This is a genomic window from Bacillota bacterium, assembly GCA_012839765.1.
In the GTDB taxonomy this organism is placed as follows: Bacteria; Bacillota; Limnochordia; order DUMW01; family DUMW01; genus DUMW01.
In genome coordinates, this window is the sequence record DUMW01000009.1 from 57672 (window position 1) to 101611 (window position 43940).

The window sequence follows — 43940 nt, forward strand, 5'->3', positions numbered from 1 at the left end:
TGCCTTGGCCCATGCTGCCCGTCATCCATTAATCAAGCAGTATTATCCAGAGGATGCTGAGCGTTACCTGGAGAAGGCGCAGTTTGCCTGGTCCTACCTTGCAGCCACCGATCATTACCCGGAGTTTCATCACTATGGAGCCATCTGGGGTGATGCTGATGATCGGGTATGGGCGGCGGTGGAGCTTTACCTGACTACGGGGAAGGAAGTCTACCACGAGTATTTCCTACTGAACCACCGACCTGAGGAACGACGCTGGGGTTGGGTACCTTTGTTTGCGAGCTACGGCAACGCCACCCGTTCCTATGTCCTGGATCAGGGTCAGCCCAAGGATGAACGGATGCTCCAACGTTGTCTCAACGAGCTGCGACGGACCGCGGAGACCTTCGTACGAAATACCGTCCAAAGGGGTTACGGATTTTCCATGGATAACGAGCCCCTTCGACACGGGAGCTACGGCTGGTATTTCCCTACCTCTGAACATGCTTATGATCTGCTTCTGGCCTACGAGGTTTTCGGAGACAGCCGGTATCTGGAGACGGCCCTAGCCAATATGAACTACGAGTTGGGAGTTAACGCCCAATCCTATGTACAGATCACCGGATTGGGCTGGAAACGGGTAATGGATCTGGTGGACCAGCAGCATCGTTATGGTGATTTCTTTGAGCCCCGGGTGGGCCTACCCCTGGGTGCGGGCAGCAGTGGGATTTACCACATTGCCCATCTGGGTGACCTGGAACCCCATACCTACCCGGCCAACTATCCCTTGCTGGCCCGGTTCTACGAAGGGTGGAATGTGCAGTCCGAGTTTACCCTCGACGCCTGGGCCCGGATCACTGCCAGTTATCTATACTTTTACAAGGACAAGGGTACGGTCAATCAGCCGCCGACCCTTGAGGTGGAGTACACTGTGGATCCCAAAGTGCCTGGTCTGATACATTTCCACGCCAAAGCTTCCGACCCCGATGGAGAGGTGGTGTCCCTGTTCTGGGACTTTGACGATGAAGCCTGGGCCCTTGGGTCAGAGGTAAGCCATCAGTTTAGCCGTCCGAGCCGGAACTATCGTGTTTTGTCCGCGCTGTGGATAACGATGGTGGATACACCTATCAATACTTGGAGGTAAATCCCTCGACGGAGGAAAACACCGGACCCTTTGTGGTCTACGAGGACCAGTTTGATACCAGCGCGGGGTTGATGCCCCAGGGGGAAGCGGGCGTGGAGATTGTGGATGGTAAGGCCGTCCTTACAGGCAGGTCCTTAGATCCTGACTATGTGGTGATCGGACCGGTGAAAGTGGACTTTGATCAGGGTTTAACCATTGAATTTGTGGTTTCCGAAGTGACCCCTGGTGCTCATTGGAATTTTAACATTGGGTTCAAAGAAAACTGGTGGAACGGACCCCACATGAGGCCCTACGGTACTGATATGATCTTCTTCCCCCGGCACGTGATCAGTAGCATGAACCAACTGGCCAGCAACCAGGTGGGCGGTCTGAGTGGTGAACAGACCCTGTGGTTCACCTTTGATGTACGGAACGGTTCCATCACTGTGGACTATCTGAGAATAACGGCCGAATAGGCTGTAGGTTGATTCTCTATGGCGGTATTGTGGGTCCGAGTATACCGGGAAGGGCTTTATCCGTTTAGTGACTATTATGGAAAGGAGATTTCCCATGCACCGAGTGGTCCCGTTGGTCATGCTGCTATTAGTGCTTCCTTGCTGGGTTGCGGCGGAAGAACTGATCTACTTCACTGACTTCTCTAGCGATGTCTCCGCAGATTGGTATTTGAACGGCCCAGAGATTTCCCGCGAGGGTATGAGCTTTGATGGCGGCTGGGGTGTTTACCGGTGGGCTCAACTGAGGGAAGGGCTTGTGAAACTCAGTGACGTGACGATTGAGGTGGAGGTTGTGGATATCCGCACAGGTAATGAAAACGCCTTCGTGGAGATTGCGGGGAGGACCCATGATCCCTTGCTGGCTGGGGAACGGACCAGTGGAGTGGCGGTACGGGTCTTCGGGAAAGGCCCTAGCAATGCAAAGATGGTGCTATATGACAACGGTGTGGAGATTGCCACCGTGCAGACGGAACTGTTTCATTGGCAGTATGAGAATACCTTTGTCCTGTCTCTGGTGTTGAGTGGTAATAAGGCAATGGCCACGGTGACCCGACTTCGGGATGGGGCCAGTTGGCAAGTGAGTGGGACTATCACTAAAAGCCTTGGTCCAGGAAATGTGCGTATTCAAGGGCGAGCCTACAACGAAGGGCCGCTCGTAACCAAAGTGACGGTGAGACAGTAGGCGACGTACTTGTTCCCGGTCAGGGGTAAGGCGGAACCCCTGACCATCCTCAGACTACTGCTCTGAGGATGGTTGGGGAAAGGGTTGGTGCAATGAAGGAAGACGGTGTTTCGGGTGGAGGCGCACACAGGTCGTGGCGGTGAGGAAAAATAGTGCTTCATCGAGTGTCAAAGGTCTTTTTCGTAGTTATCATACCAAAATACAAGGGGTAATCATCCCATGGGTAGGTTGGTTTGCAGGCTAGTTCTGGTGTTTAAAGGCGAAGAGTCAAAATGAAAAAGGAGGGCTAATCCATGTTCAAGCGGTTATTCTACATCGGGTTGTTGGGTATGGTGGTGCTGGCTGTCGTGCCGGTGATGGCCGAACAGATGGAGATCACCGTTTTGGAAAATGTGCTGGAGGGGTTGGAACCGGAGGAGATCGTTGCGGAGTTTGAGGCCCTGTATCCGCAAATTAAGGTCAATTTAGTCCAAAGCCCAGATATGAACCTCCAGGAAACCTTGACCACCTGGTTGCTGGGTGGAATTGCTCCGGACATCTTTGTGGGTTGGCGGGTCTTTCCCATTGAGTGGGCTCTGAATGGCTTTCTGTTGGAACTGGATCCGTATATTGAGAAATATATGACTGATGAGGACATTGCCGAATACGCGCCGGCCCAGTACCAGTTCATCAATGTGCAGGGTAAGCAGTATGGGATTCCTAAGTACATGGGAACCGTAGCCACTTATTACAACCGCCGGTTGTTTGCCGAGGCAGGTATCCCCGAGCCTACCCGGGACACCTGGACCTGGGAGACTCTGCGGAATACGGCCATGAAACTGACTGTCCGAGACGGAATGGAGATCAAACGATATGGCTTTTTCACCCTTTATAACTATGATCGGATAAACTACTGGATCCGGCAAGGCGGTGGGTACATTCAACGTCCTGATAGACCTAACGAGGTAGCCATCAACGAACCGGAGGCCTTGGCAGCATTGGAATTCCTCTACCGGTTGGCCCATGAGGACCAGGTGTACCTGATAGACTGGTGGCCTGCGGATGAAAAGTTTGCGGGAGAACATTTGGCAATCTGGGAAGAGGGTGTTTGGAGTCTGAAGCGGATTTGTGACACCGGCATGGATCCCAGTCATATCGGTATTTGTGAGCTGGCGGTGGGACCGGGGGGAAGAGCCTCTTTGGTAAACAATGATGTCTTTGTGGTCAATTCCGGTGCTAAACATCCTGAAGCGGCCTTCCTGTTCTTGCGCTTCATCACTAGTCCCGAGATCAATGCGCGGCGGGCCCAAAGTGGATTGGTGCCAGCCACCCGTTCCACTGCTGGATCTTGGATCCAGTACGCGGCGGATACCTTTAAGCTGCCCGCACAGCACCTGATGTCCTTCATTTACGCGGCAGATTACGCGTATACGGCACCAATCTTCAACAATCAGGGTCTAGTGGACCAATATTTCAAGGAGATCTGCGATCGGATCTTTGTCTTTGGTGAGTCACCAACGGGGGTGATCAATTCCGTAATCTCTGCCCTCAATGCTATTGTCAAGTGATGGCGATAAGAGAATCGATGGCTTGGACGAAAGGAGACTTCCTATGCGTAAACTTGTGGTTTTGGTCTTACTCGTAGTGGCACTCTCGGGGTGGTGCCGGGCTGCGGAACCGGTGGTAGTTTTTGAGGAAACCTTTTCCTCTACCAAGGGATGGGGAACTGATCACGGGGGCACTGTTGAGGTGGTGGACCACAAAGGTGTGTTTGGGGGAGGGGCGGATAAGGAAGGTACGATCTTCACCGTGGCACCGATCAGGGTCGACTTGGATGAGGGGTTGACCTTTGAGGTGGTGGTTTCCGAGGTGGAACCGGGTGCCCAATGGCGGATCATGATGGGAGCCGGGGAAGGCTGGTGGTCCGCCCCTAATTTCCACGTGGATACCTGGCGTCCCTCCACCGAACCGGAGGAAAGGTCTGTGGACATTACCGCTTTGGCTGCGGAGGTCGGCCTTTCCGGTCCCCAGGACCTTTGGATCGTGTTTTGGGTGAAAGACGGGCGGATTACTGTGGAACAGTTGCGACTGATCAGTCGCGAACCGAAGCCGGTGGCTTCCAAGGATCCGGAGCTGGTCTTTGAGCAAGACTTCGTCTCTTCCTTGGGTGTGTCCGCCTATGATGGGGCCGAGTACCGAGTGGAACAGCAGAAGGGGATTATGAAGAATTCGAGTATGGATCCGGCCTATGTGGTCTTTGGTCCTGTCCTTGTTGATCTGGATGAGGAACTGACCCTGGATTATAGTATTGTCCACATTACTCCGGGGGCCATGTGGAACCTTAATATTGGCTATAAAGAACAGTGGTGGCAGGGACCTCACCTGCGACCCTATGGCACAGATATGATCTTCAGCCTACGGAGTGGCTCGGTGAACCTCTCGACATTGGCTAGAAAAGAGGGTCTTGCCGGTGAGCAACGTCTCTATTTTGTCTTCGATGTACGTAACGGCGAAATTACTATAGATAGTTTTCGGATCCTTAAAAACCAATGAGAGAGAAGGGGAGGGTTTCTCCCCTTCTCTCTACAGCAGGGGAGGCCGCAGGGATGAAGACTGAGTTGCGCAATCTGAAGGGAAGGGTTGTCATCTATGTGGATGGGCATCCCTACCATGGGATATTTTGCTCCAGTTCCGCCCAACACGTGGACAACTTCTTGGACGCGGGCTTTCAAGTGATTGATACCCATCCCGGCACACCTTTGGGCTGGCTCGATCTGGATACCTTTGATTATTCCACTACCGACCGGAAAATTCGTTCCTACTTGGAGAAGAAGCATGATGCTCTACTCATTGTTCGGTTTTGGTTAGGCTACGACGACCTTTCCCAACCGGGTCACTGGTGGTTGAAGAGATTTCCCCAGGACTTGACAGTCACCTACCATGGTTCAACACGCCCTAGCTTTCCTACCTTTGCTTCACAGCAATGGCAAAGGGCTGCAGCTCGTGCGTTGCATAACGTGATTAGCTATCTTGAGGAGAAATACTCCGATAGAATATTTGCCTATGTACCGGGGGGAGGACCGTGCGGCGAGTGGTTCCACTGGTTTACCTATTGGCTGGAGTCTAACCAGGATCCAGATGACTACAGTGAACCTATGCGTAGAGGCTTTGCGGAGTACTTGGCGGATCTGTACCAGGGGAACATCGAGGCCTTGAACCATAGCTGGCATACCACTTTTGGGTCCTTCGACGAGATCACCCTTCCTACACCGAAACAACGCACCACTCCCCTGTGGGGTAGTCTACGAGATCCGTACCGGGAACGTTTTGTCCTGGATTTTTACCAATATTACAATGGTCTGGTAGCCGATGTTTTGATTCAATGGAGTAAGGCGGCCAAAGAAGCCACGAAGTTTCAAAAACTGGTTTTTGTCTTTTATGGTTATCAATGGGTGTCCAGCGCACGGCACAGTCTGGCTCGGTCCGGGCACCTGGATTTAGCCCGGATTCTCCAGTGTGACTTCATCGATGGCATTGTAGCCCCGTACATTTATGACTGCCGTAAGCTTGGCGGGGTGGTCTCCTCCCAGACCGTGCCGGGTTCAGTTAGGCAGGGAAAAAAGCTCTTGATTAACGAACTAGATTTGGTCACCCACCGGGGCCAGGGGTGGATGTATCCGGCCAAGCAGCCTTCCACTGCCCAGGAGACCGTGGAGATCATGAAACGGGATCTGGCCTATAGTCTAGCTCAGGGAGCTGCCTGTTGGTTCATGGATCTCCACGGAGGCATGTTCGACGATCCGGAGCTCATCGCTGGCTTGCGCCAGGTGCGGGAGGTGGGGGAAGAACTGTGGCTGAAGGTGGGAGAACCCCAGGGGGAAGTGGCGGTCATCCTTCACGAACAGGCCAGTTTGTACTTCGGGGAGGGAGAACCCTTCTTGGCGCCCCTATTTAACTTGTTCAAGGTTTGGGAACTGGAGCGGATGGGACTGCCCTTTGTGGATTTGGTCCTCTCCAGTCTGGCGGACCATCCTAAAGACTACAAAGTATACATCATCCCCAATGCCGTCTTCTTGTCGGATGAAGAACGGCGGTTGATTAAGGAAAGGTGTTGTACCAAAGGAAACACTGTCATTTGGTGCTATGCTGCAGGGGTCCTGGATCGGGAACATTTCTCCATTGCCCTGATGGAGGAATTGACAGGCATGAGGCTGGGTTATACGATGGAGCCGGGGGAGCTTACCGTCAGCCTTACTAACGAAGTCCACCCCTATTTAGAAGGTCTGTCACCCGGATTGACCTATGGGACCAAAGGTTCCTATCTTTGTCCAGAGGAGATCAGGGAGCAGACACTCCTGAATATCTATCCGGAGCAGTTTTCCATCGCCCCCCGGATCTGGGTGACCGACGATGCGGTCACGGTGTTGGGGACCATAGAGGATCTGCGAAAACCGGGTCTGGCCGTGAAAAGGATGCCCGGCTGGATTTCGGTGTTCTCCGCTGCTCCCATGATCCCCAAGGAGATTCTGCGGAATATTGCCAAAGCCGCAGGCTGTCATGTGTATACGGAGTTTCCAGGACAACTGATGGCCGCGGAGAACCTGGTGGGTTTCTATGCCCACAAGACCGGTCTCTGCCGGATTCATCTCCCTATTTTGGCCCGCGTTACCGATGCCTTTACCAGGAAGGTCATCCACGATGGCACCAAGGAAGTGGTCTTGCCGGTAAAGGAGAATACCACCACTTTGTTATATCTGGAAAAGCTGTTAGAATCCTAGGTTCCTGAGTTCTCGCGAGTCTGTTGTGAGAAGGGAGGGCGGAGGTATGGAGCGCCTATGTCGGCTTATCCTACATATCAGGGATGAGGAAGGAGCGCCCCGTCTTGCCCGCTGCTATGTTTGGTCTTCGGGGGAACGTCCGAAAGTGGGGGAAGGGGATCCCGACAACAACCGGTGTCCCGGCGTGTTTTTTGGTAGTACAATCCAGGTTTTCATTCCCTTGGATGTACCGGTGCAGGTGGAGGTGTACCACGGCTTTAATTGGAGTGTTTGGCGGAAGACGTTTCAAACCGCCGAAGAGGAACTGGAAATGACAGTCACCCTCCAGAGGTTCTGGGAACACCCCCGTTGGGTCTGTGGTGAAAGCCATTCCCACATTGCCCGGGGGGAAGGGAATCTTGGTCGCTCTGGGTCCTTTTCCTGGGTAAGGACCCTGTGTCTGGCTGACGGATTGGACTACTACCAGCCAGGATATCCCTGGCCCGGGTATAGTCCCCAGGATAACGAAGCCGTTGATCTGTCCCGCGTTAAGGAGAAACTAGAAAGGCTCAGTGATGAGGCTCTCCTTTTGGCACCGGGTTGTGAGTTTCCCAAAACACGTTTTGGTCACTTGTGCTGGGTAAACTTGGAAGGTATCCGTCTCACCGTTGCTGAATGTTTCGATGCCTCCTGGGAAGACTGGCTCTTCAACAGTCGACCCGGTCAAACCCCTAGGGATTTCCCCTATGGACTACTATCCCTAGCGGAGATAATTGCAAAGCACCGCCAGGGGAGAGAGTTCTGTTTCTTTGCCCATCCCACCAGTTGGTGGTGGTATGGAGATAAATTTGTTCCCAACATCGCAGCGGAGCTGCCCTACCTGACCATGGCGGGACCCCTCTACGACGGGCTCGTGGTCATGGGTTACCAGGCCGATCACCTCTATTACCAGAACTTGTGGTTCCACCTTTTGAACCTGGGTTATCGCATTACGGGAGTGGCAGAGGTGGATGCGGTCTGGGGGCGGAAGGATTTCGATCTGCCGGGCAAATACCGCAACTACACCTTTTCCTCCAAGCGAACCATGGAAGAGATTGCCCTGGGACTGAGGCAGGGGCGTAACCTGGTCACCTCTGGTCCCTTTGTGGGCTTATCAGCCAATGGCCGACACTTGCCCGGGGACCTTATACCCGAGGGCGATTATGAGTTTTCCATTACCTGTTGGTCCAGTGGAGATCCGCAGGAACGACTCAGTTATGTGGTTTTGTATCGAAACGGTAGGCCCTTCAGGGTATGGGATCTTAGGAGCAAGATTGTTCGTTACTTTGAAGAGAAGGTCACTGTCCGCGAGGACTCTCCTGCCTGGTACTTGGTGAAATGCTATGGTTCCGAGGCTCCGGAGGAGGCTACATTGGATCTGATGAGATTTCTGCCGGAGCATCCGGGTTACATCCCAAAACGGGTAAGCCAGGTAGCCCTGACCAATCCCATCTATATTCGGCCGGTAGGACACCCTAGTCCCCAAGCCTACAGTGCCAAGGTGCGGGGATTCGTCACCGACCGGCACGAAAGACCTCTTTCCGGATGGGTATGGATCCTAGATCCCGTGGATCAGGAGAGTCGGAGGGAGCAATTCACTAGCGGTGAATTCTGCATCCAGGTTCCTCTAACGGCTTACGTAGAAGTGCAGGTGGATGGTTACGTCTCCCAGCGACGTTCCGTTCGTTTTGATTGTCCAGCCTTGGTGGAGACCATCGAGTCTGTGTATATGGGGAAGTTTAACCAAGAGAGGCGCTGGGCGCCGGGGCAGCTTTTGTTTGAACACCTGGGATGGGATGTGATTGAAAAGGCCCTGGGGGAGATTACGTGGCTTTTCAGATTGGAGGAAGGTTGATGAAGATCCTGAGGGATTATCACATTCATACAGAAAAATCCGCGTGCGGCCATGCCAGCAACCAGACCCGGGCTATTCTAGACAAAGTGGCCAACCTCGGGTATGACAGTATCGGCCTAAGCGATCATTTGCACCCCGGAACCGATCGGAAAATCTTCCAACAGGTGAAAGGGGAAATCCAGCAGTGGCGGGAACAGAATGCCCAGGTCCCCATGGAAGTCCTCATCGGTTGCGAAGCCGACGTATTAGCTCCAGGGGTGGTGACTATCGACCTTAGCTTTGCTACTATCTTCGATTATGTCATTGTGTCCCCCAACCATTATCACTTGGCTTGGGTGGAAAAACCGCCCTGTAAGACAGCTACCCTGGAACAATGCATTGAACACCTGTTGGCTACCCATCTTACCGCGGCCAACCCTCCAGCGCAAATCATTGCCCATCCCTTCACCTACGGGTGTTCAAGGTTTGCTGAGTTGGTGGACCATCTTGATGCCGACAGATTGTGGCCTCTCATCCACAGGGCAAAGGTCAACCAGGTGGCTATGGAGATTAGTTCGGGTGCCGTGAACAGTCCCCATCAAGAGTTTGTTCAGAAGTTCTATACCCTGTGCCTGGAAAACGGAGTGAAACTTTGTCCGGGCAGTGACGCTCATCGACTTGAGGATGTCGGGGAGTTGGCCTTCATCGAGTCCTATCTGGAACGACTTGGCGCTGGACCGGAGAACTTGCTGCGCCTGCATCCGAAGAATAAAAGGTGAGCCCCGTCGCGCGTAAGGAGCGATGCACGAGAAAGGTGGCACTGCAAAAAGTCTCGTGCCACACGCGATCTCATGCTGCAGAAGGTTCCAGTAGAGAACTACTGTGGTTTGCTATACGGACTGCCACTCGGGCACAAAGGTGCTGAATCGAAGGACTTGGCAAATCTAGGATTAGGTGGTAATATACTGATTGTGCCGGAAAGCCTCCTGGATTTTGCAGGAGGTGTCTTCATGACGAAACTATTCATCTTTTTGCTCATCATTTCTCTCTTTGCACCTGTTGATGCTTCCAGTCTGACTTTGGACTGGGACTATGTCCTTCGAACATCGGTGAAGGAAACCGTTACCATGTCTCAGTTGAGACTGGCCGGGTCCGGTGCCCTAAACTGGGAAACTATGTTTTATTACCTTCCTGGTGAGCTGGGCGTGGATCGGGCCTCCCTTGATTTCTCCCTGCACGGTATTGAACATCGCATCGCATGGGGACATCCCTTGCCCCACTTCCAAGGTCGCATGTCCATTGTAGGGGGCAATGTGCAACCGGGAAAAGGTCTTAGTTATACGGTGAAAGGCAAAGAGGGTCCCTGGAGTGCCACGGGAGTGGTCCTGTGGGGATCGGTCTTCGATGTGTGGGCTGCTCAGTTGAAATACACCCAAAAACCCTGGCAGCTTTTGCTTACGGGTTGTCTGAATTCCGTAGATTATCCGGGGGAGAAACAGCATATGTATGTCGTAGAGGGCCAGACGTCCCTGGGTAATTTCACTTTGCAAGGGGCGCTGGGCATGAGCCCGGGTTCCTCACCGTCCTATGCCCGGTATGCCCAGGTGGACTACCGCGGGAGTCAGGCGCGGCTGCTCCTAAGCTACCGGAATATCGATGGCGACTTTGTTACTCCGGCCAAGTCTTCCTTTTCCTTGGGGCGGGGCCGGAAGGGTTGGGAATTGGGTAGCACTGTCTCCATCGGGCCGTGGGCCTTTGTGGAAGTGACCGGCAGTGACCTGACCAATCTTTCAGGTCAAAGGCAGTATCAGTGGGAGTTGGTCAGCGGTCTGTCCTTGGGGGAGCAAACCTTGCGGGTGGGCAAAGGTTGGAACCACAAGTATGAGGAATGGGTGGTCTATGGACTGGTCGGACCGCAATATGAAGTGCGTCTTACCCAAGGAGAAGAGAGATGGCAAGGCCGGTTGCAACTGGAACTTACTCCGCAACTGACGGTACGTAGCAGCTACGATACCGGGCTTTCGGCGGTGCGGGTCCAGGGTGATCTGGCCTTAGATGGGGAAACCCGGTTGCGGGGACTGGTAAGGTACCGGCATGATCAGCAAAAACTGCAATATTACGCTAGTCTGAGCAAGACTGTAGGTCCTTTGCAGGTGGAACTGGATTGGGGCACTTGGGATCAAGGACGCTTGGATGCCTACTGGCAGCACCCTAGTGCCTTGGGGGTTAAGGTGGTATATCATCGGGCTTGGTAGGGAGGCAGACCCTTGTTATACAGTGAGATCGCCGGGAAAGAACTGATCGATATCGCAGAAGGGCGCCGGCTGGGTGTAGTTTATGCCACGGATCTGGTGATCGATACGGAGACGCTGCAGGTGGTGGCGATCATCCTTCCCACCCGGCGCCGCCGGTTCCTCCTTTTTGGCAGCGATGAATACGTCCTGATTCCCTGGGAAGGGATCCTGAAAATTGGGGTGGACGTGATCGTGGTGGATATGCGCTGTAGTTCCCAGTATGTGGAACCGGAGACCCCCGGCCTGTAACAGACTGAATACAGTACTCCTTGTTATGACAAACTATTACCGAAGTATAGCTCATAACAAGGAGGAATAGCTTGTGGCGACGGTTATCGGTACCTTTGATACGGAACGACAAGCCGAAAAGGCCGTAAAGCACATGCGTGACAACGGTTTCGAGGATAACGAGATCTCCATCATTGCCCGAGACAAAAGTGACATCGCCGGACGTGGCGATACGGACACCGAAGCCGGCGATGAAGACATGGGTATGGGCAGTCTGGCCACCGGGACCGCCTGGGGTGGCGCCCTTGGCGGGATCGCCGGACTGTTGGCCGGTGCCGGTGCTTTGGCCATTCCGGGGATCGGTCCCATCATCGCCCTTGGTCCCTTGGCCGCTACCCTGTCGGGGGTTGTGGCCGGTGGGATCGTGGGTGGACTTGTGGATCTGGGGATTCCCCAGGACCGAAGTGACTTCTATGAGGAGGAAGTCAAACGCGGCAAGATCTTGGCCGTGATCGACACCGATGACAAAGTGGAGGAAGCGGAGTCCATCCTCAACGAATTCGGTGCAAATGATGTGGAAAGCTACTAAAACCCAAGGCCCTGCAGAGATTGCAGGGCCTTCCTCTTGTCTGCAGGGAGGATTTTGCCTTAAGGTGTCAAAATAATGGCAGTGATAGATAGTTTTGGGAAAGTGGGAGGGGAGACCATGGTCCACCAACGGATACCCCGGCCGGAACACCCGCGTCCGCAGTTGTTTCGGGAACGCTGGCAAAACTTGAACGGCTGGTGGGAGTTTGAGATTGATCATGGGCGAAGCGGCAAAGACAGGAAGTTCTATGAACGGAAGGAGCTTTCCGGGAAGATCTTGGTACCCTTCTGCCCCGAAAGCAAGTTGTCTGGGGTGGAGTATCGGGATTTTGTGGCGGCGGTGTGGTATCGCAGGGAGTTCGAGCTTCCCCCAGGATGGGGTGAAGGTAACCGGGTACTATTACACTTTGAAGCCGTTGATTACTACACCGAGGTGTGGATCAACGGCGTATCTGTCGGTAGCCATCGGGGTGGCTTTACTCCTTTTACCTTCGATATTACCGATCATTTGGTCGCGGGCACGAATGTGCTTACGGTCTGTGCTGAGGATGACGTCCGCAGTGGTTTACAACCGGTGGGCAAGCAGAGTACCCTTTATCATTCCCATGCAACGAAGTATACCAGAACTACAGGTGTTTGGCAGACCGTGTGGTTAGAGTGTGTAGCCGAGGGTTATGTGGATTCCCTCCGGTACTTCCCCGATCCGGCCAACGGTCAGCTGCACATTGCGGCAAAACTGGCCGGGAATGTGGTGGGCTGCGACCTGCAATTGACGGCTTCCTACGAAGGAAAGCCCATGGGAAGTGTTACCGCCCGGGTGGTGGGGCCCGATGTACGGGTCACCTTGCCCCTGGATGAAGTGCACCTGTGGGAACCAGGAAAACCTCGCCTCTATGACCTGGCCATTGTGTTGAGTAAGGATTCCTATCCCTTGGATGAGGTCCAAAGCTATTTCGGTCTGCGGACCATTACACTAGATGATCGGGCGATCCTGATCAATGGACAGCCGGTCTTTCAACGGTTGGTCCTGGACCAAGGTTATTATCCCGACGGAGTCTATACTGCACCTACCGACGAGGCTTTGAGAAAGGATATCGAGCTTTCCATGGAGCTTGGCTTCAATGGAGCGCGGCTACACCAGAAGGTCTTCGAACGGCGGTTCCTCTATTGGGCCGATAAACTGGGATACTTGGTATGGGGTGAGTACCCTAATTGGGGATTGGATATTACCACCGCTAAAGGTTTGGAAGTCTTCTTGCCCCAATGGTTGGAGGCGGTGGAACGGGACTTCAATTGCCCGGCGTTGGTCGTGTGGTGTCCCTTCAACGAGACCTGGGACTGGTATGGGAACCGACAAAACAATGAGGTGCTGCGGAACATCTACCTGGTGACAAAGCAGCTAGATCCCACCCGGCCTGTAATTGATACCTCTGGTAATTACCATGTGGTCACCGATATTTTCGACATCCATGACTACGAACAGGATGTGGAGGTGTTTGCGAAGCGTTACCAGAAGGTGGCGGAGACTGGCGAGGTCTATGTGACCTTCCCCGATCGCCAGAAATATGGCGGTCAACCGTATTTCGTCAGTGAATATGGCGGGATTTGGTGGAGTGATACAGGTGATGAGGGTTGGGGCTATGGTCGGCGGCCGAAGGACAAGGAGGAATTCCTGGCCCGATATAAGGGATTGACCGAGGCCTTGCTCAATAACCCTCTAGTGGCTGGTTTTTGTTATACACAATTGTATGATGTGGAGCAGGAGATGAATGGGCTGTATACCTATGGGCGGGAGCCGAAGTTTGACAAGGAGGTCATTCGGCAGATCAATCAGCAACGGGCGGCCATTGAGGAATAGGAAAAGGGCTTAATAGAGGATTTCTCGGCATTGGCCGTAAGTTTGAACGAGGGGATCCCTCGGAGTTCCTTTGGCGATCACTAGACAATAAAAGGGCGCGAGGGATCCCCGCTGCAGATGAGAGAGGACTTTCTACGGTTTCTTACGCTAAGGCCATGAAGGTGTCTTCTCGATCGTTCAACAACGGTGGTAACTAATAAGGCATACCCTAGCACCCTGTTATGTTCATGAACCGGTAGCAGTGTTTTGCAAAGGTTTCCCATATCTGCAAGAGCTACTTCTAGACGCCCTTGGAGAAACGGTAATGCACAGACGATCACAACCATGCCCAAGCGGGGAGGGGATCAGGCCTAGGTCAAAGGGGTGACTAGAGGAGACGGGAAGGAAGACAAAAAGGAAGACGGAAACTGATTTTTTTGGGAGGTGGGCAGCTTTTCGGAGAAAAATGTCTCTCCGGTAAGAGGGCATTGGCTTAGTTTTTCGGTTTGTTCTGATACAGACATCCAGGAAAGAAGGGACCTTAGTGGAGACGCGTTTGTCCATGTGGACCGATATGTACGCAGACTTGGACCCCGAAGAGGCGCTGGAACGGCTATTGGACAGCAGTTTTCCTGTGTTTGAGTTTGGTTGTACGCACTTGGGAAAATGGGTTAATAGTGGAAGGAATCCGGCCCGATTAGAAAGGATCGCACACAAGGTAACTAGTGCCGGAAGAAGATTTCAAACTTCATGCGCCAATCATGAATGGGTTACCACCCGAGGAGCTTTTGCCGCACATGTTGACGGCCGTCGACGCAGCTGCGATTCTGGGTGCCAGATGGGTGGTCGTGCATCCAGTGACCCTACCCCAATGGGCAGGGCGGGATGCTCTGGATGAGGAGTGTGTTCGGACCAACCAGCAGTACTTCACAGAATTGGTGGACGCAGCCACTGCCCGTGGGGTGGGGATTGCTGTGGAGAATATGTTTAAAGGCCGATTTGGAATGAGGTGAAGCGAGCTTTTGGTCTTGCTGCAGCAGTTTCCTGAAGAGGCCTTTGGGGTCTGCTGGGATACCAGCCACGGTGAGCTCAGTAGTCCGAACCAGGCGGAAGAAATGGCGCTCGTGAAATCCCGCATTGTGGCCACCCATATCTCCGACAATCTTGGGCAGGCTGACGACCATCTTTATCCATATCGCGGGCAAGTAGACTGGGCGGCTGTTGTCGGTGTTCTCCGGGAGCAGCCTTGGGTGTTGAATTTTGAAGTGCCCGGAAAAATGTCCCGTTGTCCTTTGGAATTGCGGGGGGCCTTGGTGGAATATGGTTTTGCCGTTGGAAAGCATCTGCTGAATTTGTGATATGTCATAGGGAAGCATTCCACAACCATCCGGGAAGATGGTTAGAGAAACGCCTTCCTGCTGCTGGTGGGATGGTATGGAGACCGTCCATTGCGGATGGTCCTCCTAGGATCCCATGACCATGCCTGGCTAGAATGAACCTCTGGGGTATAGCTGATCAATCCAGTAGATAGCAGATACTCGTTCAATGCACCCTTGACTGAACGGTGTAGTCTAGTATAGCAATGCCGGATAACGTTTTCGGTGTTTCCTGGTGTACCTTGAATGGTGCCGATCTTTACTGCTATCGAAGGAGTGACGCTATGGACCCCAGAAAAACACTACTTCCCGGATTGGTTGTCTTACTAGTTATCCTAGGTATTGCCTTCATATCGTTGCGGATAGACACAAGGAGGCAAGAACCCGAACAGAGCGAAGATGCGAGCGACGTATTAACCTATACGATGGTTGGAGCTCTGAGTGGCTATTGTGAAATGTTGATTAATCGTTTCTCAAAAGAGTTTGGTGTGAAGACGGAGTATGTACGGCTTTTATATCGGTATTGCATGATCCTTAGAGGGCGCATTACATTGGGTTTTTCGTTGCCTTTGACTTTATCCGTAATGCATGTATAATATAGCTATAAATCGAGGTATAGAGGGTAAAGATAAAAGCCCTTGATGAGTTCAGAGATAGAGGCGCGGGACTCAAGAGTACCCTCGGGTAGGATGGGATTTCATCGAAGCACCGGGGGGAAAGGGGGAACCGCCGAAGTGTCTAACTTAAATCCAAGTTAGATGCTGGGCTTAAGGTGAATAACCTTAGGACTGCCATTGTTTCAATGGAGAGCTATCTCGCCAGGACTGTGTATGCGGTTGGTGAGATGTGCCAACCGCTTTTTGTTGTACCTCGATATGGGAGGAGATACTTTGTCGAAGATCAGGGTGGCAGTGAGTGGAGCTGCCGGAAAGATGGGACAGGAAGTGGTCCGGGCCCTCACCCGGGAGCCGGACATGGAGTTGGTGGCCGCCTTTGATCCCAAGGCCGCAGGAAAGGACGCGGGGGAAGTGGCCGGGATAGGTGCCTTGGGCGTAACCATTGCGGTGGATCCCGCGGCGGGCCTGGGACAAGCCCAAGTACTGGTGGACTTTACGGAACCTGCGGTGGTGAAGAAGAATATCCACACCGCCTTGGACCAAGGGGTGCGACCGGTGGTGGGCACCACGGGTATGAGTATGGAGGATTTGGCGGATGTCCGCCGGTGGGTGAAAAACGCCGGTCTTGGTGCCATCATTGCCCCCAACTTTGCCATTGGAGCCATCCTCCTGATGCAGTTTGCCAAGGTCGCCAGCCGTTATTTTCCCCATGCGGAGATTATCGAGTTGCACCATAACCAGAAGAAGGACGCCCCTTCCGGTACCGCGATCAAGACAGCGCAGATGATGGCCGCGGCCCGGGGCCAAGTGGCTAATGAAGATCCCAGTGAAGAGAAGCTGTGTGGTGTCCGGGGCGGTCAGCTGGAGGGGATCAATATTCACAGTGTGCGGCTGCCGGGCTTGATTGCCCATCAGGAAGTGATCTTCGGTGGCAGCGGACAGATCCTGACCCTGCGCCATGATTCCACCAGCCGGGAATCCTTTATGCCGGGGGTGATGCTGGCAGTGCGAAAGGTCTTGGAGTTGGATGAACTGGTCTATGGGCTTGAGAACTTGCTCTTTGCCGATTAACATGGGTAATCGGGCCCGCATATATTACTAGTAAGCACGGAGGACCAGGCTTTGAAAGGGGATGTGTGCATGGGTATTGCTTTAGATGGCATTCCAGTAGCCGTCCTAGGTGGAGATGCCCGAGAGTACATCGTGGTCCAGTGGCTGTTGAAAGCCGGTGCCAACGTCTTACTAGTAGGCTATGAGCACGCCCAGTTTCCCCAGTGTCCACATGTTTCGCTTAAAGAGGCGATCGCTTCCAGCCGGGTTTTTGTGGCACCCATGAGTAATACCGATCAACGGGGACGGATCAAGGCAGTACCCGATGGATCTGTGATCATGCTAGACGCTGAAGGATTGTCCGGAGTGTTATCCGGTTCTTTACTCATTATTGGCTATGCTCAGCCCGTGGTCAGAAGCGCCGCCCAACAGCTTTGCATCCATCTGGTGGAACTGGCCGAGGATGATGCGGTGGCCATCCTCAATTCCATACCCACCGCGGAGGGGGCCGTGGCTCTGGCCATGGAGAAATTGCCCATTACCATTCATGGTTGTAAAGCTGTTGTGTTAGGCTTTGGCCGTTGTGCCCAGACTTTGGCCCGCGTGTTACATTCCCTAGGGGCACGGACCACTGTGGTGGCCAGGAACACCGGGCAGCAGGCGCGGGCCCAGGAAATGGGCGTTGTGGCCTGCGGTTTCGAAGGACTGTACGATGCTGTCATCGATGCTGATGTGGTTTTCAATACAGTGCCGGCCTTGGTGTTGACCGAAAGTGTGCTAACCCGAATGAATCCAGACACCTTGGTGATCGATATCGCCTCCAGTCCCGGTGGCACGGATTTCAAGGCTGCAGAACGGCTGGGCATTGAAGCGATCTTGGCCCTGGGGTTGCCGGGTAAAGTGGCGCCCAAGACCGCCGGGGAGATTATGGCCCAGGGCGTGATGCGGGCAATTAGGGACTACCTCAGCTAACCTGGATGCTCCGTGCACTTATATCCGGGGGTGCACGTAGATGGATTTTACCGGTGTACGAATTGGTTTTGCTTTGACCGGTTCATTCTGTACCATAGACGCCGTTCTCAAGGAGCTTCGTCGGTTGATTGAGTTGAATGCAGATGTTGTTCCCATTGTGTCGCCGTCGGTGAAGACTTTGGATACCCGGTTCGGCACAGCCAACTCCCTGCTGGAAACCCTAACCTCATTGACCGGAAAGCCACCCATTGATAGTATTATACAGGCCGAACCCATCGGGCCGAAGGGGTTACTGGACATTGTGATCGTGGCGCCCTGCACCGGCAACACCTTGGCGAAGTTTGCCAACGGGATCACCGATACCCCGGTGCTGATGGCCATGAAATCCCAGTTGCGGAATCGTCGGCCGGTGGTGATCTCCATCTCCACCAATGATGGGTTGGGCAACAACGCCGTGAACCTGGGGCGGGCGCTGAATATGCCGAATGTGTATTTTGTCCCCTTCCGGCAGGATGACCCCGAGGGGAAGCCCCGTTCCCTCGTGGCGGAGGTCAGTCTTATCCCGGCCACCTTGGAAGCGGCATTACAAGGAAAACAGTTGCAACCGGTGATCATCAGTTGAATACAGGAATATCCGCAGCGAGTGTGTAATTAACGATTTAAGGAGGGCTATCATGCGAAAAGTACGGGCAGCGATTCTCGGAGCGACAGGGGCCGTAGGGCAGGAACTTCTTGGTATCCTGAAAGAACGGGATTTCCCCTTGGATAGCTTAAAGCTTCTCGCCTCTCCTCGGTCCGCCGGGTTGAAGATTCCCTTTGGCGATGAAGAACTTACGGTGGAAGCGGTGAGTCCCGAGGCCTTTGAAAATGTAGATTTGGCCTTTTTCTGCGCCGGAGGTAGCGTTAGCAAGCAATATGCTCCGGAGGCGCTTAGTCGGGGGGCGGTTGTTATCGACAACACCAGTGCCTTCCGTTTAGACGAAGGTGTGCCTTTGGTGGTACCTGAGGTGAACGCCACTGATATTACTCCGGAGACGAAGCTGATTGCCAATCCCAACTGCTCTACGATCCTGATGGTGATGGCATTGGCACCACTGCACCGGTACTATGGTATCGAGCGGGTGGTGGTGTCGACCTACCAGGCGGTTTCCGGGGTAGGGGCCAAGGCTATGGATGATCTATGCAAACAGGTGCGGGCTTGGGCCGCGGGTGAAGAAGTGGTCTCTAGTTGCTTCCCCTTTGTGGCGGCGGAGCGCCATTACCAGATGCATTTTAACCTGATCCCGCAGATCGACGTCTTTGATGAATTGGGCTACACCAAGGAAGAGTGGAAAATGGTGCGGGAGACCCAGAAGATCCTCCATGCGCCCGACATGCGGATTACCGCCACCACTGTCCGGGTGCCTGTGCTCAGGAGCCACTCCGAGTCTGTGAACGTCGAGTTTAAGCAAGAGGTTGATCTGGGGAAGGTGCGGGAACTATTGGCGGGCTTCCCCGGTGTGGTGGTGTGGGACGATCCGGAGAACTTCAAGTATCCCATGCCTTTGGATGTGACGGGTAAGGATGAGGTTTACGTAGGTCGGATCCGGGTGGATAACTCCCATCCACGGGCCATCAACCTGTGGTTGGTGGGGGACCAGATCCGGAAAGGTGCGGCGTTAAACGCGGTGCAGGTTGGGGAGTATATGGTGAGTAACGGCTTGATCTGATTTTTCTGGGGAGAGAGGCAACATGGCCATTGTCGTCCTGAAATTTGGTGGCACTTCCCTGGCTTCGGAAGCGATGCGGGAGCAGGCCGTGGAGCGGGTCAAGGAAGCCAAAGCCGCTGGCGATCAAGTGGTGGTTGTGGTTTCTGCCATGGGTCGGCGGGGATCGGCCTATGCCACGGACACCCTCCTGGACTTGATGTCAGGGATTACCCAGCGACCTGATAGGCGGGTCCTGGATTTACTGCTCTCCTGTGGGGAACTTATTTCGGCCAGCCTCATGGCCCAGCTGCTCACCGAGCGGGGGCTGGAAGCAGTCCCCTTGACCGGTGGTCAAGCGGGGATTATCACGGACAATGAGTTTGGCAATGCCCGCATCGTCGAGGTGCGGCCTAAAGGTATCTTGGAGGAACTGAAGAAGGGCCGAGTTGTGGTGGTGGCTGGTTTTCAGGGGGTGACCCCCAACCAGGAGATCACCACCCTCGGGCGGGGTGGCAGTGATACCACCGCCGCAGCCCTGGGCGTGGCCTTGGGGGCTAAGGCGATCTACATCTTCACCGATGTGGACGGGATCTTGACCGCGGATCCGCGGATCGTCCCCGATGCCCAGTTGGTTCCTAGCACCACTTACCGTGAGGTGGCGGAACTGGCACAGCTGGGGGCCCGGGTAATCCATCCCCGGGCGGTGGAGATTGCTGCGGCGGGGCGGATCCCCTTGATCATCCGAGCCACCGACAAAGCCGGTGCCGGTACAGTAATCTGGGATGGTCCGGGGGATGGCCCCGTGGAGATCCGGGCCGATCGTCCTGTGGGCGCGGTGACCCAGATTACAGGGCTAGCCCTAGTCAGCGTGATTCCCGCGCATGATCAAGAGATCAGCATGGAGCAGGCTCGACAACTATTCCAGAATGTGGCGGAATTAGGTGTTAGTGTGGACCTGATCTTCCTGTCGCCGACTCTGGTGGGATTCTGTGTCCGACAGGAAGAAGCTGAAGCGGTGGAGAACAGATTAAGGGAATTGAGTTTTAACGTTAAAGTGAAGGCAGGATATGCCAAGGTGTCCTGTGTGGGTGCAGGGATGCGGGGTGTGCCTGGTGTAATGGCCAGAATTGTCGAGGCCTTGCATGAGACCGATGTGCGGGTGTATCACACCAGCGATTCCCATGCCAGCATCTCCTGCTTGGTGGAAGAGAAGGATTACATGAAAGCGGTTCGGGCTCTACATGACAAGTTTCACCTAGGTAGCACGAATGTGCGAGGGAGTTGAGTAGTTTGCAAGGCTTTGGTCATTTACTGACTGCGATGGTCACTCCATTTAAGGAAGGAGGCGCAGTAGACTACGATAAAGCCGCGGAGCTGGCTTCGCGGCTTCTGGATTGCGGTTCAGATGGGATCGTTGTCTCCGGGACCACGGGTGAATCCCCAACCCTCACCTTTGATGAAAAGGTGAGCCTGTTCAAAGCAGTGGTGGAAGCCGTGGGCGGTCGCGGTGTGGTCCTGGCCGGTACTGGTTCCTACTGCACGCAGGAGACCATTGAGCTTACAAAGACGGCGGAAAAAGTGGGCATCGATGGGATCATGTTGGTGACCCCCTATTACAACAAACCGCCGCAGTCAGCCCTGTATAGTCATTTCAAAATGATTGCTGCGGAAACGGAATTGCCGATTATGCTATATAATGTCCCCAGCCGCACTTCGGTGAACCTGTTGCCGGAGACAGTGGCGAGGTTGGCGGAGATCGAAAACATTGTAGCGATCAAGGAGGCCTCGGGCAATTTAGGGCAGGTGGCAAGGATTTACCAAATGACCCCCGACGACTTCTACATATACAGCGGCGATGACAATCTGACGTTGCCGGTGTTGAGTGTAGGAGGCGTCGGGGTAGTCAGTGTGGCGGCCCATGTGGTGGGTCATAGTATTCGCGAGATGATCGATCTTTTCCTGGCGGGCAAAGTCAAGGAAGCCGCTGAAGTGAACAGAAAGCTGGTGCCCCTTTTCGAGGCGATGTTCGTTACCACCAATCCTATACCGGTGAAGACCGCGGTAAATCTTCTTGGCGGTGACGTGGGCTCGTTGCGCCCACCTTTACAGGAGCCCTCCGCTGAGCAGGTGACTGTGATCAAGGAAGCGTTGAAGAAGGTTGGTTTGATCGACTTCTAGAGGCGGGCATTTCCCGCCTCTTGGGCTTCCCAAGACTAGCAAAGCCTTTAGCGAATTGTCCAGGTTTTTCAGGCCTCTTCTATTCTACTGCTGGTGGTCCTCTACAATCTCCTCGGTTTAGCCCGGAAGTGTTTCGGGCCCCTTGGAAGGCATAAACTGCCATGGGGTAAATCACGATATTGTAACGGCAAAGTGTCCAAGCCCTAGATGTGGGGGAAACATTTTCTTAGGGTGTTGGTGGAATAGCGCGGTTTTGTTGATGAGGATTGATCCGCCTGGGTCTATCCAGTGGTAATATATTGTCTTCTGGCCGGAAATGGGAAGGACAGGTCCCAGGCTGCCAATTTCCTTGGAAATAATTAACCTGCCAGTTTCCCTTGTCAGTCTGATGTTGATCGAGTATAATTGCAGTAAGATCCTCGGACGGCTAGCTTTCTTTTGTTTTATTTGGACAACAGCCAGGTCAAGTAACGCCCGCCTGTTCTTGACCTACAAGTTGCAGCCCAGTAAAAATCAGGTGCGGTGCGTCCAAAAACGGATTAGCAGAAATATGTGGAGGTGTGCTTATATGGCGAGGGGAGATCGTGCGCTCTCAATTATACCCCTCGGCGGAGTCGGCGAGATTGGTAAAAATATGTTCGTTTACGAATACGATGAGGATCTGATCTTGGTAGACGCCGGGGTAATGTTTCCCGATGACGATATGCTAGGTATTGATCTGGTTATTCCGGATATTTCTTACCTAAAGGAGAATCGAGACAGGTTACGGGGTGTCTTCTTGACCCACGGTCACGAGGACCATATTGGGGCGGTGCCCTATGTACTTAGGGAGATCCCTGAGGTGCCCATCTATGGGACTAGGTTGACCTTGGGTCTTCTGGAAAGCAAATTGATGGAATTTGGCATGGCGGAGGACGCCACCCTGATCTGCGTCCAGGCAGGGGATCAGGTACAGGTGGGTTCGTGGTTTACGGTGGAGTTTATCCATGTGAACCACAGCATTCCCGATGTGGTGGCTATTGCTGTTACCACACCGGAAGGTGTGGTAATTCATTGTAGTGACTTCAAGTTTGACCAGACGCCTATTGATGGCAAGGTGGCTGATTATCACCGGTTAGCGGAACTGGGTAAAGAAGGTGTTTTGGCGGTACTTTCCGATAGTACCAACGCGGAGCGGCCGGGGTATACCCTCTCGGAGCGGGCCCTGACGGAGACCTTCAATGACATCTTTCGCAAGGCCGAAGGCCGGGTGCTGGTGGCGACCTTTGCCTCCAACGTGCACCGGATTCAGCAGGTGATCGATGCCTCGATCAAGTTCGACCGCAAGATTGGCCTGGTGGGTCGTTCCATGGTCAATGTGGTTACCATTGCAAAGAACTTGGGTTATCTGAATCTACCCGAGGAGATCCTGATTGACATCGGTGAAGTGGATGATTATCCACCCCAGCAGCTGACCATCATCACCACCGGAAGCCAAGGGGAGCCGATGTCCGCCCTGACCAGGATGGCGATGAGTAACCATCGACAGTTGGAGATCTACCCGGGGGATACGGTGGTGGTTTCCGCTAACCCCATCCCTGGGAATGAGAAGATGATCGGCCGGACCATTGACTATCTCTTCCGGCAAGGCGCTGAAGTGATCTACCATTCGGTGTCCGGTGTGCACGTCTCCGGGCACGCTAGCCAGGAAGAATTGAAGCTGTTGCTCAATTTGTGCCGTCCGAAGTATTTCTTCCCCATCCACGGTGAACACCGGATGCTCTTCACCCATGCTCGGTTAGGGATGAGTGTGGGGATTCCCCCGGATAACATCGTGATCATGGATAAGGGCGAGGTCTGGCAGATCAAGGATGGTGTGCTGCAGAAGGCCGGACAGGTCAAATGCGATCCCGTTTATGTGGACGGGTTGGGCGTAGGCGATGTGGGGAACATCGTGCTGCGGGACCGCCAGCAGTTGTCCCAGGATGGTATCCTGGTGGTGGTGGTCACCATCGACCGGCAGACGGGTACCGTGGTGGCGGGCCCGGATATTATTACCCGTGGCTTTGTCTACGTCCGGGAGTCGGAGAAGTTCTTGGAAGAGATCCAGCAGCGGGCTACCGACATTATGCAACGGTGCACCCTCAACGGCATTTTGGAGTGGGGCCCCATCAAGGAAGAGATTCGTTCGGATCTGTCCCAGTACCTGTACGGACGCATCAAGCGGCGCCCCATGATTCTGCCCATTATCATGGAAGTGTAGCTGGACCTCCTAGGCGTAAGGATGGATTCTCATCCTTACAGCCTAGGAGCGGTTTTTTCTCCCACTAATAACCCCTTTTGTGCCGTGTCATACTAAAAGGTGAAGACACCACAGAAGGGAAGTCGTGCCAGTGACTGATTCCTCGTTTTTCTTGCAGCAGCAACCAGCGGAGCAACCCACCCCGCCGGAAGCGAAGCCGGTCCCTGCGCCGGGACGGGGGCCCAATGCGCAGATAGACAGCATCGTGCAGTTCGGACAACCCGCACCCCCACCGAAGATGCCGAGCGAAATCCAGTGTCTTAGTATCGTTGGGCAAATTGAAGGGCACCTCATTCTACCCCCTAACAACAAGACGACGAAGTACGAACACGTGATTCCCCAACTGGTGGCCATTGAGCAGAACAAAAACATCAAGGGCCTTTTGGTGATCCTAAATACCGTCGGGGGAGATATCGAGGCGGGTCTAGCCATCGCCGAGATGATCGAAAGCATTTCCAAACCAACCGTATCCTTGGTGCTGGGGGGTGGCCATTCCATCGGGGCCCCTATCGCGGTAGCCGCTGATTATTCCTTCATCGCGGACACTGCCACTATCACCATCCATCCCATCCGGCTGACGGGGTTTGTCATTGGCGTGCCCCAAACCTACGAGTATCTGGACAAGATGCAGGATCGGGTGATCCGCTTCCTTATTGAACATTCCAGAATCGAAGAGGCGAAACTGCGGGAACTCATGTTCCGGACCGGGGATTTGGTCCAGGATGTGGGTACGGTGCTCATCGGTAAGGACGCGGTGGAAGTGGGGCTCATTGACCAGGTGGGGGGACTGAAGGATGCCCTGAACCATCTGGAGCTGTTGATTGCCCAAAGGGAAAAGGAGAAGTCCAGTGACCCGGTGTTGGTCTAGGGGGGTGATCCCGTGTTGTATACCATCGTTCCCGCACACGTGATCTTTCCAGAGCAGTACCAAGGGGTGGAGAAGCAACAGTTGTGGTCGATGCAGTATCGGGGGGTGGAGGTGGTGGTCCAAAGGGGGGCCGGCGGCCAGGCGGAGATTGTGCGCCTGTTGAGTACAGATCCCAACGACTACCTCGATCCCATGCTGCAGCCGGGTATGACCCTGCCTGCCTTCTAGGACAAATACCCCTTTGCTTCTATTCATGTTTGGTCCAATTGGTCATAGAATTCTATGGGCGGAGAAAATGACCGATGGCTCCTTTGGTGATGATGTCTCATATACTGACGGTGTAAGTTGGTGGTGAGACAGATGAAGCTGGTCCAGGCCACGCCGGGGTTGTTCTATCGGATTCGGCGGATCGGGGATCCCTGGTTGCGGGATCAGGCCTTGCGCTTTGGGATCGGTGAGGGAGCTGTGATCCATTGCGACTATGTCCTCACCAAAGGTCCGGTGATCATCTCCCGGTATAGGCAGCAATTGGCCATCGGTCATGAACTGGCCCGAAAAATCGAGGTGGCTTATCACCTTGACGGGGTGGCCAATTGTGCGCAAGTTTTCCCAGTCGAGATGGATCGCGTTGGTGGGAAATCCCAATGCCGGTAAATCAGCGGTCTTTCACGCCCTCACCGGGATGTATGTGGAGGTCTCCAATTATCCTGGCACCACAGTAGACGTGCATCGAGCTGCCTATGGTGGGGACCTTCTGATAGATACCCCAGGTATCTATGGACTGTCCATGCTCAACGATGAAGAACGGGTGGCTAGGGAAATCATCCTGCAGGCTGACTGTGTGGTCAACGTGGTGGACGCGGTCAGGTTGCAGCGGGACCTTTTCCTTACCTTACAGCTTGTCGATCTAGGTGTACCTATGGTCCTTGCCCTTAACATGATGGATGAGCTAGAGCAAGCCGGCATGAAAATTGATATGGCAAAGCTTTCTAACCTGTTAGGGATCCCGGTGGTGCCCTTGGTGGCGATCCGGGGGGAAGGTATCGACCAGTTGCGGACCGAATTGGCCCGTCCCCGCCGGGGGCGGAGGGACCCCTGGCTGCAGACCCAGCTCGACCAGTTGCATAGACAATGCCCTGCCATAAGAAGTCCCCGGGAAGCGTTGCTAGTCTTGGAGGGGGATCCTGTCCTTACGGAAAGATACGGGGTGAAGCCAGACTGTAAGGAACGCATTTACATGGCCCGTCGCCGGCGGGTGGACCGGTTGGTTGGGCAGTGTGTGCAGTGGACCCACGGCCAGGTACCCAAGCGACCTTTGTTGGACCGCCTGTTGACCCAACCGGCCACTGGTTTTCCATTCCTTTTGGTGGCCCTGGGGCTCCTTTACTATCTTGTGGGTGTAGTTGTAGCCCAGGGGGCGGTGGACTTCCTCCAAGAGAAAGTCTTTCAAGGGATCTACGAACCCTGGATAGCCAGCCACGTACATCAGTTGGTTTCCCCCCAATCGCTGCTGGGAAAGCTTCTGGTCGGTCCCTATGGGGTCCTGACGACCGCCGTGACCTATCTTTTCGGGTTACTGTTGCCGTTAGTGATTGGCTTTCAGTTGGTGCTGGGCCTTTTGGAAGACTCGGGGTACTTGCCCCGGGTGGCGGTGCTGGCGGACCGGGCCTTGACCAAGCTGGGATTGAATGGTAAGGCAGTGATCCCTCTGCTCCTGGGTTTTGGTTGTGTGACCATGGCTCTGATCAGCACCCGGATTCTAAACTCCCGACGGGAGCAGACCATCGCTACGATCTTGCTGTGCCTGGCTATTCCCTGTTCGTCCACCCTAGGGATTATCATAATTATGCTTGTACCCTTGGGACTGCGGGCGGTGTTATTTTATCTAGGACTGAGCACCGCGATTTTCCTTCTGGCTGGAGCTGTGCTGGCCTGGCGGCTGCCGGGGCGGTCTACCCACCTGCTCATTGATCTGCCGCCTTTGCGCTGGCCAAGGATCTGGAATGTGCTCCAGAAGGCCACCCATCGTTCTTTGGCCTTCTTACGGGATGCGGGCCCTTTGTTCCTTTTGGCCATGTTACTTATCAGTCTTTTGGATTGGCTGGGTCTGATGTCCCTACTGGAGTGGCTCCTTTCTCCCATTACCACCCGGTGGTTGATGTTGCCCAAAGAGAGTACCGTACCCCTGATCCTGGGGTTGTTGCGCAGGGATTTTGGGGCGGTGGGTCTGTATTCCCTCCAGCTGTCCCCAGGGCAACAGTTGGTGGCGGTGATCACCATCACCTTTTTTGTGCCTTGCCTTGCCTCCATGTTGGTGCTCTTCAAGGAGCGGGGCACAAGGCAGGGAAGCCTCATTTTCCTTGGCACCCTTGGGACTGCCATCCTCTTGGGGGGTCTGGTAGCCCATCTAGTTCTTTAACATGAACCAACCACCCAGGGCCAAAAGGGCGGTCCCCACCACCCGGTACCAGGTAAAGGGTACCCGTTCCAGACCAAACAGGCCCAGATGGTCGATGAGGGAGGCGGTCAACACCTGGCCGATGATAATGGCCGTGGTGGCTAGGGCCACACCGATCTGGGAGATGCTCCGTACCACCGTATAGGTGATGCCCACTCCCAGGATCCCACCTAGATACAAATACCAAGGGGCTTTTCCCAGGTCGAAGATACTACCCTCCTGCAGGCGAAAGCCAAAAAGCAGTATACTGATAAAGGCTAACCCCACCACATGCACATAGAAGGTGGCCTGCCAGAGCCCGTGGGCTTTACCCAGTCCCGAGTTCAATGAGCCCTGCAAAGCCATGAGAATGCCCGATGCGGCGGCGATTAGCAGTGCCAATGTGCCGGTCTTTAGATCCATGTTTCTCTTTCCCCTTCCTCGCCTTTAGCTTGTCTTTTTCCCTGGAATCTATGCTTGCACTTCTAGGTCGCGGAGGTGTTGCATAAGCTTCCTTGAGGAGAGGCAAGGAGGGACACCAATGGTCGGTCGGGCGATGGCACTGTTTGCGGTGGGTGTGGCCTTGTTGTTTGTTGGTGTACGGATCATGTCTACCGGACTGAAGCTGCAAGCCGAAGGAAGGGTCCACCGATTGCTAAGCTATGCCGGAGTGCATCCTTGCTTGGGGGTGCTCCTGGGTATGGTGGTCACCGCCTTGATCCAAAGCTCCTCGGCGGTGACGGTGATGCTGGTAAGCATGACCGAGGCCGGGGTGATCACCTTTCATAACGCCTTTGCCATCACCCTGGGGGCAAACATTGGAACCACCCTCACCGGATTCATTATGGCGCTTTCCGTGGGGGAACTGGGTTTTTGGAGCCTCTTGGCAGGGTTGTTGCTTATCATCTGGCACCGCCAAGGCCGCAGCTATACCGCCGGCCTGATCCTGGTGGGGTGCGGTTTAATCCTGTTAGGAATGCAGATTATGGGTTATGGCAGTGCACCCTTGGGGGAATGGGAATATATTGCCCGGGTGCTTGAAATGTCTGCTCAGAATCAGCTTTTCGGTCTTCTGACCGGGACCGTGGCCACCGCCCTGTTGCAGAGTAGCAGTGTATTCACTGGGATTGTGATGGCCCTGGCCAAAGAGGGACTGGTGGGCCTGACTTCTGCCGCCTTGTTCATTATGGGCAGTAATGTGGGAACCTGTGTTACCGCGCTGTTGGCTTCCATCGGAACCGACACCGCTGCCCGGCAGACGGCTGTGGGCCACCTGGTATTCAATCTCTTCAGTATACTTATTGCCTGGCCCTTCCTAGGCCCCTTAGTCAGTGGGGTGGAGGCGATCAGCTCCCACATCGCCGTACAAGTGGCTAGCTTCCAAATGTTGTTCAATTTGTTGACGGTGTTGGCCGCGTTACCGTTGTTCCCCTTCTTGGTGGCCCTAGTCCAGCGGTTAGTACCTAGATAAAGTAGGTTCCAGAAGGGATTTCTCTGGAAAGGAAGGAAATTGTCGCATGATGTCGTAATGTATTATGTAAGGGCTTTCCACATTTCAAAAGGGTGTTTAGGAGTTCAATGAGTCATTCGCGCAACAACGGGTTGTATTCGGAACATATATATGAAGATCTTAAAAGGCGGATCATTACCGGCGAGATCGCACCCGGTACCCTCCTCAGCCAAGGTCAGCTAGCCAAGGATTATGGGGTCAGTCGTACCCCGGTGCGGGATGCGCTTCAACGTTTAGAACAGGATCAACTGGTGAGCAACCTGCCGAAGAAGGGGGCTTTGGTGCGGGCGGCCAATTTTACCGAAGCGGTGGAAGTTACGAGAATCCGCCAAGTATTGGAGGCCTACGCAGTCCGGGCCGCCACGGTGCACTTGACCGCGGAACGCCGAAAGGAACTGGCGGAGCATCTGGCCCGTATGGCGGAGGCCATGGAGACGGAGGAAATCGGTCTGTTTTACGATTTGGAGCGACAGTGGCATGAGGAATTGATCAAGACCGCGGGTAACCGCCGATTGGAACAAGTACTCATCACCCTGGTAGATCCCTTGTGTGAGAAGTCCTATCGTAGCTACATCAGATCGGTTCCGGACAGCATTGTGGTTATGTACGAGGATCACAACCGGATCTTCAAGACCATGGTGGAGAAGGACGCGGAAGCCGCTGGAAGCTTAATGGCCCAACATGTGGAGAGGATGGTGGACGCCATGCTGTTCATGGCGAAAATGGTAGGGAATGTCTAGATGTATATTTTTTGCCGCAACTTGTATACAAGATGAACACAAGGAGGATACCTAGAATGATGCGGGCTTTGGTGAAGACCCGATCCGGACCGGGTCTGGAGTTAATAGACAAACCGATTCCTGAACCAGGAGTTGGTGAAGTCTTAGTGAAAGTTAAATATGCATCCATCTGCGGGACGGATCTCCACATTTACACCTGGGACCAATGGGCCCAGAACAGAATCAAACCACCGGTGACCATTGGCCACGAATTAAGTGGCCAAGTGGTAAAACTGGGGCAGGGAGTGGAAAACGTTAAAGAAGGCGACTGGGTATCGGCCGAGGGACATCTTTGGTGCGGACAGTGTTACCAGTGTCGGACCGGGAAGAAGCATATCTGCCGGCATGCCCAGATCATTGGCGTGGACCGCGACGGCTGTTTTGCCGATTACGTGGTATTGCCCGCACAGAATCTATGGAAACTGCACCCGGACTTAGATCCCAGCTTGGCCAGCGTCTTCGATCCCTTTGGCAACGCGGTGCACTCCACCATGTGCTGGAACTTAGGGGCAAGGAGTGTCCTGGTGGCGGGCTGCGGCCCCATCGGGGTGCTTTGTGTGATGTTGGCCAAATGGTTTGGGGCTAGTCCGGTCATTGCTACGGAGACCAATGCCTACCGTCGACAATTGGCAGAAAAACTTGGCGCCGACGTTGTCCTTAATCCCCTGGAAGTGGACGTGGTGGAGAAAGTGATGGAGCTTACTTCGGGAACAGGGGTGGATCTTTTCCTCGAGATGTCTGGAAACGAGTCCGCGATCCGCTCAGGGATCGCCGCGGTGACCCCCGGTGGCGGAGTCTCTTTACTGGGGATCCCGGGAAAAGAGATCCAGCTGAACCTTTCTGAGATCATTTTCAAGCAGCTGACGCTTTTGGGGATCAACGGTCGTCGGGTCTTTGAAAACTGGTACGCCATGGAGCGTTTGGTACTGGCTGGCTTTGACTTGGCCTCGGTGGTTACCCATCGGTTGTCCTTCTCCCAATGGGAGCAAGGGATGGAACTGATGGCCCAAGGGGTCTGTGGGAAAGTAACCTTAGAATTAGACTAGGGGGGAGAAATATGCCACTGGGATTCTTGCAGGAAGAACTGGCGAAACTGGAGGAAAGCAAGTTATACAACCACATCCGGGTGATTGAGGGAGCCCAGGGACCATGGGTGCAGATCAAGGGACGGAGGATGTTGAACCTTTGTTCCAACAACTATCTGGGTTTGGCCAATCATCCCGCCTTGAAGGAAGCGGCCATCAAGGCCATCGAAGAATACGGGGTGGGCCCCGGGGCAGTGCGATCCATTGCAGGGACAAATTCCCTCCATACAGAGCTGGAAGAGGCCCTGGCCCGCTTCAAAAGGGCGGAGGCTGTCCTTTCCTTCCAATCGGGGTTCAACGCCAACTTGGCGGTGATTCCGGCCCTGGTGGGCAAGGAGGATGTGATCCTGAGTGATGAATTGAATCACGCCAGCATCATTGACGGATGTCGGTTAAGCCGGGCTACCATCAAGGTATATCCCCACCGGGATATGGAAGCCTTGGAGAAACTACTCCAGGAGTATCAAGGACGGCGGGTACTGGTGGTTACCGATGGAGTTTTCAGTATGGATGGTGACCTGGCTCCCTTGCCGGAGATTGTTCGTTTAGCGAAGAAATACGGGGCGATCACCATGGTGGACGATGCCCACGGCGAAGGGGTGCTGGGGAGCCACGGCCGGGGAATCGTAGACCACTTTGACCTCCACGGAGAAGTGGATGTGGAGGTAGGGACCTTATCCAAGGCCTTTGGCGTTGTTGGAGGTTTCGTGGCCGGAAGCAGGCTTCTGGTGGACTATCTCAAGCAACGGGCGCGGCCCTTCCTCTTCTCTTCGGCCGTAACCAGCGCTGATGTGGCGGCGTGCCTTGCTGCGGTGAAACTACTGGAAAGCAGCGATGAACTGGTGAAAAAGCTTTGGGATAATGCCCGGTACTTCCAGACAAAGATCCAAGAGGCGGGCTTTGTCCTTGGGGACACCGAAACGCCCATTTCGCCGGTGATGCTGGGAGAGTCCGGCGTCGCCCAGGCCCTTAGTAAGGGGCTCGTTGACGAGGAAGGGGTCTTTGCCCAGGCCATTGTCTATCCTACGGTACCCCAGGGCAAGGCGCGGATCCGGGTCATGGTCTCCGCAGCCCACAGTAAGGAAGACTTGGACTACGGGATCGCGGCCTTTGTCCGGCAAGGAGAAAAATTGGGGATTATCTAGGGGGAAACTTCAAGAAACCAGGGGCACGGGCCCGGGTCCGGCGGACCGGCTGCTTGTGCCCCTTCTTCTAGGGCACCAGACCGAGGGTTAGACTTTTCTCTTGTGTGAGGCCACGGTCTTCGGCTTTGTTCTTGCAGGATCGGCTGCAGATTGGGATTCCTACTTCATGGCCCTGATCATGGCTGTATGCTGATCTTTTGGCAAAAACCCCACCAGTTCCACCACCGTGAAGCCAGCCTTGCGGATACAGGCAAGTTCATGTTCAAGGGTTAGGGGCGTGTCGAAGTGGACGAAGACTTCGTCTTTAATGCCATCCCGTCGGCGTCGCCTTTGGGCTTCAAAGAAGGCTAGTTCTTCTATGGCCTGGGAGGTGGCGATGTAATCACATTCTAGGTACACGCCGCCCGGTTTCAAACAATGGTGGACCTTGCGGAACAGCTCTTCCTTCTTGGCGGCAGTATAATGATGCAGGCTTTGAAAGGAGACCACCGCATCGAAACGTTCCTGGCCTAGATCATAGGTGAAATAGTCGGCACAGACCAAGGACAGCTTTTTATCCCCATGTTTTTTTCGAAGCTGCGCTAGCATCCTTTCTGACAGGTCGATGCCCACCACCACCAAGTGGGGGAAGCGGGCGAGAATATAATCCAACTCGAGTCCTGTTCCACAGCCGAGATCCAAAAGGGTTTTTAAAGAAGTGGGCAACAGGTCAGCCATCCATTGGTAGTGCGCCTTCCACCGGGCCATGTGTTCTTCGTAGGAGTCGATCCGGGCGTCGAAGAATCCAGCCATTGTCTCCAAAGGTTCATCTTTTGTTTCCTCAAGCCATTGTTTCAGTTCTAGATAATCTTTGTCCATAGACTCTCTTCTCCATGCCCCTACGCGGTCGAAAACCCAGCAAAGGTCAGACTTTCTACAGTAAATACCCGTATCAGGAATGGCCGAACGGGGATATTCTACAAAACGGTCCCCAGGGTACAGAATCACGGAGACCATAGGCTGCGCGGATGAGGTGTTGAGTCTATGGTAGCACAGGTCTTGATGTAACGGAAGGAGCAGGGACACATCGTCTTGGAAGCCTCGTTTTCCTGTGCTATGATTTAAATATCAGTCTAATTTTGAAAGGGAGAGGGACTATGCAGGAGAAAACCCTGAAGGCAAGACGCGGTATGCCCTGGTTGTTGCTTTTCATTCTTCTTTATCTAGTTGCCATTGCTTTAGTTGTCGTCGGTGGTGTCCTCATCGAACGGGGAGCCAGCGGGATTGGAGGTACCCTTCTGGCCCTGGGTATCCTATGGCTGGTGGTCGGTTTTGTTCCCTTTTTCGGGTTGAAAGTGATTAAGCCCCAAGAAGCGTTGGTTCTGACCCTGTTTGGGGAATATATTGGCACGATCCGAGAACCCGGTTTCTATTATGTTCATCCCTTCTCCGTGGCTGTAAACCCGGCTGCCTATACTCGATTGGGACAAAGCGGCGATGTGGAGCAGGCGGGGGCAACCATCACCGCTGCGGGAAATGTTCCCAGCAATTACCCGGCGGGTAAGAAGATCTCCCTCAAGATCCAGACTCTGAGCAATTCCAAGCAGAAAATAAACGATGCCTTGGGGAATCCCGTGGAGATCGGGGTTGCCGTTATGTGGCGGGTTATCGACACGGCGAAAGCTGTTTTCAATGTGGATAACTATAAAGAATACCTCTCCCTGCAATGCGATAGTGCCGTCAGGGACATCGTCCGTATTTACCCCTATGATGTGGCCCCGGGTATTGATACCACTGGCGATGGTGTTCCCGATGAGGGTAGTCTGCGCGGTTCAAGCTCCGTGGTGGCGGAACGAATCCGCAAACAGCTTCAGGAAAAGGTGGAAAACGCGGGTCTGGAAATCCTGGAGGTCCGGATTACCTATCTGGCCTATGCCCCGGAAATTGCCGCTGTGATGCTTCAAAGACAGCAGGCCAGTGCCATCGTTGATGCGCGAAAGATGATTGTAGAAGGTGCTGTGAGCATCGTGGAAATGGCTTTAGACAAACTCAAAGAAAACGAAGTGGTCAAACTCGATGAGGACCGTAAAGCCGCGATGGTCTCCAATCTGCTGGTGGTCCTTTGTGGGAATAGGGACGTTCAACCGGTGATAAGCAGCGACGACTAGCACTAAGCAGGGAACCATCTTTTTTGATGGGTTCAATGTGCCAGTTATGGGTTTTACCCTCAGGAAAAAAGCAGCAAGCACATTGATGCAGTCCCGATACCAATGGCACATCGAGGACAGTTGTAATGTCCCCTGCTGTGAAGACCCAAGCTTGTAACTAGCCGGATGACTGTGGTAGAGTCGAGGCCTTGTCCCGATGGTGGTCTAGGGACAAGGCCTTGCGATTCTTCTGGGGATAGACTGTATTGGTAATCAGAAGGATTAGGCCGGGCGGATTCGACTACAGACGGTCCCCAAAAGAAGTTCCTTACCTTAAGGCTCTATTTAACCAATTCCTCTTCGGTGGGTGTCCACAATTCCATTTCCATCAAGCGAATTGTCTTATCATCAGTTTGACCAGGTTTGATGACCCGTAGGCGCCATTGGTCTGTCTCGATGGGTTCGAAACTGGCCTTCACAATCTTTTCTGTGTTTCCGGTTACATGCACGATCTCTATCCAGTCAGTACCATCCCAGTAATCCAGGGCAAATTCTGCTACGATCCGTTCGGGACTGGCGCCTTGGTACCCATCGTCGCTGATGAGGACCAGGCGGCTAACCTGCATGGGCTCCCGTAGGGTGATTTTCACCCAGTGGTAATCCAAGCCCTCAGGGAATTTGCCCACACTCACCCAACGACTCCCATGATCCCCGTCGATCAAGTTAGAAAGGGGGGCGGTGGCACCTAGATCTGGAGTGCTTGACTCGATTACAATGCTCCCGTGCCACTCATTGTGGGGAGCCAAGATATTGATCGGTACAGGCTTCTTGCTAAACAGACATCCTGCAAGGCCCATGGCGAACAACACGGAGGACAATACTGCTACGACAATAAGACATCTTCTTTGTTTCACGACCAAACCCCCTTGTGGATTTAATGACCGTCACCTAATCCTTCTTTCTTATGGCCATACGTGGGCAAGAGGACGCCGCTATAGAGTATCTCGAATCGCCAGAGGATGTCATCTCTTACCGTGATTCACTTAATCCGGCTCTTCTGCTAAATCCCCAATACTTCCGGTGTCCAAAGCTCCAGTTCATACAACCGAATCGTCCGGTCACTGCTTTGGGTGGCTTGGATGATCCGCAGGCGCCATTCTTTCGCCTCTACCGGGTCGAAGGTTTCTTCCACCACCCTGTCGGTGTTTTCGGTAACGTGTACCACTTGAACCCATTCGGCGCCGTTCCAGTAATCCAAAGCAAACTCCCTGGTGATACGAGTGGGATGGTTACCGGCTCCATCATCGCTTACTAGGACTATTTTGTTAAGGGCCATGGCTTCGGGCAAGGTAATCTTCACCCAGTGATAATCCAGCCCGGTGGGGAACCGCCCCTCGCTTACCCAGCGGGTATTGTGATTCCCGTCGGTCAAGAAAGAAAGAGGATTGTTTTCGCTATAGTCGGGTGTACTGGATTCGACGACAATGCTTCCATACCAGTCATTAGCGGGGTCAAAGATGTTGACCGGTTCAACGGTTATCTCGGGGATGATAAAGACGCATCCGGAAAACCAAAAGGACAGCGCAACCAGTGTAATAACCGCCAGCATGGTAGTCTTGCCTTTTCGCATTTGTATAACCTCCTCAAGAAAGTGTTTTGGTTGGTATTGCCCGTGCTGGAATGGAAGCAATCAACACTTTACTGTCGGCAACCAAGCCAACCGGAAGTTGCCAGTAGTGAAATAAAACGGGTATCCATGAGGATAGACAGACTATCTTCCCAAGTAACAAGTCGCTATGTAAGATTTCAGTCTTAAGTATGCTATAGCAGAAAACTACTCCGAACTAACACGAGTTATCTGGTTATTATCATGATATCACTTACTAGTAACACGCGTCAATGAGTCAGTAAGCGATAATTGATTCTAAGGTCACTTTTTGGCCGTTTTTCCTATGGTTCTCATGAGATACTGAAATAAGGGGCTTGTTTCCTTCGGAGGGGATGAGGTCATCGAGTATTTTTCCTGCCAACGCCAAAGAGGTATGGCCCCAGTTACTACCGAATAATCATAGGGGAAAGGGACCAAATAAATCCTGAAGCCGGGCCGGTTGCGCCATTTTGCCCGGTTCTTCACCAGTAGTCTATGCTATAATCGATGCTAAAGATTGTTAGAGGAGGACCCGGTGGATGAGTATTCTAGAAGCGGTGATCATGGGGATTGTCCAGGGCCTTACGGAATTCTTACCTGTGAGTTCTTCCGGCCATCTGGTATTGACAGGGCATCTTTTGGGCTTAGAGCAGCCGGGGTTGTTCCTGGAGGTGATGCTCCATTTCGGTACTTTGCTGGCGGTAATCGTGGCCTTCTGGTCCGATCTGTGGCAGATGCTTAGGGCGGTATTTCTGTTTCTTTGCCGCAGGGAATTGGGACCTAGGGAGCATACCTATCTGCGGCTGATTGGACTTTTGATACTGGCCTCGGTGCCCGCAGCGGTACTGGGTGTTGCTTTGAAATCATATGTGGAACTTCTATTTGGTTCCACTAGGGCTGTAGGCGTGATGCTGGCCGTAACGGGGGTAATCCTGGCGGTCAGTGGCTCCTTGGGGCGGAAGGGGAAAGGTTTGGACCAGGTCACCGGGTTTGATGCCTTGGTTATTGGGTTAGGGCAAGCCTGTGCATTGGTGCCTGGTCTGTCCCGGTCGGGGACCACCATCGCTGCTTCTTTATTTCGTGGCCTGGATCGAGCCACCGCCGCCCGGTTTTCCTTTTTGATGTCCATCCCGGTGATCCTGGGGGCTACGGTCCTGGAACTCTTTTCCGTCTCTGTGACAATGGAATTGTTGCTCCCGGTGATTGTGGGGACCCTTAGTGCGGCCATCTCTGGTTATCTGGCTATTAGGTTTCTGATTGAACTTCTAAAACGCGGTCGCCTCATCTATTTTTCCTACTATCTTTGGGTGATCAGTGCCCTTGTTATATTAGTGATCAGATAGGATGTAGCAGCCTATGGAGCTATTGTTTATTTTTTGTGGTTCTTTCATCCTGGGCTTGTCCGGAGCCATTGTCCCCGGACCCTTGTTTACTGTGACCATCGGTGAGACTACGCGGCGGGGTGTCTGGACTGCACCGTTATTGATCAGTGGACATGCCCTATGTGAGTTTTTAATGATTATTGCTTTGGTGCTGGGGGTCGGGCCCGTCCTCCAAAACGAAACCATGTTCCGGATCGTCAGTGTGGTCGGTGGCAGCATTCTCCTTTGGATGAGCTATGGATTGTTTAAGGCGCCTAGCCAGCTGGAAGCTACCCAGAATGTGTCGCCAAAGGACACCAATCTGGTCTGGTTGGGGGTGCTTTTGACCCTCACCAATCCCCACTGGGTTGTCTGGTGGGCTACTATTGGGGTGAAGGGAATCATGGAATCCCTGGCCACCGCTGGTCTATTAGCTGTAGTCTCCTTCGGACTTGGGCATGTTCTTTCCGATTACCTGTGGTATGTCCTCGTGGGCGTAACCTTGGGGCTGGGGAAGGACCGGCTGACCCCTAGGTTCCTGCGGGGAATCCAGCTGTTTTGTGCCTTGGCCCTGGTTTTTTTGGGCGGCTATTTCATCATCGACGGTCTGCGTTTTTAGTGGGTGTTTCTATGGATGACAAGATTGTCTATCTCAAAGACAAGAGGAATCCAGTGCCTAAAGCCCCCCGTCTGCGGTTAATCTTGCTTGGGATCCTGGTCCTGTTGGTGATCAAGGTTCTTTCCTCTTTGGTTGGCGGCGGGATCGGCTCGAAAACCGTGGCGGTAAGGTTAGACAGCCTGGAGGAAAAGGTGTCGGTGGATACTTACGCCATCCGCCGGGAGATTACCTACTACGCTCCGGCGGGGGGCTATCTGACCACCCTAGTGCAAGAAGGACAACGGGTGGCCGCCGGTGGGATTGTCTGTGAGATCAAAGCCGAGCAAGACACGGGACTTAGCGAACGGCTGAACCAAACCCGGGAGGCCATCGCGGAAGTAGAGACGAAGTATAATCAGCTGATCAACCAAAAACAGAATGCTTTGCTCAGCGTCGATAACGCCGTCGAAGGGGAGACTCTGCGCCAAGAGATCGAAGAATTGGAGGAAACCCGGGATCGCGAGTTGGAGAAGCTGGTGGCTGGATTGCAGGAGATCTTCGATGAGCTAGTCAGCAGTGTGAATGTGGTTCGGATTGATGGTCCTGGGGTGGTGAGTTTCTTTGTCAATCCGGGGGAGCCTCTGGATTTGCTGGAGCTGGAGGCGTTGAATCAACTGAGTCCAAAGGCGGTGACGGGGGTCCGTTGGGTGCATACCGACGGCCAACGGGTACTGCGGGGCCAGCCCATCTTCCGGGTGGTGGACAATTTTCGCTTTTATCTCTTGCTATCCCTAGAGGAACCCGTTGCCCTATCAGAGAACAAAAAGGTGGTAGTGACCTGGCCCAAACTGGGATCCCAGGTGGAAGCCGTCGTGGTCAAGACGCTGGAAAACGGCGGGGTGCTTTTAGAGCCAAAGCAGTTCTTGCCGGAGTTTATTACCATGGTCTATGAGCCGGGGGAGCTTATCCTTGACACCTATACCGGTTCTGTTGTACCGGTGGAAGCCCTGGTGTATCAAGAGGACCGGCTAGGTGTCTATGTAAGCACAGACACCGGTCCGGTATTCAGACCAGTGGATTTATTGTATAATGATGGCAGGCAGGCGGTCATCGAAGGGGAGGCCCCTGGGAATTATGTAAAAGTCCGATAGACAGGAGTTAGGGGTTTAGCATTGGATTGGATTGTACGGAATATTGAAGAGATTCAAAGGAAGATCGCCCAGGCTGCAAAGAAGAGTGGTAGAACAGCGAAGGATGTGACCCTCGTAGCGGTTACCAAGTCCGTGGCCGCGGAGGTGATCAACCAAGCTATTGCCGCCGGAATTAGTGATATCGGTGAGAACCGGGTGCAGGAGGCCCGGGAGAAGTTTTCCTCCTTAGCACCGGTCCGCCGTCACATGATCGGCCACCTGCAGACGAACAAAGTGAATCAGGCGATAGAATTGTTCGATCTAATCCATTCGGTGGACAGCCTTCGGTTGGGGGAGGCCATCGCTAGGCGAGCCGCTCGCCAGGGGAAAGTGATGCCCATTCTTGTCCAGGTGAACATCAGTGGAGAGGCGACGAAATATGGGGTGGCACCGGAAGAGACTTTGGCCTTGGTGCGTGCCCTGAGCGGTTTTGTATCCCTGGAAGTGGCGGGTCTAATGACCATTTGTCCGGCGGTGGAGGATCCGGAGGAAGTACGGCCCTACTTCCGACAGATGCGATTGTTGAAAGAGGAGATCGAACAGCAAGGTTTTCCCCTGAAGTATCTATCCATGGGAATGAGCGGCGATTACGAGGTGGCCGTGGAGGAAGGTGCAAATATGGTGCGGATCGGGACCGCACTTTTCCAAAAGAGGTGCGATCATGGGGCCTAGTTTTATGGACAAGGTACTGAACTTTTTGCGGAACCAGGGAGAACCGGAGACCGAGAGTCTTTCGGAAGTGGTAGATACACCCGCAGGAAAGCGGGGAAAACTGGTGGAGATGCCCAGAATGCGAGAGACCAGAATTGTGATCGTGGAGCCCCAGACCTTTGATGAGGTGCAGAACATTGCGGATCAGCTAAAAAAGGGCTATCCGGTGATTATCCGCTTGGGGAGCGCCGGCAGACAACTGGCCAAACGGATCGTTGACTTTCTCAGTGGTACCACCTACGCCCTCGATGGAGATTTCAAGCGCCTGGGCGAGACGATCTTTTTGTGTGTGCCAAGTACGGTGAAGTTGGAAACGGACTTGGATCTTGACACAGACGTAAGTCCAGAGTTATGGGATCCGCTATTGTAAGGGGGACGACGGGATGTTGGCTAATGATCGTTTGGTGATCTTAGGGGCAGGGAATATGGGCCAAGCCCTGCTACGGGGTGTTTTGTCCGCCGAATTGTTCGGAAAAGAACACGTGTTGGCGGTGGAAAGACTTGCCGAAAGGCAGCAAGAAGTGGAAAGGATGGGCGTGGCGGTGACCACGGATCTAGCCGAGGCTGCATCCTTTGGCACCGTCTTTGTCCTAGCGGTGAAGCCTAAGGACCTGCCGAACCTTCTGCGGGACCTTGCTCCCCTGGTGAGGGCGGACCAATTGTTCATTTCCATCGCCGCTGGGGTGAGCTTGAGCACTCTCCAGTCCCATCTGCCAGGGGCCGTCGTTCGGGTTATGCCCAATACCCCTGCTTTGATCGGCGCAGGCATCAGTGCTATCGCGTGCGGGGAACGGGTTTCGGAGGCGGACCGGCAGAAGGTAGCCACACTCCTTGGCGCCTTGGGGGAGTGGGTGTTTGTCTCCGAGGACCTAATTGATGGGGTTACGGGTTTGAGCGGTAGTGGACCGGCCTACGTTTTCCTTTTCATCGAAGCCTTGACTGATGGTGGAGTGGCTGCGGGGTTGCCCCGGGAGGTGGCGCGGAAGCTTGCGGTGCAGACAGTGTTGGGAGCGGCCCGTCTTGTGGAGCAGACCGGTCAGCATCCCGCGGTGCTAAAGGATCAAGTCACCTCTCCAGGCGGGACAACCATTGCGGGACTGCGGGTTCTGGCGGAGCGAGGTTTCCACTCTGCAGTCATGGAGGCGGTGCTCAGCGCAACGGCCCGGTCCAAAGAATTGGCCAAGGGAGAAGGATAAGGGGATGGATGTAATCGTTTACTGGACGGCAAGGTTGGTACAGATCTATCAGGTTCTCATCTTTTTGCGCGTAGTTCTGTCCTGGATGCCCATTGATCGAAGCAATAAACTTGTGGACGCTTTGATTCAGGTGACCGAGCCGGCGCTGGCACCTATCCGGGCTATTCTGCCCCGCACAGCAATGATCGACTTTTCCCCGGCCATCGCACTATTGATTCTGGGATTCATCGAAAGAACCCTGTGGATGTCGTTACATTAGGAGGTAGTCCATGGAATTAGAGGCAAGAATTCGCGACCTTGCAGAACAAGCCTATACCAATAACAGGGCCATGGCCACAGGCTTTTTGGATCCAGCTGCCCAAAGTGAGGCGGAGGGTGTGGCCCGGAGCATCCGGGGAATTGTTTATCGGTTTTGGGGAGGTTACGTCGGAGCGGAACGCCAGCGTCTTATCCTCTTTCCCGACTATCTCGTTCAGGACGACTTTGACGTAGTGGCGGGTATTGAGATCACCGGTAAATGGCAGGATGCCCTAACCCACCGGGACTTTTTGGGGGCGATCCTGGGGCTGGGGTTGAAGATCGATCGGGTTGGCGACATATTACCCCAGGATAATCGGTGCCATGCGTTGGTAGTGCCCGACGTGGTGGACTTTCTCACCCTCAATCTAACGCGAGTTGGCAATTTCCCAGTGGAAGTCCGCCAGATCGATCCCGAAATGTTGGATGTCGGTACCAAGGAGCTGAAGGAGATCAAGGGTACCGTTGCCTCTCTCCGCTTGGACGCTGTGGCCAGTACGGGTTTTGGCGTGTCCCGAAGCAAAATGGCCAAAGAAATCAAGGCCGAGAAGGTTAAGGTCAATTGGGAATTGGTGACGGACCCGGCCCGGTCCATCAAAGAACAGGATGTGATTTCCTATCGGGGGCGGGGACGGGTTATCGTGGAAGAAATTGGAGGCACCAGCCGGAAGGGGCGCATCCATCTAAGATTGAAACGAACCAGTTGAACACGACAGGGGAGGAGGTGACTGGATGTTAACGCCAAGGGATATACACGAGGCTAAATTCAAGCGGATATTGCGCGGCTATGATCCTGAAGAAGTTGATAAGTTCCTGGAACGGGTGGTCCTAGAGTACAGTCAAGTGTACGACGAAAACCAGAATTTACGGAAGAAGATCGCAGAGTTGGAGGAACAGATTGCGTCCTATTCCCGACTGCATGATTCCATCGATGAGGTCTTGAGGACTGCCCAGCAGAATGCTAAGGCTTTGCAAGAGTCCAGCGCGAAGCAGGCGGAAAGCATGGTCGCCAGTGCGAAATTGGAGGCAGAACGCATCCAAAAGGAAGCGGAAGCCACCTTGGCCAGACAGAAGGTGGTTCTGCAGCAGCTGATGGAGAAGGAGCAGATCTTCAGAACCCAACTGGAGACCTATGTGCGCAGCTTCTTGGAATTCTTGCAGAACGCCAGTCCACCGGAGCAAGATTTTACGGTGACCCGGAAGGAAGCGGCAGTGGCTGCCGACGAACTGATGGAGTGAATGGCTAGGGAAGCGTAAGCTTCCCTAGCAGCGTCTATGGGGTGGATATGCAGATGACCTGGCCCGGTACAATATCTGCTGGATTGGTGATCTGGGGGTTAATTTCCAGAATGTTGTTGACCGTCGTCCCGTACCGCAGGGCAATGGAGGTCAGATTGTCCCCCAGCCGGACTGGATAGGGGAAACCTTCCTCGCCGCATCCGTCGGGGGGAAGGGGTGGCTGTTGAGGAATACAGATGATCTGTCCGGCGAAGACCAAGTTGGGGTTGGTGATCTGTGGGTTGATCTCCAGAATAGCTTCCACGGTGGTACCAAACAAGATGGCCAGCACAAACAAGGTATCTCCAGCCCGTACGGCATAGGGGAAACTGGCCTCGGGACATTCACCAGGTAGCGGTGGAGTCGCCGGTACACAGATGTGTCCAGGGAAGATGAGGTCCGGATTGGTAATCTGCGGATTAATGTTCAGAATCTGTGGCACCGTTGTGCCGTAGGTGATGGCAATCGTAAAGAGGGTGTCTCCCCGTTGGACTAGATACGCAAAGGCGTTCGGTCCACATTCCGGGGGAGCAGGCGGGGCCGTTACCCTTGCGGGTACGCAGATCACCTGGCCAGGGAAGACCACGTTGGGGTTGGTGATTTGCGGGTTAAGGGAAAGAATGGCCGAAACCGTGGTCCCGAACCGTTGGGCGATGAGGAAGAGTGTATCTCCCTGGGCGATGGGGTAACTGAAGGCATCGGCTGGACACACAGGTGGTGCTGGAGGTGTGGAGGGTACGCAGATTACTTGACCTTCGATGATTAGGTTCGGATTTGTAATCTGTGGGTTAAAGGCAAGGATTGCCGAGACGTTGGTGCCGTATCTTTGGGCAATGAAAAAGAGGGTGTCGCCCCGTTGCACTGTGTACTGGAAGGTACCGGTGGGACAAGGCCCTGGCGGGAAGGGCGGACGGGTAGGCATGCAGATTAATTCTCCGGGAAAGATCAGGTTTGGATTGATGATCTGCGGGTTTAAGGCCAGAATTGCCGAGACCGTTGTCCCATACCTTTGGGCGATGAAAAACAGTGTGTCACCCCGCATCACTGGGTAAGTGAAGGAACCAGCTGGACACGACAATGGGATCACTTCCTTCTGTGGGATGTCATTAGCTGTGCAGTATATACTATTGAAATCTGGGGGGAGTGTTCATAGGAATCCGCTCTTGATCCCGCACGAAGTCTTTCTGGAACTATGTACAAAACCAACCCGCTGGTTACCCACTGACCGTCAAAGTTTCTGGAAGCCCTCTCTTTTTACGGGGTTCTCTACTAATCTCTTTGAGGTGAACAGAGGTTTCGAAGACTCATTGGCTAAGCATAAAGACGAGCTCTCAAGAAGCCTATTCTACGTGACGAATCACCACGCAGAGCCGGCCCTCTGACAGACTACGCTTTCTCGATATAACATCGTTACTGATCTGGATAAAGGAGATATGACCGCTAAAACGAAGAGGGCTGCATGTCTTTTCGAGAACGTCAGTGCGGCCGGGAAATGACACATGTTCTAGCCGGTGAGAGTCCGGCCAAGACAAGGCCTAACCAGCCAACTTGTAGTCAGTCCTTGGAACAAGGCAGGTGACTGTCTTGTTTAAGCGTAGGAAGACAAGCTAGCAGGCCGAAAGCGAAAGCTGAAGCGATTGAGCCTCGAAAAACGGCAATGAGGACGGTCGATGCGTTTGACGTCGCAGAAGACA

At 53.9% G+C, this 43940-nt stretch carries 44 protein-coding genes (1 of these 44 only partly in view); 39 read left to right on the plus strand and 5 right to left on the minus strand.

Annotated elements, in window-relative coordinates:
* The 25 genes from GXX57_00865 to feoB all read left to right on the plus strand — a co-directional run.
* Positions 1-1123 carry the 3' portion of a hypothetical protein gene (locus tag GXX57_00865; protein HHV43205.1) on the plus strand. 1274 nt of this gene lie to the left of the window's left edge, so the window shows 1123 of its 2397 coding nt (coding positions 1275-2397); its start codon lies off the left edge, out of view; the stop codon is at positions 1121-1123.
* Complete coding sequence (locus GXX57_00870; GenBank protein ID HHV43206.1) at positions 1081-1578, plus strand: hypothetical protein; 498 nt, start codon at positions 1081-1083, stop codon at positions 1576-1578. The genes GXX57_00865 and GXX57_00870 overlap by 43 nt, the downstream gene beginning before the upstream one ends.
* Positions 1579-1672: 94 nt before the next feature.
* Positions 1673-2299, plus strand: coding sequence for a hypothetical protein (locus GXX57_00875; protein HHV43207.1), 627 nt, complete (start codon positions 1673-1675; stop codon positions 2297-2299).
* 293 nt (positions 2300-2592) lie between these two features.
* Positions 2593-3846 carry a sugar ABC transporter substrate-binding protein gene (locus GXX57_00880; GenBank protein ID HHV43208.1) on the plus strand — a complete coding sequence of 418 codons (1254 nt, stop codon included), beginning with the start codon at positions 2593-2595 and terminating at the stop codon, positions 3844-3846.
* A gap of 43 nt (positions 3847-3889) precedes the next feature.
* Entirely contained in the window at positions 3890-4831 is a 942-nt protein-coding gene (locus GXX57_00885) for a hypothetical protein (GenBank protein ID HHV43209.1), read from the plus strand.
* A gap of 53 nt (positions 4832-4884) precedes the next feature.
* Entirely contained in the window at positions 4885-7056 is a 2172-nt protein-coding gene (locus GXX57_00890) for a hypothetical protein (GenBank protein ID HHV43210.1), read from the plus strand.
* 46 nt (positions 7057-7102) lie between these two features.
* On the plus strand, positions 7103-8929 hold the full coding sequence (locus tag GXX57_00895; protein ID HHV43211.1) for a CehA/McbA family metallohydrolase: 1827 nt from the start codon (positions 7103-7105) through the stop codon (positions 8927-8929).
* Positions 8929-9687, plus strand: a complete 759-nt coding sequence (locus GXX57_00900; protein ID HHV43212.1) for a hypothetical protein — start codon at positions 8929-8931, stop codon at positions 9685-9687. The genes GXX57_00895 and GXX57_00900 overlap by 1 nt, the downstream gene beginning before the upstream one ends.
* A gap of 231 nt (positions 9688-9918) precedes the next feature.
* Complete coding sequence (locus GXX57_00905; GenBank protein ID HHV43213.1) at positions 9919-11163, plus strand: hypothetical protein; 1245 nt, start codon at positions 9919-9921, stop codon at positions 11161-11163.
* 12 nt (positions 11164-11175) lie between these two features.
* A complete protein-coding gene (locus GXX57_00910) occupies positions 11176-11451 on the plus strand; it encodes a YlmC/YmxH family sporulation protein (GenBank protein HHV43214.1) in 276 nt (91 codons plus the stop codon).
* 73 nt (positions 11452-11524) lie between these two features.
* Positions 11525-12019, plus strand: a complete 495-nt coding sequence (locus tag GXX57_00915; protein HHV43215.1) for a hypothetical protein — start codon at positions 11525-11527, stop codon at positions 12017-12019.
* A gap of 117 nt (positions 12020-12136) precedes the next feature.
* Positions 12137-13876 (plus strand): beta-galactosidase, encoded by a 1740-nt coding sequence (locus GXX57_00920; protein HHV43216.1) that lies wholly within the window; start codon positions 12137-12139, stop codon positions 13874-13876.
* A gap of 740 nt (positions 13877-14616) precedes the next feature.
* Positions 14617-14868, plus strand: coding sequence for a TIM barrel protein (locus GXX57_00925; protein HHV43217.1), 252 nt, complete (start codon positions 14617-14619; stop codon positions 14866-14868).
* Positions 14869-14877: 9 nt separating this feature from the next.
* Complete coding sequence (locus tag GXX57_00930) at positions 14878-15213, plus strand: sugar phosphate isomerase/epimerase (GenBank protein HHV43218.1); 336 nt, start codon at positions 14878-14880, stop codon at positions 15211-15213.
* Positions 15214-16106: 893 nt separating this feature from the next.
* The gene (locus GXX57_00935; GenBank protein ID HHV43219.1) at positions 16107-16919 is read left to right on the plus strand and encodes a 4-hydroxy-tetrahydrodipicolinate reductase; all 813 of its coding nucleotides are present in this window, start codon (positions 16107-16109) and stop codon (positions 16917-16919) included.
* 69 nt (positions 16920-16988) lie between these two features.
* Entirely contained in the window at positions 16989-17870 is an 882-nt protein-coding gene (dpsA, locus tag GXX57_00940) for a dipicolinate synthase subunit DpsA (GenBank protein HHV43220.1), read from the plus strand.
* Between the two features lie 40 nt (positions 17871-17910).
* Entirely contained in the window at positions 17911-18492 is a 582-nt protein-coding gene (locus tag GXX57_00945; protein ID HHV43221.1) for a dipicolinate synthase subunit B, read from the plus strand.
* Between the two features lie 52 nt (positions 18493-18544).
* On the plus strand, positions 18545-19579 hold the full coding sequence (locus GXX57_00950) for an aspartate-semialdehyde dehydrogenase (protein HHV43222.1): 1035 nt from the start codon (positions 18545-18547) through the stop codon (positions 19577-19579).
* A gap of 22 nt (positions 19580-19601) precedes the next feature.
* Positions 19602-20843: an aspartate kinase gene (gene dapG / locus GXX57_00955; GenBank protein ID HHV43223.1), complete on the plus strand. Its 1242-nt coding sequence runs from the start codon at positions 19602-19604 to the stop codon at positions 20841-20843.
* Between the two features lie 5 nt (positions 20844-20848).
* Positions 20849-21736 carry a 4-hydroxy-tetrahydrodipicolinate synthase gene (gene dapA, locus GXX57_00960; protein ID HHV43224.1) on the plus strand — a complete coding sequence of 296 codons (888 nt, stop codon included), beginning with the start codon at positions 20849-20851 and terminating at the stop codon, positions 21734-21736.
* 568 nt (positions 21737-22304) lie between these two features.
* Entirely contained in the window at positions 22305-23978 is a 1674-nt protein-coding gene (locus tag GXX57_00965; GenBank protein ID HHV43225.1) for a ribonuclease J, read from the plus strand.
* A 277-nt stretch (positions 23979-24255) separates the two neighbouring features.
* Entirely contained in the window at positions 24256-24885 is a 630-nt protein-coding gene (locus GXX57_00970; protein HHV43226.1) for a translocation-enhancing protein TepA, read from the plus strand.
* 12 nt (positions 24886-24897) lie between these two features.
* Entirely contained in the window at positions 24898-25113 is a 216-nt protein-coding gene (locus GXX57_00975) for a ribonuclease (GenBank protein ID HHV43227.1), read from the plus strand.
* 132 nt (positions 25114-25245) lie between these two features.
* Positions 25246-25539, plus strand: coding sequence for a ferrous iron transport protein A (locus GXX57_00980; protein ID HHV43228.1), 294 nt, complete (start codon positions 25246-25248; stop codon positions 25537-25539).
* Entirely contained in the window at positions 25427-27304 is a 1878-nt protein-coding gene (feoB, locus tag GXX57_00985) for a ferrous iron transport protein B (GenBank protein ID HHV43229.1), read from the plus strand. Before GXX57_00980 ends, feoB begins: the two co-directional genes overlap by 113 nt.
* Here the strand turns inward: feoB and GXX57_00990 are convergent.
* Positions 27293-27745 (minus strand): DMT family transporter, encoded by a 453-nt coding sequence (locus GXX57_00990; protein HHV43230.1) that lies wholly within the window; start codon positions 27743-27745, stop codon positions 27293-27295. The genes feoB and GXX57_00990 overlap by 12 nt on opposite strands.
* Positions 27746-27863: 118 nt before the next feature.
* On the opposite strand from GXX57_00990, the gene GXX57_00995 reads away from it, so the two are divergent.
* The 4 genes from GXX57_00995 to GXX57_01010 all read left to right on the plus strand — a co-directional run bounded on the left by GXX57_00995 (position 27864) and on the right by GXX57_01010 (position 31841).
* Positions 27864-28793, plus strand: a complete 930-nt coding sequence (locus GXX57_00995) for a Na/Pi cotransporter family protein (GenBank protein HHV43231.1) — start codon at positions 27864-27866, stop codon at positions 28791-28793.
* Between the two features lie 107 nt (positions 28794-28900).
* Positions 28901-29572 (plus strand): GntR family transcriptional regulator, encoded by a 672-nt coding sequence (locus GXX57_01000; GenBank protein ID HHV43232.1) that lies wholly within the window; start codon positions 28901-28903, stop codon positions 29570-29572.
* A gap of 47 nt (positions 29573-29619) precedes the next feature.
* Complete coding sequence (gene tdh / locus GXX57_01005) at positions 29620-30657, plus strand: L-threonine 3-dehydrogenase (protein ID HHV43233.1); 1038 nt, start codon at positions 29620-29622, stop codon at positions 30655-30657.
* 11 nt (positions 30658-30668) lie between these two features.
* On the plus strand, positions 30669-31841 hold the full coding sequence (locus GXX57_01010) for a glycine C-acetyltransferase (GenBank protein ID HHV43234.1): 1173 nt from the start codon (positions 30669-30671) through the stop codon (positions 31839-31841).
* A 159-nt stretch (positions 31842-32000) separates the two neighbouring features.
* Here GXX57_01010 and GXX57_01015 read toward each other — a convergent pair whose 3' ends face one another.
* Positions 32001-32699 (minus strand): class I SAM-dependent methyltransferase, encoded by a 699-nt coding sequence (locus tag GXX57_01015; protein HHV43235.1) that lies wholly within the window; start codon positions 32697-32699, stop codon positions 32001-32003.
* A gap of 278 nt (positions 32700-32977) precedes the next feature.
* Between GXX57_01015 and GXX57_01020 the strand changes: the two genes are divergently transcribed.
* Positions 32978-33988: an SPFH domain-containing protein gene (locus tag GXX57_01020; protein ID HHV43236.1), complete on the plus strand. Its 1011-nt coding sequence runs from the start codon at positions 32978-32980 to the stop codon at positions 33986-33988.
* Between the two features lie 320 nt (positions 33989-34308).
* Here GXX57_01020 and GXX57_01025 read toward each other — a convergent pair whose 3' ends face one another.
* Positions 34309-34881: a discoidin domain-containing protein gene (locus GXX57_01025; protein HHV43237.1), complete on the minus strand. Its 573-nt coding sequence runs from the start codon at positions 34879-34881 to the stop codon at positions 34309-34311.
* A 146-nt stretch (positions 34882-35027) separates the two neighbouring features.
* The gene (locus GXX57_01030) at positions 35028-35597 is read right to left on the minus strand and encodes a discoidin domain-containing protein (protein ID HHV43238.1); all 570 of its coding nucleotides are present in this window, start codon (positions 35595-35597) and stop codon (positions 35028-35030) included.
* Between the two features lie 557 nt (positions 35598-36154).
* On the opposite strand from GXX57_01030, the gene GXX57_01035 reads away from it, so the two are divergent.
* The 9 genes from GXX57_01035 to GXX57_01075 are packed head-to-tail and all read left to right on the plus strand — an operon-like array spanning position 36155 to position 42207.
* On the plus strand, positions 36155-36958 hold the full coding sequence (locus tag GXX57_01035; GenBank protein HHV43239.1) for an undecaprenyl-diphosphate phosphatase: 804 nt from the start codon (positions 36155-36157) through the stop codon (positions 36956-36958).
* A 13-nt stretch (positions 36959-36971) separates the two neighbouring features.
* A complete protein-coding gene (locus tag GXX57_01040; GenBank protein ID HHV43240.1) occupies positions 36972-37595 on the plus strand; it encodes a LysE family transporter in 624 nt (207 codons plus the stop codon).
* An 11-nt stretch (positions 37596-37606) separates the two neighbouring features.
* Entirely contained in the window at positions 37607-38725 is a 1119-nt protein-coding gene (locus tag GXX57_01045; GenBank protein ID HHV43241.1) for a hypothetical protein, read from the plus strand.
* A 21-nt stretch (positions 38726-38746) separates the two neighbouring features.
* On the plus strand, positions 38747-39436 hold the full coding sequence (locus GXX57_01050) for a YggS family pyridoxal phosphate-dependent enzyme (protein HHV43242.1): 690 nt from the start codon (positions 38747-38749) through the stop codon (positions 39434-39436).
* A gap of 4 nt (positions 39437-39440) precedes the next feature.
* Positions 39441-39845 (plus strand): cell division protein SepF, encoded by a 405-nt coding sequence (locus GXX57_01055; protein HHV43243.1) that lies wholly within the window; start codon positions 39441-39443, stop codon positions 39843-39845.
* 13 nt (positions 39846-39858) lie between these two features.
* Positions 39859-40671, plus strand: coding sequence for a pyrroline-5-carboxylate reductase (gene proC, locus GXX57_01060; GenBank protein HHV43244.1), 813 nt, complete (start codon positions 39859-39861; stop codon positions 40669-40671).
* Positions 40672-40675: 4 nt separating this feature from the next.
* Entirely contained in the window at positions 40676-40930 is a 255-nt protein-coding gene (locus GXX57_01065; GenBank protein ID HHV43245.1) for a YggT family protein, read from the plus strand.
* A 10-nt stretch (positions 40931-40940) separates the two neighbouring features.
* Positions 40941-41675: a hypothetical protein gene (locus tag GXX57_01070; protein ID HHV43246.1), complete on the plus strand. Its 735-nt coding sequence runs from the start codon at positions 40941-40943 to the stop codon at positions 41673-41675.
* 25 nt (positions 41676-41700) lie between these two features.
* A complete protein-coding gene (locus GXX57_01075) occupies positions 41701-42207 on the plus strand; it encodes a DivIVA domain-containing protein (protein ID HHV43247.1) in 507 nt (168 codons plus the stop codon).
* A 34-nt stretch (positions 42208-42241) separates the two neighbouring features.
* Here the strand turns inward: GXX57_01075 and GXX57_01080 are convergent, their stop codons facing one another.
* Complete coding sequence (locus GXX57_01080) at positions 42242-43324, minus strand: LysM peptidoglycan-binding domain-containing protein (protein HHV43248.1); 1083 nt, start codon at positions 43322-43324, stop codon at positions 42242-42244.
* Between the last annotated feature and the right edge of the window lie 616 nt (positions 43325-43940).

Coding starts and splice junctions, on each gene's coding strand:
- GXX57_00875 (HHV43207.1), top strand. CDS start 1,673: ATGCACCGAGTGGTCCCGTTGGTCATGCTGCTATTAGTGCTTCCTTGC.
- GXX57_00880 (HHV43208.1), top strand. CDS start 2,593: ATGTTCAAGCGGTTATTCTACATCGGGTTGTTGGGTATGGTGGTGCTG.
- GXX57_00885 (HHV43209.1), top strand. CDS start 3,890: ATGCGTAAACTTGTGGTTTTGGTCTTACTCGTAGTGGCACTCTCGGGG.
- GXX57_00890 (HHV43210.1), top strand. CDS start 4,885: ATGAAGACTGAGTTGCGCAATCTGAAGGGAAGGGTTGTCATCTATGTG.
- GXX57_00895 (HHV43211.1), top strand. CDS start 7,103: ATGGAGCGCCTATGTCGGCTTATCCTACATATCAGGGATGAGGAAGGA.
- GXX57_00900 (HHV43212.1), top strand. CDS start 8,929: ATGAAGATCCTGAGGGATTATCACATTCATACAGAAAAATCCGCGTGC.
- GXX57_00905 (HHV43213.1), top strand. CDS start 9,919: ATGACGAAACTATTCATCTTTTTGCTCATCATTTCTCTCTTTGCACCT.
- GXX57_00920 (HHV43216.1), top strand. CDS start 12,137: ATGGTCCACCAACGGATACCCCGGCCGGAACACCCGCGTCCGCAGTTG.
- GXX57_00925 (HHV43217.1), top strand. CDS start 14,617: ATGAATGGGTTACCACCCGAGGAGCTTTTGCCGCACATGTTGACGGCC.
- GXX57_00935 (HHV43219.1), top strand. CDS start 16,107: ATGGGAGGAGATACTTTGTCGAAGATCAGGGTGGCAGTGAGTGGAGCT.
- dpsA (HHV43220.1), top strand. CDS start 16,989: ATGGGTATTGCTTTAGATGGCATTCCAGTAGCCGTCCTAGGTGGAGAT.
- GXX57_00945 (HHV43221.1), top strand. CDS start 17,911: ATGGATTTTACCGGTGTACGAATTGGTTTTGCTTTGACCGGTTCATTC.
- GXX57_00950 (HHV43222.1), top strand. CDS start 18,545: ATGCGAAAAGTACGGGCAGCGATTCTCGGAGCGACAGGGGCCGTAGGG.
- dapG (HHV43223.1), top strand. CDS start 19,602: ATGGCCATTGTCGTCCTGAAATTTGGTGGCACTTCCCTGGCTTCGGAA.
- GXX57_00965 (HHV43225.1), top strand. CDS start 22,305: ATGGCGAGGGGAGATCGTGCGCTCTCAATTATACCCCTCGGCGGAGTC.
- GXX57_00970 (HHV43226.1), top strand. CDS start 24,256: ATGCCGAGCGAAATCCAGTGTCTTAGTATCGTTGGGCAAATTGAAGGG.
- GXX57_00980 (HHV43228.1), top strand. CDS start 25,246: ATGAAGCTGGTCCAGGCCACGCCGGGGTTGTTCTATCGGATTCGGCGG.
- feoB (HHV43229.1), top strand. CDS start 25,427: ATGAACTGGCCCGAAAAATCGAGGTGGCTTATCACCTTGACGGGGTGG.
- GXX57_00990 (HHV43230.1), bottom strand. CDS start 27,745: ATGGATCTAAAGACCGGCACATTGGCACTGCTAATCGCCGCCGCATCG.
- GXX57_00995 (HHV43231.1), top strand. CDS start 27,864: ATGGTCGGTCGGGCGATGGCACTGTTTGCGGTGGGTGTGGCCTTGTTG.
- GXX57_01000 (HHV43232.1), top strand. CDS start 28,901: ATGAGTCATTCGCGCAACAACGGGTTGTATTCGGAACATATATATGAA.
- GXX57_01010 (HHV43234.1), top strand. CDS start 30,669: ATGCCACTGGGATTCTTGCAGGAAGAACTGGCGAAACTGGAGGAAAGC.
- GXX57_01015 (HHV43235.1), bottom strand. CDS start 32,699: ATGGACAAAGATTATCTAGAACTGAAACAATGGCTTGAGGAAACAAAA.
- GXX57_01020 (HHV43236.1), top strand. CDS start 32,978: ATGCAGGAGAAAACCCTGAAGGCAAGACGCGGTATGCCCTGGTTGTTG.
- GXX57_01030 (HHV43238.1), bottom strand. CDS start 35,597: ATGCGAAAAGGCAAGACTACCATGCTGGCGGTTATTACACTGGTTGCG.
- GXX57_01035 (HHV43239.1), top strand. CDS start 36,155: ATGAGTATTCTAGAAGCGGTGATCATGGGGATTGTCCAGGGCCTTACG.
- GXX57_01040 (HHV43240.1), top strand. CDS start 36,972: ATGGAGCTATTGTTTATTTTTTGTGGTTCTTTCATCCTGGGCTTGTCC.
- GXX57_01045 (HHV43241.1), top strand. CDS start 37,607: ATGGATGACAAGATTGTCTATCTCAAAGACAAGAGGAATCCAGTGCCT.
- GXX57_01055 (HHV43243.1), top strand. CDS start 39,441: ATGGACAAGGTACTGAACTTTTTGCGGAACCAGGGAGAACCGGAGACC.
- proC (HHV43244.1), top strand. CDS start 39,859: ATGTTGGCTAATGATCGTTTGGTGATCTTAGGGGCAGGGAATATGGGC.
- GXX57_01065 (HHV43245.1), top strand. CDS start 40,676: ATGGATGTAATCGTTTACTGGACGGCAAGGTTGGTACAGATCTATCAG.
- GXX57_01070 (HHV43246.1), top strand. CDS start 40,941: ATGGAATTAGAGGCAAGAATTCGCGACCTTGCAGAACAAGCCTATACC.
- GXX57_01075 (HHV43247.1), top strand. CDS start 41,701: ATGTTAACGCCAAGGGATATACACGAGGCTAAATTCAAGCGGATATTG.